Below are 57671 nucleotides of genomic sequence, written 5' to 3'. Positions count from 1 at the left end.
TCTAGTCGTACAAACATTCGCTAAACCGTTTGTTCGATTACTTTCTTTTTCAACAAATATTTTAAAGAAATTAACACCAATAGATTTTACAGAAGAAAAAGAAAAATTAACGCGTGATGAATTTCGTGCTTACCTAGAAAATAGCCAAATAGCTGGAGCAATTGATCCAGATGAATTCACTATGTTAAAAGGAATCTTATCCATGGATACTAAAATGGCTAGAGAAATCATGGTTCCGCGTACAGATACATTTATGATTGATTATAGAGATGGAAGTGAAGTAAACATTCCTCAACTGTTAGATATTCCTTATTCTCGTGTACCTGTTTATATAGAAGACAAGGACAGTATTATTGGGATTATCCATGTGAAGAATTTGTTGAAAGCTTCTCGAACAACTAAAATCGATGATATTGATCTAAAAGATATTTTAAATCCAGCGTTATTTGTTCCAGAAACCATTCACATTGATGATTTACTTTATGAGTTAAGACGGACGCGTAATCAACTTGCGGTATTAAATGATGAATACGGCGGAGTTGTTGGTATCGTGACCTTAGAAGATTTACTTGAAGAAATAGTAGGGGATATCGATGATGAATACGATGAAACGTATAATATGATTGAACAAGTATCCGAAAGTATCTATTTAGTAGATGGTTCTACTCAGTTATCCAAATTTAATGAGTTCTTTGGAACAGAAATAGAATCAAATGATGTGGATTCTATTGCCGGCTATTTCATTACCCAATACGGAAATATTCCTCAACCAGATGATAATGCCAATGTGGAGTATGAAAATTACTTGTTAAAAGCCAATAAAGTAGAAGGTTCACGATTAGTGAGTCTTTATGTAGAACGATTAAACACCGTTGATGATGAAGAAGATGAATTACAAGAAGATTAAACTTAACCTCCAGAAGAGATAAACTTCCGGAGGTTTTTTTGTTCCAGAAAGGTTATCTAATTTGTATCTACTAGATGAAATAGCTAAGAATAACGAGTAGAGGTGTTCTAGTTAATATTAGGTGTTAGAAATGGTCTACAAGTGTCAAGTAGAGCAGTCTAGGTAACATTTTTCTCCAAGATTAGCACAAATAAACTTAATTTAAATTACACAAAAAGTACATTATCTAAATGACAATGTACTCGTTATGTTGTAAATTTTTTTTCTATTCTTCGCTAATGGAAGAGTCAATTGAAGGGATTTCCTCTGCTGGTGTGTTTGACTCAATTATTTCTGGAACAGAAGAAGGGTCTTCCGGTATTTCTGAATCAAGTTCTGGTGTTTCTACAGGTTCTGCATCTGATTCCTGAATAGAATCTGGTTCATTTGTCTCAGGTTCTGGATTTTTAACAGGTTGTTTAGGAGTAGTTGGTTTAGAATAACTATCTTTTGATGAAGAGCTTGAGCTTTTAGGTTTAGAGTAAGTATCATTAGAATATGTAGGGGTGTAGCTACTTGATTCAGTTGGTTCAATACTTTCATACTCAACACTGGAATCTTCGTCTTCTTCAACTTCTTCTGGTTCACTTTCAGCAGTCTCGTCCAGTCCTTCAATGGCCGGCTGATGATCGCTTAAGTAAAATAGTTTTGATTCTTTTCGAGAAACATTATTTTTATCTTCAGATACAATAGAGCTGACTTCAGATTCTACAATAGCAGACTCAACTTCTTCTGCAGTAGATGATGTCGTTTCAGTATTCGCCAAACTTTTTGACCATGGTTTTTCTTGGTTTGTTCCAATAACGAGTACTACTATTAGAATGACAAATAAAATGCCTAGATACCAATACTGTTTAATAAGTTCTAGTAAACTTTTATTACCCATGCAAAACTCCTTTCTTAAATCGTTTTAGTTTAATAGTATAACAATCTCTTTATAAATTCTAGCTTAATTTATGAGTATTCAATAAAAATGACTATTAAATAACAGATTTTACAAAGACAGGAAGGTAAGATTGTTCGTGTTTTTTATGCTGTATAACAGTTATGATTTAAAAATGATTGACCTTTTACTTGAAAAAGCGTATATTCAAAGTGAATGGATGACTATTTCGAGTCTTTTTCAACGCTTATGAACCCATAAGCAACGAGAAAGCTTTTTTTATTCTGCCCTAAAACTATTTATGAAAAGAAAGGCTGGGTCTCATGAAAGAACTAGAAGAACGTATTTTAAGAGATGGTAATGTTTTAGGAGGAGAAGTTTTAAAAGTAGATAATTTTTTAAACCATCAAATTGATCCTAAACTTATGCAATCTATAGGAAATGAATTTGCTAAACATTATGCGAATAAGGGGATTACAAGAATAGTAACGATTGAATCCTCAGGTATTGCACCCGCTGTGTTCGCAGGGTTAGCTTTAGGAGTTCCGGTAGTGTTTGCACGTAAGCAAAAAAGTTTAACTTTAACAGATGATTTGTACTCTACAGATGTGTATTCGTTTACTAAAAAATCAACGAGCACGATTGTTATTTCTAAAAAATTTCTAGAAAAGACAGATCGAATATTATTAATTGATGATTTTTTAGCTAATGGACAAGCAGCTAAAGGATTAATAAAAATATGTCAAGAAGCACAAGCAACGGTTGTTGGTGTTGGTATCGTCATTGAAAAATCCTTTCAGGTTGGTCGCCAATTGCTCGAAGAAGAAAATTATGAGGTTTATTCGTTAGCCCGTATTCGTGCTTTCGAAGAAGGACAAGTAAAATTTGTAGAGGAATAAATTGTATGCGTGAATAATGAATAAGGAGGAGCTGAACTAAAAGCTAAAAGATAGCTTTTAGTTCAGCTCCTTTGTTTAAGGTCTTGATTTATAGTTATTTTCCTTGCTATTTAAAGAAATTTTGATAACCTTATAGAAGAATAAAATGTTTACCAATCAGTCAGGAGAGAAAAAAATGGAAATAGATTTATCTTTTTTACTATTAATATTTGTCATTAACGTTGTTTACATCTCTTTGAACACGATCCGTTTTATGTTGACCATGAAAAGCTATCGCTTAGCAGCCTCACTCGTTTCAATGGTTGAGGTGACCATTTATGTTGTCGGTTTAGGGTTAGTGTTGGATAGTTTAGATAACTACCTTAATTTGGCTGTTTATGCTTTAGGATACGGAGTTGGTATTGCTCTTGGAATTAAGATTGAGGAATTTTTAGCTCTTGGCTATATTATGGTTACTGCAATTGTTCCAGATTTGGAAACCAAAATGCCTGAAGAATTACGTAATTTAGGATACGGAGTGACAACAAGTCTTGCATTTGGCCGTGAAGGTGATCGAATGGTTTTAGAAATTTTGACTCCTAGAAAAACGGAACGCAAACTGTATAAACAAATTAGCGAAATTGAACCTAAAACGTTTATTATCTCTTATGAACCTAAGTATATCAATGGTGGATTTTGGACTAAAAAAGTAAAAAAACGCCGTAAAGAAATTAGAAACGAAGAGAATAAATAGAAGTAAAAAGCTGTATTAAATTGTTTGTTGAACAGAGAACCAATTTTTAAAAGGTTGTCAATGACAGATGCCAAAATAACTGATAAACTAGAAATGAGAAGATGAAAAGTAATATAAATTGTTTTAGAAGGTAGTGATAGTTTTGTCTAATCTAATTAGTCCAGGGAAAATGATTGGAATCATTGGTGGCGGAGAAATAGCACGCATGCTGGCTTTATCTGCTAAAAAAATGGGCTATCGGATAGGTGTATTGGATCCTGGAAAAGGTTGTCCAGCAGCTCAGGTTGCAGATTGGCAAATAATTGCTCCATTTGATAATCAAGAGGCGTTGATGGATTTTGCAATGAAATGTGATGTTGTCACATATGAGTGTGATAATATTGAGGCACATTCAATAATAAAAATGAAAAAAGCAGTATCTGTTCCACAAGGTGCTGATTTACTATCCATTACTCAAGATCGATTATTAGAAAAAGCATATCTAGAAGCCAGTAATATCAATTTGGCTCCATATGCCACGATTGTTACAGTAGAGGATATTAAAGAAGCTATAGACGGGATTGGATTTCCTTGTGTGTTGAAGACCATCAGTGAACGACATAATGTAAAAGATCGTTTTGTTCTTCAAAGTGAAGAAGATATTTCAAAAGCAGCTTATTTATTGAAAATGGGTACGTGTGTAATGGAGGCTTGGATACCATTTGAGCGGGAATTATCTGTCATGGTTGCACGGAACCAAGCTAATGAAGTAGTTGTTTTTCCAGTATCAGAAAATATCCATTGGAATTCAATTTTACAGGAATGTATAGTTCCAGCTCGAGTTGATCAGTATGTTGAAGAAGAAATAAAACGCATTGCTAGGGCTGTTGCTGAAAAATTTGAGCTGATAGGAGTGTTAGGAATTGAACTGTTTATCACTTCCAGTGGTACACTTTATGTAAATGAAGTGATTCCAAGACCTCATCACTCAGGAAATTACAGTATTGAAGCCTGTTCTATGTCTCAATATGATGCGCATATTCGTGCAATTTGTGGATGGCCTTTACCGGAAGTTGAACTGATTACTCCAACAGTCATGGTGACTATTTTAAGTGAGCATGAAGCAGCAGCAAATGTTCAAATCCAATTAAAACCGGATTGGAACTTTTATTATTATGGCAAAGAAAACCCAGAAAAAGGTCAAAAGATAGGTCATATTACAGTAGCAACAAAAGATATCGAAAAAACACTGTCCACAATTGCGGATACAGGAATCTGGAAATAGGGAGTTAAGATAATTATGATAGAGCGTTACACAAGACCTGAAATGGCGGCCATTTGGTCCGATGAAAATCGTTACAATACTTGGTTAGAAGTCGAAATATTGGCTGCTGAAGCTTGGGTTGAATTAGGAGAGATCCCTAAAGAAGATGTGGAAAAGATTCGTGCAAATGCTTCGTTTGAAGTTGAGCGTATTTTAGAAATCGAAAAAGAAACCAGACATGACGTGGTGGCTTTTACACGCGCAGTATCTGAATCATTAGGAGAAGAACGCAAATGGGTCCATTATGGTTTAACAAGTACCGATGTTGTTGATACTGCTTATGGGTACCAATTGAAACAAGTCAATGATGTATTACGTCAAGATTTACAAAAGTTTTTAGAAATTATTGGTGAAAAAGCTAAAGAACATAAATATACAGTTATGATGGGCCGTACTCATGGTGTGCATGCTGAACCGACTACTTTTGGGTTGAAATTAGCTCTTTGGTATTCAGAAATGAAACGTAACATTGAGCGTTTTGAACATGCAGCAAAAGGCGTTGAAGCCGGAAAAATAAGCGGAGCAGTTGGAACATTTGCTAATGTCCCGACTTTTGTGGAAAAGTATGTCTGTGAAAAGCTAGGTACAAGGGCACAAGAGATCTCAACTCAAGTTCTGCCACGTGATTTACATGCTGAATACGTAGCTACAATGTCTTTAATTGCTACAAGTGTTGAAAAATTTTCAACAGAAATCCGTGGATTGCAAAAATCTGAAACGCGCGAAGTTGAAGAGTTTTTTGCAAAAGGCCAAAAAGGATCATCAGCTATGCCTCATAAGCGCAATCCTATTGGTTCTGAAAATGTAACGGGATTAGCACGTGTCATTAGAGGACATATGGTAACAGCCTATGAAAATGTTACTCTATGGCATGAACGTGATATCTCTCATTCATCTGCTGAACGTATCATTCTTCCAGATTCAACTATCTTATTAAATTACATGTTAAATCGTTTTGGAACAATTGTTGAAAAATTAACGGTTTTTCCAGATAATATGAAACGCAATATGGATGCAACATTTGGATTGATTTACAGCCAACGTGTATTGCTTAAATTGATTGATAATGGCATGAGTCGTGAAGCTGCTTATGATTTGATCCAACCGAAAACAGCTATCGCTTGGGACGAACAAGTATTATTCCGTCCATTACTTGAAGAAGACGAAAAAATCATGTCTGTATTGACGACTGAAGACCTAGATGATGCTTTTGACTACAACTATCATTTAAGAAACGTAGATGAAATTTTCCAAAGAGTTGGTTTAGGTGAATAACTCTGCATGTAAAAATAAGCGTAATATGACTACTAACTAAAGTATAAAAGCATAGGAATTTTTATTTTTCCTATGTTTTTTTATCATCATTTTTTAAGATAAATGGCGACATGAAAACGGATAAAAAAAGACTTAGGAGGGTGGGAAATGGGAATAGAAAAGGCAAAAGTTGTGGTAGCAATGCTGCTATTTGGATCAATTGGGTTGATGGTCAAGAATATTAATCTGACTTCAAGTGAAATTGCTCTTTATCGTGGGGTATTAGGTAGTTTATTCTTGTTGACTTTTATGCTCTTTAAAAGAAAAAAAGTTTCGTATGGGTCGTTAAAAAGGAATGCAGTTGTATTGTTTTTTTCTGGAACAGCTATTGGTTTAAACTGGATTTTATTATTTGAGGCTTATAACTACACAACAATTGCCAATGCTACGTTGAGCTATTATTTTGCTCCGGTAATCGTGATGGTTGTTTCTCCTTTTTTACTGAAAGAAAAATTGATGTTAAATAAAGCAGGGAGCATTTTGGTGGCTATGATCGGCATGTTTTTAGTCGTAGGGACAGGCAATCAATCAAGTATCGGTCACATACATTCGATTGGGATCATTTATGGATTAGGTGCAGCTGTTTTATATGCAAGTGTGATGATGTTAAATAAATTTATAAAAGATTTAACTAGTCTAGAGAGCACAATGATTCAGCTAATGGTTGCTTCTGTGATACTTGCTCCTTATGTCCTATTTACACAGGGTTTCGATGTAGCTGGGATAACGATTACGTCAGTTCCTTATCTTATCGTTTTAGGAATCATACATACTGGATTAGCTTATGTATTGTATTTTTCTGCGATGCAAAAATTAAAGAGCCAAACAATTGCTTTGTTGAGTTATATTGACCCAGTTGCTGCAGTAGTGATGTCAGCACTATTCTTGGGAGAAGCAATGAGTGTTATTCAAATTATCGGTGGCGCGTTGATATTAAGTTCAACATTCATCGGAGGACTAAAATGGCCTAAAAAGATTCCTATAACACTAGAGGAGAAAATAAAATAAAAAGACAAAAGAGAATTTGTCTTTTATGTGGTCTTCAATAATTGAAGGTCCGCTTTAAAAAGCGGACCTCAGGATGGGGGATCTTTACAATTATCAAAAAAAGTAAAGAAAATAGTTTCTGCTTGGTACAAATACATTATATCGTCTTTGTATAAATTCTATGTAAATATTTGGTAGTGGTTAAGTAAATTTTATCTTAAACACTCAGAATAGATTGAATACATAAAGGTATAGAAGAATACTTGAAGTTAGATAAGATAAATCTTATAATTGGTACAGGAGTAAAATTTACAAAAAGACTAATTTTTCTGTGTAGACAAAAAAATGACAATAAAAAAATAGGCAGGTGAGTAAGATGTCTAAACCAAAAAAATTAGTAGAGGCAGCTTACCAATATAGTAAGGAGCAAATATTAACCAAGCAATGGTTACCTCAAACACACATAACAGAAAATGGATTATCTAAAAAATTAGGCATTAGTCGGACTCCGATTCGACAAGCTTTTCTGAAGTTAGAAGAAGAAGGGTACATAGTTATTGAACAAAATAAAGGTATACGAATTCGTGAAAATCAGATTTCGTTGCAAGGATTTCATGAACGATTAGAGTTTATGGAACTCCTATCAATTGATTATCTGCATTTTTTACAAATTAAAGAAATTCAATTTAATACAGATGCTCTTGAAACGATAATGGAACAATTAAAAAGAGTAACGCATGTAAAAGAAATTGAAGTCTTTTCAGATATCGAATTTGACTATTGGACCAGTTTTTATCATTATGCTAAAAATACTTATACAACGTCTCTATTTTTAGATACATTTAGGAGTATCAACGGACAAGCAGATCAAGAGATTCAAGGTTTTCTGCAGATAAGCCAACCAACGAGAATAAAACATTTTAATCAGATCTTGATTTTTTTGAAACAGAATGATTACGCTTTAGCAAGAAAAGAAGTACGGATCTTGATCAATCAGCTGAGTCTAATTGCGATACAGGGGATCTAGGAACTACTGCAATTAAAAAAAAGGTTAAAAGAAAAAAGATTCTTTTTCTAGGAGTCTTTTTTCTTTTTTACTTTCTTCATTTGAAACTGTTCATTTACTACTCGGAGAGGCTTTATTTGTGGTAAAATTATTCTTGAGAAATTATGCAAAACTTTAAAAGTTTTTGCTAGACTGGTGAAGTCCAAATCCTATTTTTTTATTTGAAATAGGATGTTATAAGAAGAGAGGATGTAAATAAATTGGTATTACGAGATGACTTATTAAATGGAATGAATCCCAAGCAAAAAGATGCAGTTGTATGCACAAAAGGACCTCTTTTAATTATGGCTGGAGCAGGAAGCGGAAAAACACGTGTCTTAACACACCGTATTGCCTATTTGATTGAAGAAAAGAATGTTAACCCATGGAATATTTTAGCTATTACATTTACAAATAAAGCAGCTAAGGAAATGAAAGAACGAGTAGCACGCCTCTTAAAAGAAGGCGGAAACGATGTCTGGGTCTCAACTTTTCACTCGATGTGTGTCCGTATTTTACGTCGTGATATTGATCGTATCGGCTATACGCGTGCATTTACAATCAGTGATCCAGGTGAACAACAAACCTTAATGAAACGGATTTTAAAAGAACGGAATATTGATCCTAAAAAATACAACCCTAGAGCAATCTTAGGTGAAATCAGTAATGCTAAGAATGAGTTACAGACACCCGAAGACTACCGTAAAACGGCAGCAAGCTTTTTTGAGAAGATTGTCGCGGATTGTTACGATGATTACCAAAGAGAACTACGCCGCAACCAATCAGTGGATTTTGATGACTTGATCATGTTGACTATCCGCCTATTCAAAGAAAGCTCTGAAACATTAGAGCACTATCAAAATAAATTTCACTACATTCATGTGGATGAGTACCAAGATACAAATGAAGCACAGTATACTTTAGTAAATATGTTGGCAGATCGATTTAAAAACTTATGTGTTGTTGGAGATGCTGACCAAAGTATCTATGGATGGCGTGGAGCAAATATGGAAAATATCTTGAACTTTGAAAAAGATTATCCAGACGCAAATACTGTTTTACTAGAACAAAATTACCGCTCAACTAAATTGATTTTACAAGCGGCCAATGACGTGATCGGAAATAATTCAAAACGTAAAGTTAAAAAACTGTGGACGGATAACCACGATGGCGAAAAAATTACGTATTACCGTGGGCAATCTGAAGGGGACGAATCACGTTACGTTATTTCTAAGATACAAGAAGAAATGAAAGAAAACAATTACAATTATGGTGATTTTGCAGTTCTTTACCGCACCAATGCTCAATCGCGTGTCATTGAGGATAGCTTGTTAAAATCAAATATTCCTTATAAAATGGTCGGAGGACACAAGTTCTACGATCGTAAAGAAATCAAAGACGTTCTGGCTTATCTTCGATTGATTGCCAATCCCGATGATAATATGAGCTTTGAGCGGATCGTTAATGTACCTAAGCGAGGTATTGGTCCAGGGACAATAGAAAAGTTGAGAGTTTCTTCCAATCAATACGACTGGTCTCTTTTGGAAACTGCTTTAAATGTTTCTATTACACCGATAACTGGAAAAGCGGCTAGTGAGCTTGAAGGATTTGGCTTCATGATGAAAGATTTGCGCCAAATGCAAGAATATGTACCTGTTACGGAGTTAGTGGAAGAAGTATTAAAACGCAGTGGCTACCAAAAGGCACTAGAATTAGAACGGACACTAGAATCTGAAACGCGTTTAGAAAATATTCAAGAGTTTTTGACCGTAACTCAACAATTTGAAAAAGAAAATACGGAAGATAAAACATTGTTGACGTTCTTAACGGATTTGGCATTGGTTTCTGATTTAGATAATTTGGAAGAAGAACCTCAAAGCGAAGTAACCTTAATGACGCTTCATGCAGCAAAAGGATTAGAATTTCCGATTGTTTTCTTGATTGGTCTGGAAGAAGGTATTTTCCCCTTATCACGTTCGATGATGGAAGAAGACCAACTAGAAGAAGAACGTCGTCTGGCTTATGTTGGGATAACACGTGCAGAGAAAAAACTATACATTACAAATGCTTATTCAAGGGTTTTATATGGCCGTACACAAAGTAATTCGGCTTCTCGCTTTATCAATGAAATTACGGATGAAGTCTTAGAACTAGGAAATCAACAAAATCTAAATACATCATTTAGCCGTTCGACAACCAGTTCTATGCAACGCAATCAAGCAACTCGAGCTACTAGCCAAGTTTACAAAGCTCCAGTAGCTAGCAAAACATCAAGTGGAGCTGATAAATTAGCATGGAATGTTGGAGATAAAGCTGTTCATAAAAAATGGGGTGTTGGTACAGTAGTAAAAGTTACCGGTGCAGCCAATGATCTTCAACTTGATATAGCTTTTAAAGAACAAGGCATCAAACGCCTATTAGCAGCTTTCGCCCCAATCGAAAAACAGGATGCGTAGAGATCCTGAAAGACACACAGTAAAAACAGGGAATCACAGAGAAGATGTTTCATCTTCGGAGAGATTCATCTTTTTTTACACAGTGTCTGGGGCTCGTAGCTCAACTACAAGGTGCGGAAAACGACGCTTAGGTTCGAAAGAAAAACAAAGAATTTCGTAGAGGATGTCTCATCCTCGCAGAGATTCTGTTTTTTCCGAGAGGCTGTCGTTTGTAGCCCAATTAAAACAGGATGCGGAACTTCCCGGTTAGACATGCAGCGATTTTAAAGAATTGAGAGCAAGAGCATCCCGCGCATTGCGTCAATTTTTAAAATAGCCCTGTGTCTGGGAAGTGCAGCTCAACTACAGGATGCGTAACTTCCAAAATGGACAAATAAGTTGCTTTTAAGAGTTTATTGGTCCAATTCGTATTGTGACTAAATGACTATTACTGTTTTCTTATAAAAAATCTAAAGTACGAAAGGAATTAAGGGTATGTCCACACAAGATTTTGAATCTGCAAAGCAACGGGTATTCGATTTACGGTCGTTATTAGACAAATACAGCTATGAATACTATGTGAAGGATGCGCCATCTATACCTGACACGGATTACGACAAGTTGTACCACGAATTAGTAGCTTTGGAAGAAGAATTTCCGGACTTAATCAGTAATGATTCTCCTACACAACGCATTGGAGGGACAATTCTGCCTGGTTTTGAAAAAGTGGTTCATGAAGTACCTATGTTAAGTCTTGGAAATGCATTTAACGAAAGAAATCTACTTGATTTTGATCGTCGTATCAAAAAAATAACGGATCAACCATTTAGCTACATTTGTGAGCTGAAAATTGATGGTTTAGCCGTATCCTTAACGTATGAAAAAGGGAAGCTGGTTCGTGCAGCTACACGTGGAGATGGAACAGTGGGTGAGAATGTGACTCAAAATATTCGTACCATTAAGTCAGTTCCATTGCGTTTGAAGAATCCTTATTCCATTGAAGTACGCGGAGAATGTTACATGCCCAAAGATTCCTTTATTAAATTGAATCAAGAACGCGAAGAAAATGGTGAAGCGATTTTTGCAAACCCAAGGAATGCAGCAGCTGGTGGATTGCGCAATTTAGATCCAAAAGAGACAGCTAAACGAAATTTAAGTACCTTTTTATATACGATTGGCGATTTTGGTGAATTAACAGCCGTAAGCCAAGAAGACGCACTCCATCAACTAGATGAATTAGGACTTAGAACCAATCATGACCGTAGAGTGTTCCAAACCATTGAAGAAGTATGGGCGTACACTCAGGAATTTCAAGAAAAAAGAACTGCCTTGCCTTATGAAATCGATGGCATCGTGATTAAGGTAAATGAGTTTGCTGTTCAAGAAGAAGTTGGGTTTACCGTTAAAGCTCCTAGATGGGCTATTGCCTACAAGTTTCCGGCAGAAGAAGCTCATACCGTGATTCGCGATATCGAGTGGTCAGTCGGCCGAACAGGAGTCGTGACGCCAACAGCTATTATGGATCCTGTTCAATTAGCGGGTACAACGGTTCAGCGGGCTAGTCTGCACAATGAAGATTTGATCCATGAACGAGATATTCGTCTATTAGATACTGTAGTCGTTCATAAAGCAGGAGATATCATTCCAGAAGTCACTCGTGTCATTTTGGACGAACGACCGGAAGACAGCCAACCTTATGCTATTCCTACGCACTGTCCGGCTTGTAACAGTGATTTGATACATTTAGAAGAAGAAGTTGCTTTACGTTGTATGAATCCCAAATGTCCTGCTCAAATTACGGAAGGCTTATCTCATTTTGTTTCTCGAAACGCAATGAATATTGACGGTTTAGGCATTAGAGTGCTGATACAAATGTTTGAAAAAGACATGGTCCATGATGTAGCAGATCTTTATACATTAACGTTTGACCAACTTGTTACGTTAGATAAAATCAAAGAAAAATCAGCTAATAATCTACTAAATGCTATTGATGCAAGTCGCAGCAATTCATTAGAAAGACTGCTCTTTGGATTAGGCATTCGTCATGTGGGTGCAAAAGCGGCTAAATTAATTGCAGAACGTTTTGAAACAATGGAAGCTGTACAGCAAGCCGAAAAAGACATGATTATCTCAATTGAGGGTATTGGAGAAATTATCGCTGAAAGTGTCGTCGCGTATTTCAGTTTACCAGAAGTGAACGAACTGATTCAGGAATTAAAAAACAGCGAGGTCAACATGAATTATTTAGGTAAGAAAAAAGTAGAAGTCGCTACAGTTGATTCTTATTTTAATGGAAAAACGATTGTCTTAACGGGTAAATTAACACATTTTACTCGTGAAGAGGCCAAAGAACGCATTGAAAATCTTGGAGGAAATGTGACCGGGAGCGTCTCTAAGAAAACTGATTTGGTTGTTGCGGGTGAAGAAGCCGGTAGCAAGTTAACAAAAGCTGAATCATTAAATATTCTTGTCTGGGATGAAGATCAGTTGTTGGAAACATTAGAAGGAGAGGAATAAGTAAATGAACAAAAAAGCAATTGCCTTAATGGCTGCCTGTGTATTTCTTTTAAGTGCCTGCCAAACGAAAAATCCGGAAATAAAAGAAACAAAGTCTGTTGGTGAAGAAACTGAAACAACAAGCCAATTGTCAGGTGATTATTACAGTGCAATCATTACGGATGGAACTTACAAAACCAGTTTAAACAGAGGGGTAACATTAGGATTGAACTCAAATGTGAATTTAAAGGCATTTGAAACTGGGTTAATGGACTTGTCACAAAGCCATTTTTCACCAGATTCCTATTATTTTCAAGAAGGCCAATACATCAATGCTGAAACGACAAGTAAATGGTTAGCCCGTGCGAGTGAAAAGAATCCAGAAGGCTTGAATCCAGCAGACAATGGAGAAATTGAACCCAATGAACGGAATCCAATTTATTTAGACTCATTGTTGGAACAAAATTATATGGTACAAAATGGTGATGGATTTGCAGTAGGTGGGATTTCTATTGGTCTAGCAATGAATACTGTAGATTATTATACCAAAAAAGAATTTGGCGCAGAATTTGAGACGGAAATTTCGCGAGAAGAATTATTAGCAGAAGGTAAAAAAATGGCTGATAAAATCGTGCAACGTTTACGAGAAACGGAAGGTGTTGGAGATATTCCAATCGTTGTCGGGATCTTTGAACAATCCACGAAAGATAATTTAGCTGGTGGCGTGTACATTTCAGAAGCAATAAGCCAAGATGGGGCAACTACAGTACAAAATTGGGAACCTATCAATCAAAAGAAAGTGGTTTTTCCAACTAGTGGAGATGAAAGTACTGAGTTATCCAGCTTTGAAAACTTCAAATCAGAAATTGAAAATTTCTTTCCAAATTTAAGTGGTGTAACAGCTGAAGCACTTTATACAGATGACCAAATTGTGAATATGAAGGTATCGATCAACACACAATTTTATGGAGAAAGTGAAATTATTGCATTTACCCAAAATGTCGCTGAAAAAGCATCTTCTTATTTATTGCCCAATATACCAATAGAAATTACGATAAAATCAATAAACGGTACTGAAGCATTCTTATCTCGAGAAGCAGGCGAAACCGAATTTTATACCCACGTATTTGATTAGTATGTGTAGCACACCGCTTAGACTTGACAGAATTACGTTTTTTCCGAAAGTCTGGTGTGCGAAACTCAACTAAAGGATGCGGAGTATCCCGATTAGATCAGTAGAAAAATAGGGAATTCCCGCAAGAGGCTAAGGCCGCGAGGAGAATTTCATCATTTTACTAAGAGCTGGGACATGTAGGTCAACTAAACAGGATGCGGATTTTGATGCCTATACTTGACAGAAAAACAGTTAATCGTTGTTAGATGTTGCATCTTTACATCGAATTTAAGAGAGTCAGTCGAATCCTCTCCCCATGAATGAAAAAACAATAAAAACCTCCCAGAGTTTTGGGAGGTTTTTATTGTTTTAGAAAAAAGTACTACACTTGTTTTCGTGTTAGTACCTAGTTAAGCTTTTTACAGCAACTCATTCACAAAAAATGTTGTGACTTCTCTCATAGTGCTTGTCTTAACTAGATGAACTTCATCCTCGTCTCTAAAGTAAATATTTGACAATTCTTTTTGTTCTTCTGCAAAATCGGCAGCGTGTTGATAAGGTACAATTTGATCTTGTTTTCCATGCCAAATAAATAAAGGCCGGCCTTGTAGTGTTTCTGGATGTAACGACAGATCGTAATTTGGAATCCAGCTTAATAATTCATCATAGTCTTGTGGCAAGAATCGATTTAATTTACTAGCATGCTTTACAATAAGTTCTTGATAAACCTGTAATTTTGGCGAACCCATCAAACAAGCTGCTGCTTTGATTTCCGGATGATGTGTCAATAAGGCACATGTCGTTATGCCACCCATGGATGTTCCTCCAATCCCAATTACGTTATCAACAAACCCAATCTTACGGAAATAATCAATGATAAAGCCAAATTCAAATAAATTCGAGTGAATACTCTGCCAAAAGGTCAAGGAAGGAATTTTTGAAATCGACTGCTTGCGTTCTCCGTGATTCACGGCATCCGGTAATAACACTCGAAATCCTTGTTGCGCTAAATAACGGGCTTGCGTCAAATTCAATTCTTTTGACGATTGCCAGCCGTGATAATAAATAATCAACGGCAACAAATCATTTCGCTGTTTCCTTGGTACGACTTCTAGCAACGGTATGGTTCCTAGTGTTCTTTTTCGTATAGTTAATTTCACTTTATCCACCTCAAAGCTATCCTATCAAACTATTGTTCCAAAGTGAAGCGAATTTAAATGAGATTTAAGATACAGCATATAAGTGGTTTATGGTATTATAGTAAAGGAGTTTGAACTAAGATAATCTATTCAAAGAAAGCGAGTGAACAAACCGATGGCTATTACTGAAGAGGACGTAAAACACGTCGCAAAATTAGCAAAACTAGAAATTAGTGACAAAGGTATTGCCCATTTCACAGAACAAATGGATGCTATTATGCATATGGTAGAACAATTAGATGAGTTAGATACTGAAAATGTGCCCGTAATGGTTCATGGCTTGCGTACATACAATGTTATGCGTGAAGACAAATCTGTACCGGGAACAAATCGCGAATTGCTGTTTAGAAATGTTAAAGAAGAAAAAGACGGCTTAATTAAAGTTCCTGCAATAATGGACAATGGGGAGGCAGGAGCATAGTATGGATATAATAAATTACACAGTAGAAGAATTACATGAATTGCTTGTAAAAAAAGAAGTGACCGCTCAAGAAATCGTAAAAGCTGTTTTTGCTCGTATTAGCGAAACAGAAGATAAGATTGGTGCTTTTATTACGTTGACTGAAGAAGAAGCTCTTGAACAAGCTCGCAAAGTAGACGAAGAAGGTATTGATCCGAATAATGTTCTTTCAGGTATTCCAATCGGAATCAAAGATAATATCGTAACTAATGGTATACGTACAACAGCAGCTAGTAAAATTTTGGAAGACTTTGTTCCGATTTATGACGCAACTGTTACGAAAAAAGTAAAAGAAGCAAACATGATCTCAGTTGGAAAATTAAACATGGATGAATTCGCTATGGGTGGAAGTACTGAAACGTCTTATTACAAAAAAACACGTAACCCATGGAATCTAGATAAAGTTCCTGGTGGCTCTTCAGGTGGCTCGGCAGCAGCAGTAGCAGCGGGTCAAATTCCGGTTTCATTAGGTACAGATACGGGTGGATCGATTCGTCAGCCAGCAGCATTTAATGGAATCGTTGGGATGAAACCAACTTATGGCCGTGTGTCTCGTTTTGGTTTGATTGCTTTCGGATCTAGTTTGGATCAAATTGGACCATTTACACGTACAGTTAAAGACAATGCTTTAGTTTTAAATGCTATTAGCGGATATGATGCAAGTGATTCAATGAGTTATGAAGGTGAAGTTCCAGATTTTACTGATGGAATCGAATCTGGCGTTAAAGGTATGAAAATTGGTGTTCCAACTGAATACTTAAATGAAAAAGGGTTAGAAGAAGGCGTTAAGGAAGCTGTTCTTAAAGCTATCGATACTTTTAAATCATTAGGCGCTACAGTTGAAGAAGTGAGCTTGCCACATTCAAAATATGGCGTACCTGCTTACTACATTATTGCTTCTTCAGAAGCTTCTTCAAACTTACAACGGTTTGATGGTGTTCGTTATGGTTACCGTTCACCTGAAGCGAAAACACTTGATGAAGTTTATGTGAAATCACGTACTGAAGGTTTTGGGATGGAAGTAAAACGTCGTATCATGCTTGGAACATTCTCGTTGAGTTCAGGTTTTTATGATGCTCACTTTAAAAAAGCTGGACAAGCTAGAACATTGATAAGACAAGATTTTGATAATGTGTTTAAAGAATTTGATTTGATATTAGGGCCTACAACACCAACGACTGCATTTGGAATTGGCGAACAAATCGATGATCCAATTGCAATGTACCTAAGCGATATCTTAACAGTTCCTGTTAACTTAGCAGGTGTACCTGCTATCTCTATTCCATGCGGATTTTCAAATGATCTGCCAGTAGGTCTGCAATTGATTGGAAAGCATTTCGATGAAGAAACAATTTATAAAGCGGCCTATGCTTTTGAACAAGCTACTGACTTTCATAAAGAAAAACCAAATTTGTAGGAGGAGAGAATAGATATGAACTTTGAAACAGTAATTGGACTAGAAGTCCACGTAGAATTAAAAACCGACTCAAAAATGTTCTCACCTGCTCCAGCTCACTTTGGTGCGGAACCGAACACAAATACAAACGTTATTGACTGGGGTTACCCTGGGGTCTTACCCGTTATCAATAAAGGTGCTATTGAATTTGGAATGAAAGCTGCTTTATCTTTAAACTGTGTGATCTCACAAGATACCAAATTTGATCGTAAGAACTATTTTTATCCAGATAATCCAAAAGCATATCAAATCTCACAATTTGATCAACCAATCGGACATGATGGATGGATCGAAATTGAAGTTGAGGGTAAGAAAAAGAAAATCCGTATTGAACGCGTACATTTAGAAGAGGACGCTGGTAAAAATACGCATGGAACAGACGGCTATTCTTATGTTGACTTAAACCGTCAAGGAACACCGCTGATTGAAATCGTATCTGAAGCAGATATGCGTTCACCGGAAGAAGCTTATGCTTATTTAGAAGCAATCAAACAAATCATTCAATATACTGGTGTAAGTGATGTAAAAATGGAAGAAGGATCAATGCGTTGTGATGCCAATATTTCTATTCGTCCAATTGGGCAAGAAGAATTTGGAACCAAAACAGAATTGAAAAACTTGAATTCCTTTAACTTTGTTCGCCGCGGGCTAGCTTTTGAAGAAAAACGCCAAGAAAAAGTTCTTTTGTCTGGTGGAGTGATTCAACAAGAAACGAGACGTTACGATGAAGCAACTGGAGATACTGTTTTAATGCGTGTTAAAGAAGGGTCAAGTGACTACCGTTATTTCCCAGAGCCTGATCTACCAAACATCGTGATTGATGAAAAATGGATTGACCGTGTGAAAGCGACTATTCCAGAAATGCCAAAAGATCGTCGTAGTCGTTATATCAGTGAATTAGGATTACCAGAGTATGATGCAATGGTCTTAACAGCAACAAAAGAAATGTCAGATTTCTTTGAAGGTATGTTAGCAAATGGAGCAGATGCAAAACAAGCTTCAAACTGGTTAATGGGTGAAGTTTCAGCTTATTTAAACAGTGAAAAGCTAGAGTTGCATGAGACAAAATTAACTCCTGAAAACTTATCTGGTATGATCCAATTGATTTCGGATGGAACCATTAGTTCAAAAATGGCGAAAAAAGTATTCCGCGAACTAATCATGAATGGTGGAGACGCTCAAGGAGTCGTTGAAGCAAATGGTTGGGTTCAATTAAGCGATCCAGCAAAATTATTGCCAATTATCAATGACATATTAGACAATAACGCCCAATCAATTGAAGATTTTAAAAATGGAAAAGACCGTGCAGTTGGTTTCTTAGTGGGACAAATTATGAAAGCTACTAAAGGCCAAGCTAATCCAGGAGTCGTTAATAAGCTATTGATGGATGAATTAAGCAAACGCTAGAAATAAGTGTGAAAGTAAAGGAGAAGATTTATGCGTGCAAGAGTGATTTATAATCCGACATCGGGTCGTGAAATTGTAAAAAAAAATCTAGTAGAAATCTTTCAAGTTTACGAAGATGCAGGGTATGAAACAAGTGCTTATGCGACAACTCCAGAACCTAATTCTGCTCGAAACGAAGCTGAAAGAGCAGCGAAAGAGGGCTTTGATTTAATCGTGGCAGCAGGTGGGGATGGAACGATCAATGAAGTCGTAAATGGAATTGCCGGTTTGGAAAAAAGACCTAAACTGGCAATTATTCCTGCTGGAACAACGAATGATTATGCTAGAGCTTTACACATTCCAAGAAATAATCTAGTAGAAGCAGCAAAAGTAATTCATAAAGACCAATCTTTTTTCATGGATATTGGCGAAGCGGTTATGGGAGAAGACTTATCTTATTTCATTAATATTGGCGGCGGTGGTTTATTGACGGAATTAACGTATGACGTTCCATCACAACTAAAATCAATCTTTGGATACTTAGCTTATTTCGTTAAAGGAGCAGAAGTTTTGCCTCGGATGAAACCTATTCCGATGCACATTGAGTATGATGATGGCATATTTGAGGGAGAGGCAACGATGTTTTTAGTTGCTCTGACCAATTCAATTGGCGGTTTTGAACAAATTGCCCCTGATGCTTTATTAGATGATGGAAAATTCACGTTAATTATATTAAAAACTTCCAACTTAGCAGATATCATGTATTTAGTGGCGCAAGTTTTGAATGGTGGAAAACATTTAACCAATTCAAAAATTTTATACAAAAAAACAAGTAAGATTATTGCACGTCCTGGAAACTCATCTAAAATGATGATCAACTTGGATGGCGAATACGGTGGAAACGCGCCCGTTACGTTTTCTAATTTGCATCAACACATTGAAATCATTGTGTCCACGGATGATATTCAAAAGGCTGTTGATAAAAAAGATGAAGAAGCTGAGGGAGTAGAAGACGCTTTTATTAAAGAAGTTGAAGAATTAACAAACCAAGATATCAATGGTGATGGTGAAATCCACTCTTCAAAAAAAAGAAGCTTATGAGAAATAACAAGAAAACTTTGAAATAAGGTGAGTTTTCTTGTATAATTACGAGTCAGTACCCAAACTTATGATTAAGAATTGGAAGAAGCCTTTTTAGCTAATTTAAAAGGTAGATACTATAGTGTAGATTAGAATCATTAGATAAGAACGTATTTTTAATCCCATCCCGTTTAGCCGGTCGAGTCAGGAACACTCCCAGTTAAGTGGATGATAGAAAGTATCAAATATCTGGCGTACTAACTGACAATGGAGTGTGAAGAAAAGCGTATTTGGTTTTGCTTTTTAGAACACGTTCTTGAATAAAGATTTACCGACAAACATATGACACGAAATAGGGTCAACGAAGGGAGCTTTTTTTATGAAAGCAGATAAAATAGTACCAGTTAAAAAAAATGAAAAACACACCGTTAAAATTGAAGATTTAACACATGAGGGTATGGGAGTAGCAAGAATACAAGGCTATTCACTATTTATTGAAAATGCCTTACCCGGCGAACAAGTAGAAGTTAAGATTCATAAAACAGGGAAATCTTTTGGTTATGCAAAAGTATTAAACCGTTTAAACTCAAGTGAAGACCGTGTAGTGATTCAAGATGAGAATTATACACGTGTAGGCATTACGCCATTGCAACACATGAGATATCCAGCACAATTAAACTTTAAAAAACAACAAGTTAAGAACAGTATGCAACGCATCGCAAAATTACCAGAAGTACCCGTATACGACACGATTGGGATGGCTAACCCATCAGGTTACCGTAATAAAGCTCAAATACCGGTACGTAAAATCAATGATAAATTAACTACTGGTTTTTTCCGTAAAAACAGCCATGAAGTGATTCCAATGGAAAATTTTTACATTCAAGATCCTAAAATTGATGAAACGATAATTGCTGTCCGTGATATCATGCGTGAATATGGTGTTAAACCATATAACGAACATGAAAATACAGGTAACTTGCGTCACATTATTGTTCGTCGTGGATACTATACTGGCGAAATTATGATTGTATTAGTAACAAGAACCGCTAAATTGTTCCCTACAAGCAAAATCATTCCAGATATTATTGAAGCAATTCCAGAAGTTGTCAGCATTGTTCAAAATGTTAACCCTAAACACACAAATGTGATTTTAGGCGACGATGCAATTGTATTATATGGAGAAGATAAATTCAGAGATACATTATTAGGCAACACATTTGAAATTTCTCATCGTTCATTCTACCAAGTGAACCCACTTCAAACTGAAAAATTGTATCAAACAGTTTTAGACTTTGCTGAATTAACTGGCGAAGAAACCGTGATTGATGCCTACAGCGGAATTGGGACCATTACGTTAACGTTAGCTAAAAATGCTAAACATGTTTATGGAATCGAAGTAATTGAACCAGCTGTAGAAAATGCAAAAGCAAATGCTGAATTAAATAATATTGATAATGTGACATTTGAAGCAGGTGCTGCTGAAGAAGTTATGGTTAAATGGAGTGAAGAAGGCCGTACAGCTGATTTATTAGTTGTTGACCCTCCTCGTAAAGGTCTTGAAAAAGAATTTACTGATGCTGTTCTTGAAATGAAACCAACAAAAATGATTTACGTAAGTTGTAATCCAGCAACATTGGCACGTGACTTAGCTTTACTTTCAGAAGGTGGATATACAGTTAAAAAAGTTCAACCTGTAGATCTATTCCCTCAAACAACTCACGTGGAAAGTGTTACTTTACTCGTTCGTGACTAATCATTCTATATATGAAAGAGCTGTTTGAAGTTCTTTCAATAAACTCATTCTTACTTTTAAGGATCATTCCTTAAAAGTAAGAATGAGTTTTTTGTTTTGCAAATAGGAGTAAACCACTCTTCCATGAAATGATTGTTAACGTAAGAGTAGAGAGCAAAAAAGTCGTGACACATCCATGAAATAGCTCTTCATAGATGTGTGACAATAGAAAAGGATGTCACTGTTCCATCAAAGGTGGATTCATTGAGGAGTGAAATAATATAATCTCCTATTAAGAAAAGGAAGTTGCAGATAATATCCTAAAATTGGTTAACTAAATAAAATAAGATACTTACAATAAATTGAGAGGAGATTGTATAAATTAGAGGGAACGGATTGAGAATAGATAAAAAGTTGCATGATAATTCTATCTTTTAATATAAAGTAAAACAGTTAGACTTAGATAAAATCCAAGAGTCATTTCTACAAAAGGAGTACCGATTAGATTAGAGCTGTATAAATGGGTAGACTATAACCAAAGTAACAACCAACGAATAAGAAAATTAAAATGGCTATCCAGGCAATTAGGATTTTTTTTGTAAACTTATCCGTTTTATCAAAGTAATGAACTAATCGGTAATTGACTAACGTTATAGCTATACTAAGAAGTAGCCAACTTATACTAATTACCCAAAAAACTGTTAAATTATATGTTTGAGCAGAAATTATTTTTGCATAGTAGATAATACAAGGAACTATCACTAGCACTACAAAAGGAAACAAGGTAACATGTAATGGATTGAAAAATGATCTTTTCTTCATATGTATACTTCCGTTTTGAGAATCTATTTTATAAATAATCTTAACGACTTATTAATGACAAAAGTAATCCTATAATTAGTATTAAAATAAAGGTATATCTAGAAAATAAATAGGGTTTTGGTAACGGTTCTTTACTAGTTCTTAAATCGTAACTATTAATAGCGATTGCTAGCAAAAGAATAAGGGGATTTCCATTAATATCTTTAGGATAAATTATGAAACCAACAACAACAGCTAGATTGAATCCATTATGTAGAATGGATTTTCGTTTATAATTTTTCATTGTTACTTACCTTTCTTATAGTAGTGTATTAAGAAATGACTAAGTGTTTTGTTAAGTCACTTATTAATACCATTATCCTTTATTTTGTTTAAATTTTATAGAACGGATCAGTTTACAATTAGCAACTAATGGTTGCATGTACTCATTAAATAAAGAGGAGTGTGGAAATGTTGAATGAAGTAGAAGAAGTTGGAATTTGTTATAAAGAGGATCTATACACAGAACTTATGTACATAAATAAAGATGAAAAAGATTCATTGTTAGAAATTATAATGGATGAAACGATTGAAGTTTTTAAAATAGCGGACAAAAAAATTAAAAAAAGTGAGTTGGACTGTTTGATGTTTGAAGGAATGACAATTCAATTTTATGAAGAAGATGAACTAAAAAGGTAATCCATCAGAATAAATTTAAGAAAACAATCTTATGAAAAGGTTTTTTTTGATTAATTATATATCGTTGGACTATATAGTTGACATGTATAGTTAGGCGGTATATACTATGATTAATCAGTTGAACTGTATATGAAGGAGTAATGATATGAAAAGACATAAACTATTGCCACTAAGCGAAACAATGCATCTAATTTTATTATCTTTAAGAGAACCATTGCATGGGTATGCTATTATGCAAAAGATTGAAGAAATGAGTTCTGGAACAGTTAGAATAGCCGCAGGAACCTTATATGGGGCATTAGACAATTTATTGAAACAAAACTGGATAGAACCTTATCCTTCAGATGATCCTAGACGAAAAGTTTATATGATTACACCTGCTGGATTGGAAATCTTAGAAATTGAGAAAAAAAGATTAGAAAATATGATTCATTTATACTAGGAGGACTATTATGAAAAAGATGCGTATGTTTTTAGATATAGACAAAGAAACACAATGGCTAAATGAAATGGATTCAAAAGGCTGGGAATGCAGTAAAGTAAATTCTTTTGGAATTTTTTACTTTCATAAGAAGGGATTAGAGAATAACCATTATCAAATTGATTTTCAAGAATTCCATCGAAAAATTAAATTTGAAGAGTACGTAAAATTTCATGAAGATTTTGGCTGGAAATTAATTGGTGGTTCTTGGTCAAGTGGGAAATATTATTGGCAAAGTAATTCCACAAAAAATGAACGTCTTTTTTCTGATCCGTCATCGGAATTGCATTTTTACAACAGAGCTCTCAATCAATATCTATCTTTAGCCGTGCTTTTTATGGTGTTCTTTTTTATTCTTAATGGGAATTTAAATATATCTATTTTCAGATGGCGCGATGCTTTTTATACTCCTGGATTGTGGGAGATGACAGGTAGTGTATTTTGGAGTAAATTTTTATTTGAATTACCTTTTGCTTTTTTACGTTGGGGTGCACATTTGGTTATAGGAGTTTTTGTAGTATATAACTTTTTTATTAGTGTGAAAATCCAACAGAAAATTAATCAAATTAAGAAATTGTTGTAATATCATTTATTAATACTTATATAATAGTCAAATAAATTCGAGAAATAATTTCATTATCAATTCATTTATAAAGAGCTGGAAACGTTGCTATAATAAGGATGCAACTGCTGGTTGCTACCATGTAAACTAATAGGTTCTTTTAAAAGAAAGACCTTTCATAGATAATTTAGACAGTAAAATGAGTTGAGGAATTATCTATGGAGGAGTTTAAGTGAAAAAAATAAAGAAATCTCAATGGTATCACTATTTCTCTATTTTATTTTTTGGAATAGCGATTTTTGAAATATTAAACCAAAGACTTGCCTTAGGATATGCTTTAATAGCCATTGGATATTACATGCTTCGCAAATCGGATTTTGAGAAGTAAGGTTTGGCTAAAGTTACATAATAGTTATCTGAAGTATACATAAAGAAAATTGGTTATTTGATAGGGGTGTGTATTAAATGATTAACGAAGTAAGGAAAAAAGAGTTGTTAGCTATTTTATTGTGGATGGGTGTATTACTTTTTTTACTGATGATTGATGACCATTATTCACTTTTTGCTAACGCACGATCATTTATAGTTCCTTTTTGTTGGATAGGAAGTTGGACTACAAAATATTATTTGAAAAGGAAAATATTAAATAGATGACCAAAATATAAGTGTGAGACTTGGGCATATTTGTTGTAGAAGTAACTCTGAATCAATTAGAATATAAAAAGATTGCAAGAATAATTTTAAATTGAAATTAAATGTTTATACTAATTTGATAACGTTAACATTTGAATATAGGGGTGTAAAATGATTGAAGACTTTGTAGATTCTATACTATTCATTTTAAAAGTTCTTTTGGCATTAACTTTAACAACTTACACGCAGAGCCATATTCCACAATTGGATTTTTTAACAGTAAGCAACAGTTTTTATGCTTGGAGCTACTTTTTAATTCTTTATTGTGGTTACTTTTTTATTGTATCTAAAGCAATTTCATATTTTTACGATACCGATTGAGTTTATATTTAAACAAGAAAAGAGGCTGGGACAAACTCCCAGCCTCTTCTCTATATACAAATGTTTCCTCTAAAACGTGCTCCAAAAAGCAGACCCGACGTCTACTTCACGAATCAGCTCGATCGTCAATGACCATACTGTGCTGATTCGTTCCAGTAATTCAGGTCTAAATGCTTTTTATCCCACTATCATTTTTTAGTAACATTTAGAACAAAAAGTCAACCTTTGGAAAGAGCTACACTCTCACTGGCTATTTGTTGTTGTTTCGCTTCCTCAGCAGCGACTGCTAAAGCTCTTTCTTCTTTATCTTTTTCAATTTTTGTTTTTACTGTTACTAGTCTAATACTGAATGAATCATCTTTAGTAGGAAGTGCTTTAATTAGTTCAACTGCATGATTTTTGTTCATTAAAAAAGTTATGTATTCTTCTGACAGGGTTATAGTGATGACTTTTTCTGTTTCAGAATCTTCAATAATTGCGACTAACGTAATTTTCTTTTCATCTTGATTAACTAATTTAACTTCGTAAGAAAATTCTCCTTCCTTATTGTCCAAAATTTTCCCGTCAACCGTTAATTTGGCATCAGGATTAGTGGTCCCTTCAATTAAAGCAAAAACTTTGCAATTTATTTAAAAAATAAAAAAACTTTAACAGCAGTTGTTCACAAATGTTATTTAATATGCACTAATATTGGGAATGAAAAGAGGTTTATACAATAAATGTAGACCAATTAACTAAGAAGTTTAATAAATATTGGAAATTCCAAAAAAGTCATCAACGAAAGTCATGCTATTTTTAATGAAGTTTGGTATATTATTAAAAATACATATATTATTTTAGAGGAAAACTAAAAGGAGGGAAATTATGATAAAATCCTATTCGTTAAAAAATGGAGATAAAGTAGCCATAGTTAGTCTTTCGAGTGGTATTTTAGGCGAGGAATCTTGTGCGCACCAATTAGCATTAGGGAAAAAACGCTTAGAGGCATTAGGACTGGAGCCTGTATTGATGGCAAATACACTTAAAGGAGTAGAGTACTTAAGAGATCATCCTGAAAAACGAGCACAAGATTTAAAAGACGCTTTTAAAGATCCATCTATTAAGGGCATTATAGCGGCGATTGGAGGCGACGACACTTATCGATTACTGCCCTATTTATTGGAAGACGAAGAATTTATATGGAATGTACAAGAGACGCCTAAATTATTTACGGGATTTTCTGATACTACAATAAACCATTTGATGTTTTACAAATTAGGAATGGTTTCGTTTTATGGACCAAGCTTTATTACAGATATTGCTGAATTAGCGAATCATTTGTTGCCATACACAAAAGAAACTTTACAAGGTTACTTTGAAGGTCATGAACAACAAGAAATCCGTTCCAGTAATTTATGGTATGAAGAGCGCACTGATTTTTCTAAACAAGTTTTGGGACAAGATCGTATGCAGCATGATGAAATGTATGGCTATGAAGTTTTGCAAGGAACAGGAACCTTTTCTGGCCCATTGCTTGGAGGTTGCGTGGAAAGTCTCTATGATGTTTTGGTTGGAGAACGATATCCAGATGAAGCAGAGATCTGTAAAAAATATCAATTATTTCCTTCGTTAAAGGAATGGACAGGTAAGATCTTATTTTTAGAATCAAGTGAAGAAAAACCAACTCCAGATACCTTAAAGAACTATTTAAAAACATTAAAGCAAACGGGAATTTTCTCTGTCATTAGTGGAATGATAATTGGAAAACCGCAAAACGAGGTGTACTACAAAGACTACAAAGAAATCTATCTAAAAGTGATTGATGATAAAACATTGCCTATTTTATATAATGTTAATTTTGGTCATGCTTACCCTAGATGTGCTTTACCGTATGGTGTAAATGCAACAGTTGATCTCAATGAGAAAATCATCAGGTTAGATGAACCTTATTTTCAACCTTCATAAGGACGAGATAAACACCGACTAAAAAGAAAGGAATTTGTTTCATTAAGTTGTTGTAGTTGCTTCCTTAGAAGATGATATTACTTTCTTCACACATTGACAAAGAAGAGTACTGTGCCGTATTCTATAATTAGAAAACAGATAAAGTAGAAGGAGCAATCGAATGCGGTTAGATAAATTATTGTTTGAGACAGGATTCGGGTCACGCCGTACCGTTAAACGATTGATTAAAAGTAAACAAGTCCAAGTGAATGGACAATTTGCACTACTGGATAATCTTAATGTGGACCCAGAATTACAAGAAGTTAAAGTTTCTGGGGAACGTATTCATCATCAACCGCATGTCTACTACATGCTGCACAAACCAGTGGGCGTAGTGAGTGCAGTAACTGATGTGTTGAATCAAACGGTTATTGATTTAATAGAACCTTCCCAACGTGTACCTGGATTATTTCCGGTGGGACGACTAGATAAGGATACCGAGGGATTGCTTTTACTGACAAATAACGGGCAGTTAGGTTATCAGTTGCTGATCCCAAAAAAAGAAGTGATAAAGTGTTATGAAGTTGTTGTTAATGAACGAGTCACCAGTGAAGATCAAGATGCATTTGCTTCCGGAATTGTCTTTGATGGAGGAGTTAAATGCAAACCAGCAAAGTTGACCATTCTTAGCCAAAGTGATGCCGAAAGTAAAGTGTTATTGGAGATTAGCGAAGGGAAATTTCATCAAGTTAAGAAAATGTTCTTATCGGTTGGGAAAAAAGTCATTTATCTTAAACGGCTTTCGATGGGTCCGTTGCAGCTCGACAAAACATTGCCATTAGGTTCTTACCGAGCGTTGCATTCAGAAGAACTAGCGGCATTAAAACCTTATTTCAAATAATTTCTAATCGGTACTAGTCAAATGAGCTCACATATCAGATGCCATTTGACTAGTAAATCCATTTTATTAGTCAAACGCGCCTGGATTTCATTTGTCATTTGACTAGTAGAGCTATTTTATTAATCAAATGAGTCTGAATTTCAGTAGTAGTTTAACTAGTACAAACTTAATATCAGAAAATATGTGCTTAAAGGAGACCCAACATGATTGTTTTAGGTATGAAAGTTTCTTTTTTGATCTACCATTCGTATTCTTTAAAAGATAAACGCAGCGTGATAAAAAGTATTATCAAAAAGACACAAAATAAGTTTAATGTTAGCATTTCTGAAGTCGAAGCTTATGATACAATCAACCAAGGCGTCTTAGGAATTGCTGTGGTAAGTAATAATCGAATCGTCTGTCAGCAAACGTTGGATCAAGTGATTCAAGAGATTGAAGACAATGGAGAAGTTGAAATTCATTCGATCGAACGAGAAGAACTATAAAAAAAGAGACAGCGGAGTTGAAATCTCCACTGTCTCTTTTTTTAATCTTCTTCCATAGTAAATGGTGTTTCAGCTCGTACATTTAAATACTCATCTCGGAAAGGATGATCTGATTCACTTTGCCAAGGCTTAACATGTCCACTATAGTGAATCAACGCTGGTTCATTGCGTGCCTCAGTATATTCTTGGTTCCCAATTTTTGTAGGATGTTTTTGTTCTTTCGTAATAATGTAAGCTTGTGCATTCCAACGTGGATGAAGGACTAACCAGCGATCATGTAAGATAGCATTCAATGCATCTTGATCATGAAATCTTAACTCATCTGAATTGTCAGTAGCAAATTTTAAAACTTGCTCTGATATTTTTTCAGCACGCCATTTTTCGATATCAATAATCATCATGCCAGAATTAAAATACGTATTGGATTCTGCATCAATTTCCATAGCGTCTAAACGTTCATGGAAACCAGCATCTTCAACAGCAGCTAATAAGTTATCACCTAAATCAACATTCCAGATATTTTCAATATCTTCTTTAGCAATAATGTCACAGTCTAGATAAATTGCTCGTTTGATATCTGTATGTTTCAAATAATTCGGTATTGCAATTCTAAAATAAGCCGTTTTAGGAATACGGTCACTCTCTACCATATCTTCGAATGTCAATGTATCAATTTGCAAATAGCTAATTGAGGCATTGTATTCGTTGACCATGCGGTTTAAAGCATCTTTAGAGGTTAGTGAAATATGATCATCAATAACGTAAAAGTTGACTCTGGTTTCATCTTTTTTAGTTTTTAAAATAGATAAAAATAACGTAGCTAAATGTGGAACGAATCCGTCATCTGTAGCTGAAACGATTGTAATATCTGAATCAATCATAATATTTCTTCTCCTTTTGAGCACTGAACGACTTACATGCGTTCCATTTTATGTGCTAGTTGATGTATAACAAGTGACTTAATCATAATCGTTTATTATTAAAGAATCAAACAAAACGCCTATCTTATAGCAAATAGTGTTGAAAAAGAAGACGAGTGTTTGGATAATAATAATGCTTACGAGTATACTGATGGTGAATAGAACCCAGTCAAATAAGAGCGTACACCAAATTACATATAAGGGAGGTGTGGAAAATGACTGTTGGAGTGAAGGCAATTTTTGTTAATCTACCTGTTAAGGATCTAACAAAATCAATGGAATTTTTTAAAGCACTTGGATTTAAATTTAATGAGCAGTTTACAGATAATAATGGAGCAAATATGGTAATCTCTGATTCGATTTTTGTGATGTTGCTAACGGAAGATTTTTTTACAAGTTTTACCCACCAAGAAATCACAAATACGTCAAAAGAAAATGAAGTGATTATTGCTTTACAAGTGGAATCAAAGGATGCAGTTGATAAACTCGTAAATACGGCAATTGAAAATGGAGCGGAAGATAAAACTACTGCTTTGAGTGAAGAAGAAGAGGCTATAATGTTTTACCGTCGCTTTCAAGACTTAGATGGACATCTATGGGAGATCATGTATATGGATATGAATGCAATGGACATTTAAATGATAAGAAGGTGAGACATGAGAAGATAAGTTTTCTCATGTCTTTCTGGCTAATTTACGAATCAGATAAAATGCGGTAGAATGAAAGTAACGGATAGTAAAATATCGGAGTTTAAATAAAATGAGAGAAATACATAATAGAACGCTGATCAAAGGAATACCAGATTATAAATTGGAAAATAGTTTGATGGCTTATAAAACAAGTCAATTGCTTCAAATTAGTTTCAGTGATTGATCCAGCTGTGCTAAAAGAATTGATACAAGACAGCGTGAAATATGTAATAGAAACTTACCCAGAAACAAAATAACGTTAAACGTAAAGATAAGGTGAGATGAAATTGACAAAATTAATTATTGACACCACTATTGACCGTAACTTAGAAATGGAAAAGAAGTATGATTTCGAAGTCATTCCGCTTAGCATAATACTAGATGATCAATCGTATCTGGATGGCGAAGAAATCACAGTGGATGCTGTGTATGAGGCAATGCGGTCTGGAAATGTCCCAAAGACTTCTCAAATTTCTTATGAGTCTCTGACAAAAGTATTGGATAAAGGGATTCAGGAAAGTGAAGATATGATTTATCTTTCCTTTTCATCAAAAATGTCTGGAACGTATCAGTTTGCGCATCAGATTATGGAAGAATATAAAGAAAAACACCCAGAACGAAAAATGGCCTTAATTGATTCAAGAGGAGGTGCAGGAGGTGGAGCACTCATTGCACTTCAAGCGCTGAAAATGATCGAAGCTAGAAAACCATTTGATGAGATTGTTAGTCAAATAGAATGGAATATTGACCATGTTTTATACAAATTTACGTTAAGAGACTTGAATTGGTTGGTTAAAGGTGGCCGCGTAAATAAAACTACAGGATACGTAGGAACAGCGTTAAATATTAAACCGTACTTGATAGTTGACGATGGATTTATCAAAATGCACAAACTAGTTCGTGGGGAGAAAAAAATCTACAAAAAATTAATTGAAGATGTTAAGAATGGTTTAGGGACCTTTACGGATCAGACCATTGGCATCAGCCATGGCGATGATGAAGAAACAGCTAGAGCGATTGAGGCGAAGTTAAAAGAAGAATTGCCTAACTGTCAAACTCAGGTATTTCGAATTGGTGCGGTACTAGGTTCTCATATAGGAATTGGAGGAATCGGCGTCTTTTACTTTGATGAACGCCCAGAATGGTATCAAAACTAAAAAAACGAGTCAAGACTATACGTCTCGACTCGTTTTTTTTGCATACTTTATCAATAATGGCACACTAATTTTTTTCATGGACGAGTGAACAAAATATTGAGTTCAACTTGTCAATAAGCGTTCGTTTTACAGCCTTACTTATTAAAAAATAGCCTTTTTGATAGGTGAAATCAGGCGAGCTTTGATTTTTAGGAAGCAAATAAGACAAAAAGAGGGCGGCACAACTGTCGCCCTCTTTTAATGAGATCCATTAAATTGTTAAAGCGGATGCTGAGTCGTTTTAAACTGACTCTTTAAAAATATAAATGTTACAATAAAAGCTAATGCTTCAGCAATTGGGACAGCGGTATAAATACCGTAAAGACCAAAAATAGAAGATAAAAGAAGAACTAAAGGAATCAAAAAGATAATTTGACGAGCTAAGTTTAAAAAGCTTGCCAGTTGAACTTTTCCGACTGCTTGAAAATAACTTGCCCATACGATTTGGATACCTACAAGTGGAAAGGCTACTGTCCAGATGCGGATTGCTTCTACTCCTAATGAAACAACAGCTGGTTCCTGGTTGAATAATGTAATAACGAAGTCAGGGAAAAATTGGAAAACTAAGAAACCTGTGGTGCTGATAATTCCGCCAATAATACTACCTATTTTCAACGCTTGTTTGACGCGATCGGTTCGATCTGCTCCAGTATTGTAACTGATAATGGGTTGTAGACCTTGAACCAATCCAGAGACCATCATAATAATAATAGTTGTTGCACTAGTTATGATACCAGCAACTGAAATAGCAATGTCGCCTCCATAAGTAACTAAACTAGCGTTGATGACGATATTTAGCACGCTATTTGCAATCTGCAATAAGAAGGCCGGTATACCGGTCGTTAAGATTTCTTTCACATAAATAATTTTCAATTTCATATTTTGGAAAATCAATCGATTATTTGCTTTAGGACCCAAGAAGTAGGCTAATTGCCAGGCCATTGAAAGAAATTGGCCACCAATTGTAGCATAAGCTGCTCCTTTCATACCCCAACCTAGTTGAACGATGAAAATATAATCAAACACGATATTGAATCCAGCACCGATCATCATACTGATCATCGAGTTGCGAGGATTGCCATCGGCTCTCGAAAAGTTGTTTAAAGCCATAGCTACACTCTGGAACACAGCTCCATATAAGATAATGCTCAGATAATCTTTGGCATATGGAAGGACATCTTTACTAGCACCAAGCAAACGTAAGATGGGCTCAATAAAAATATTTCCTAAAATCATAAACAATAATCCGGCAAGAATTGCTAGAGTCACTCCGTTTCCTAAAAAGAACTTAGCCTTTTCGGTTTCTTTTCTTCCTAAGCTAATAGAAAAACGAGTCGATCCTCCGACACCTACCATTAAAGCAAATGCCAGTAATACTAATGTTACAGGATAAGTAATTGAAACAGCAGCCAATCCCAAAGACCCTAATAGTGGATCGTTACCAATGAAAATTCGATCCACAACGTTATAAATAGCATTGACCAACATTCCGATAATTGCCGGTATCGAAAATTCTGCTAATAGTTTTGGTATAGATTCTGTTTCAAGCCGATTTTTTTTGATAATCTTACACCTTCTTTATTTTATTTCTGTAGATACTCTTAAAAATATAACAATGATTGTATTTTTAGTCAATGAGTTAAATAGGTTAAAGACTGATAGAATAAGATTTAAACCATAGGTGTGTAAAATAAGTGAAATAGATAATGCGTATTATTTTCTTTAAAAAATTACATCCGCTATACTAATAAATGTAAAGAAAACATTAAAGAAAAGGAGATGTAAAATATGAACAATGTAACAGAAACAGTCAACTCAGGATTAAATTCATTTTTAGATTTTCTTCCGACGTTGTTAGGCGCAATCTTATTATTAATACTAGCTTGGTTTGTAGCTACACTCGTTAAAAAAGCTGTCCAAAAAGGATTGAAAGCAGCCGGATTTGGTCGACTATTAACAAAATGGGGTGTAACAAACTCACAGGAACAGGCAGACACTACAATCGATTCTCTAGCACAAGTACTTTATTTCTTAATTTGGCTATTGTTCTTACCGGGTATTTTAAGTATGTTAGGATTAGATGCAGTTGCTCAACCAATTTCAAATATGTTTGATAGTGCATTAAACTTCTTGCCAAACTTACTTGCTGCAGCAGTAATTGTAGCAGTTGGAGTATTTGTAGCTCGTTTTGTTAAAAATCTTGTTTACAACTTAGCTCTAACTCTAAATGTGGATAAATGGATTTCGAAATTTACAAATCCTGGTTCAGATGCTGATGCAACTCCTAGTACTAGTCCAAAGAATACAATGGCTAAAGTATTAGGAAACCTTGCATATATTGTAGTTTTAATCCCAATCATCACAATTGCTTTAGAAACATTGAATATTCAATCTATCTCACGTCCAATCGTAGGTGTGTTGGATCAAGTATTAGCTGCTATTCCAAATATCATTGTAGCTGTAATTCTTTTAGCTGTAGGTATTGCAATTGCTAAATTTGTAGGTAATTTGTTATCAGATTTACTTTCAAGTTCTGGTGTCAACAATTTAGCTAAATACGTTAAATTTTCAGGAAATATGAATTTTGATTTAGCTAAAATTATTGGACAAACAGTTACTGTTGTTATTAGCGTATTCTTCGTAGTTGAAGCTTTAAATGTTTTAAACTTAGAAGTTCTAAATGCTATTGGTGCAGCAGTGATCGCTTACTTACCGCTTGTCCTTAGCGCTTTAATTATTTTAGGAATCGGTGTTGTAGGTGGAACTGCATTAGGTGGATTCATTTCAAAATCTACTGGCAATAAGTTTGCTGGTGAAATTTTGAAATACATCCTAATCATTTTATCCGTATTTATGGCTTTAAACCAATTACAATTTGCTACAAGCATTGTTAACTTGGCCTTCATCTTTATCTTAGGAGCTTTGTCAGTTGCTTTTGCAGTTGCATTTGGTATTGGTGGACGCGATTTTGCTAAAAGTCAATTAGCAAAATTAGATAAAAAGATGGAAAAAGAAAATAACTCAACAGATGATCAAGGTCCAACTTTATAAAATAGTGGAATAAAAAAGCGAACTTCTACTAGTAGAGGTTCGCTTTTTTACTGTGTAAACGAATCATTTATTCAATAAGTTATATAGGTAGAAACCGTTAATCAATTTTAATTACAGTAAATCTTGTGGTACAATTAAAGATAGGTAGTGAAGTAGGTACTTGCATGGGTGGTTGATGAAAGCAAAAAATAAGTTCAGCTTAGATAAATAGGTATTTGAACATTCAAAAAGAAGGGTTTAATTCAATGTATTCGTCTTTTTGTTTTCTTCAGCAACCCTCATTAGGTAAAGACATCATGACCAAAGTTAGAAAGGATGTGCCATTTAGTTGAATATACTTACAGAAAAGTTCAAAGAAGTTTTACTTTCAGTATTACCGATCGTTGTGATTGTTTTAATACTGAATTTTACCATAGCACCACTTGAGACTAGCTTATTGTTGCGCTTTTTATTGGGTGCTTTGTTTGTGGTTATTGGGTTAGCTATTTTCTTATTAGGAACAGATATAGGAATCACACCTATTGGAACAAATTTAGGAAAAGGAGTTGCCAAGAGCAATAAAGTTTGGGTCGTCGTTATCGCTGGACTTGTGCTGGGTTTCTTTATTTCAATCGCTGAACCTGATTTGCATATTTTAGCTAATCAAATTGCAGATGTTACTGGAGGCGTTATCGACAATATGAGTATATTGATATATGTTTCTATTGGGATCGCAGTCATGATGACCATTGGTTTATTGCGAATTGTATTTAATATTCCGTTGTATAAGTTATTGACTGGAATTTATTTTGTTATTTTTTTACTGGCACTATTTACATCAAATGAATTCCTAGCAATGGCGTTTGATGCTTCGGGAGCTACAACAGGCGCATTAACAGTGCCCTTCATGCTGGCGTTAGCATTAGGTGTATCTAACTTGAAAAAAAATGGGAAAGCTTCTGAAAAGGATAGTTTTGGTTTAGTAGCCATTTCTTCTTCAGGAGCCATTATAGCAGTTATGCTAATGAATATTATTGGCGGACAAGATGAAATTTCAGGCAGTTTAGCTGTAGATTTATCAGGATCTAAATCAGTGATTGAGCCATTTATTCATCATTTTCCTACTATTACAAAAGAAATATTAATTGCTTTAGTACCTATTGTTAGTATTTTTTTAATTTACCAAGTCTTTTTCTTGAAATTATCAAAGAAAAAATTAATGAGAATACTAAAAGGAATTATTTACGTTTTTGTTGGTTTAGTTATCTTCTTAGTTGGAGTAAATGCTGGTTTCATGGAAGTTGGAAGTGTGGTAGGATATACTGTAGCTGCATTAGACAACAGCATTTTTGTGTTAATTGTAGCCTTTGTATTAGGAATTGTAACCATATTGGCTGAACCGGCTGTATATGTTTTAACGCATCAAATTGAAGATGTCACAAATGGTTATGTTAGAAGGAAAGTAGTTTTAACAGCACTATCCATTGGTGTCGGATTAGCGGTTCTTTTATCAATGATTCGTATTTTAATTCCAGAATTACAATTATGGCATTTCATTTTACCAGGATATATTTTGGCTATTGGATTAATGTATGTTACGCCCAAAATGTTTGTTGGGATGGCATTCGATGCTGGTGGAGTAGCTTCAGGACCTATGACAGCAACCTTTATTTTAGCATTTGTACAAGGAGCAGCTGAATCAATTGAAGGAGCGAATGTCTTATTAGATGGATTTGGGATGATTGCAATGGTAGCTATGATGCCAATCATTACGTTAGAAATACTTGGTATATTGTTTAAAATCAAATCTCGTAAGGGAGGAATCCAATCGAATGAGTAACACGATTATTGAAGGTATGGATTATGATTTGTTGTTTTTAGTAGTGAATAGCGGGACGGGTAGTAAGGCTCTGCAAATTGCTAAGAAGAATGGCGTATCAGGAGGAACAGTTTTTCGAGCTTTAGGTACAGCATCTAACTCAGCATTGAAATTTTTTGGCCTAGCAGATGTCAAAAAAGAAGTTTTAATTATGGCTGCACGCAAAGAAACGGCAGAAGCAGCATTAGATGCTTTAACAGAAAAATTGCAACTGAAAAAAAGAAATAGAGGAATTGCGTTTACAATTCCTATTGCGAATTTATTAGGAAACCGAAATTGCGTCTATAAAACAGATGCTCACGGCAGAAAGGTTGAGGATATTATGCATCAAGCTATTTTTACAATTGTAGATCGTGGTCAAGCAGAAGAAGTAATCGATGCTGCTGTTGCAGCTGGATCTCAAGGAGGAACAGTTATCAATGCTCGTGGTTCCGGAAGCCACGAAACTAGCCGACTTTTCTCAATGGATATTGAGCCAGAAAAAGAAGTTGTGATGATCCTAACAGAACAACATACCACAGATGCCGTGGTCGCATCCATCAGCAATGCATTAAAAATCGAACAACCAGGAAACGGCGTACTCTTCACTATGGACGTAACCAACACAAGAGGCCTATTCTAAGGATGCAAAGAGTCACATTTAGTTCTTTAGAAAAATATTGGAAACACAAAGAAGATGCTTTATCTTCTTTGTGTTTTTTTATTGATAGTAGATTATTCAATACATATACAAATTTAACTATCAGGCTATTTATCTTATGATGTGTTTTAAAATTAGTTCATCAAAAGGAAAATAGCCATTAGATAGCCAAAGGATAAATAAATTTTTGTGAGTGTATCGTTTTATCGAAGTAAGTTGCGATAGTCTGCACTTCTTCCAAATCGGACCGGATTTGACAGTGAGAAGAGAAGCTACTATTATATCGAACTTGGAATCTCATTTGAGTATGCATAATAATCTTTAATTCGATTAACTCAAAAATGATTGCCATCTGAGTTGAAGTAACGAGCCTTAGTTCGATTAACTCAGAAGCGATTTTCATTTGAGTTGAAGTAACGAGCCTTAGTTCGATTAACTCAGAAACGATTTTCATTTGAGTTGAAGTAACGAGCCTTAGTTCGATTAACTCAGAAATGATTGCCATCTGAGTTGAAGTAACGAGCCTTAGTTCGATTAACTCAGAAACGATTTTCATTTGAGTTGAAGAAACAAACCGTAATTCGATCAACTCAGAAGCGATTTCTATCTAAGTAGACACAGTAAACATTAATTTAGCTAACCTAAATTAGAAAGCTATTTTAAATATTATTTTTCAATATAAAAGGTAAGTAAATTGAAATTAAGGATTATCTAGGTTAAGATAGTGAATAGATACTGAATATTATTACGGAAAAATGGTTTAATTTGTAATAAATAGTGTTTATTAATCAAAAGAATAAAACATACAATTTCACTTTGTATGTATTCAAAGGAAAAGAGGAGAAGCTGATTACAATGAAAATAAAAGATATGCTAATAATGGGTCATTTAGAATACAGCGACACCTTGGATCAATCACTAGAAGTAAAAGGGATTACTGATAATTCAAATGAAATCAAACCTGGCTATGTTTTTATTGCAATAAAGGGATATAAGAAAGATGGGCACATCTATATTCAACAAGCAATTACTAATGGAGCTATTTTAATTATCGGAGAAAACGAACTTATGGATTTAGATGTTCCTTATCTAAAAGTAAAAAGTGCTCGAAAGGCGCTAGGGCAAGCTTCAAAATTATTTTATAGAGATCCTTCAAAAGATAAAATTATGATAGGGATTACTGGAACAAATGGTAAAACCACAATTAGTTTTTTTATTAAACATCTATTAGAAAAACAAGGTTACAGCGTTTCCTCGATTGGTACCATCTATAATGAAATCAACGGTAAAAAAATCCATACTATTAATACAACCCCTAATGCGAAAACAATCAATCAATTATTAGTTGCATCAACAGATCAAGTTGTTGTTATGGAAGTCTCATCTCAAGGACTAGAACAAGACCGTTTAGAAGGAATTCAATTTGATTATGCTATATTTAATAACTTGCAACATGATCATCTGGATTATCATAATACTATGGAAGAATATTTTGAATGCAAAGCATTATTGTTTCAAAAAATTAAACCAAATGGAATAGCAATTATTAATAGTGATGACAGCTGGGGGATAAAACTCATCGATCGTTTGACTGCAGAAGGTAAGAAAGTTCTAACAGTAGGAGAAAAATCGTCTAGCGATATTCAAATTTTAAGTAAGGAACTAAACGATGTATTAGTAATGCATAAAAATAAGGAGTATAATCTTCGTACACCATTACCAGGAATGCATAACTTGCATAATTTATCTATGTCTAGCTGTGTAGCTCATGAGTTAGGAGTTCCATATGAAAAAGTTGAATCGTATATGTCAGATTTCACAGGTATTTCAGGACGATTTGAACTCTTTCATTTAGAAAACAATGTAACAGTCGTTGTAGATTATGCGCACACACCGGATGCTCTAGAAATAGCAATCAATACGGCAATAAATAATGGAGCAAATCATGTTATCACAGTATTTGGATTCGCCGGTAACCGTGATACATCGAAACGAAAAGCAATGCTTGAAAATGTAACTCGTTTAAGCAATTCTTCTATTTTAACAGTAACGGAACTTTTTGGTTCAACAATTGATAAATTATACACAGATTATGTATTAATTCAAAAAGAATGCCAAGTAGAAGATTCGACAAGTATCATCATGGATCGAACACTAGCTATTCAAAAAGCTATTGAAAATGCCCAATCAGGCGACTGGGTGTTATTGTTAGGTAAGGGTCACGAGCAGTACAAAGAAAACTATGCATTAAACACAACATCCGATCAAGAAACAGTTCTATATTTGCAAAAAAATAAACTATCAACTTCAGGTCATTAATAAGTAATAACCGATGCAGCAACCAAAAAATGTAACTCAGGAAGGAAAAACTTACGATGAGTCTTAATGAAAAGGAAAAGTTGATTTTAGAAACGATACGTGAGAATCCATTTATAGCTCAACTAGAATTGGCAAATGTGATTGGGTTGTCCCGTTCTGCTACAGCAAATCTCATTTCGGGCCTTGTAAGAAAAGATTATTTGTTAGGAAAGGCATATGTGTTAAATGATGAAGAACCTATTATTTGTATTGGTGGAGCAAACATTGATCGCCGATACTTAGTTAAAGATACCTTAATTCAAGGAACATCAAATAATGTACTATCACGGACAAATGTTGGGGGAGTAGCACGTAATATTGCTGAAAATTTAGGTCGTTTAGAAGAAAAAGTGATGTTGTTTTCCGTCGTTGGAAATGATACAGAATGGAAAATGATTGAAAAACATTCGGAACATTATATGAATATTAAAGCTGTCGACACAATTGAAGGATGTCCTACTGGAACATTTATGGAAGTAATCGATAAAAACGGGGAAATGGTTTTAGGCTTAGCTGAAATGGACATTTATGATAAAATGACTCCCGATTGGATCAATAAGCATTTATCCGTCTTAAGGCGATCTAGATATATCATCATCGACTTAAACTGTCCTAAGGAAACAACTGAATTTTTAACTAGTTTTGCCATTAAGTATAATATCCCTATTGTTTTACTAACTGTATCTGTTCAAAAGTTATCGAATCTTCCAAGTTATTTAGATGGAATAAAAATGCTGATTACGAAAACCAATGAAACTGAAGCTCACTTTAACATGAGTATTAAAACTGATGAAGATTTAATACATGCAGTGAAAAAGTGGTTGGATAATGGAAAAGGACCTGAAAACGTTTTTGTCTCTAAAGGAAGTACCAAAATTGCGTATGGATCTCAGAAAGATGGTATCCATATTTTTAATTACTCAAGCGAACAAAATGACCATTATAACTGGGGAATGAATGAGGCTTTTTGTGCTGGACTGGTATTTAACCGTCTACAGGGTGAATCCCTATCTGAAAGTATTAAAGTAGGATTAACGAATGCTTATCATACTTCTCAGTCTTTGTATGTTGTACGTCCTAATTTATCCAAAAAGCAGATACAAAATGAATACAATGGGTGCTTGATTGATAAAGTATTTTACAAATAAAAAAAATGACTTTTGTTTGTTTATAAACGATATAATATAGATTTAATACTAGCGATATGCTATCTTTAAATCAGCTTAAAGATAGTGAGGAAATTAATCATGAAAATTGTAAAAACTATTGGAACAACTATAGCAGTAGTTGTTGTTCTTATTTTCGTAATAATCGCCGGAATCAGCTTTTTTTCTGCTCCTGATAGCAGCGGATTATTTGGATACAAAGGATATACTGTCGTAAGCGGAAGTATGGAACCCAAAATAGCAGTAGGTGATTTTATTATTGTTGAAATGGATCCTTATGATAACGTGAGAAATACTGATGTTATTACATTTCAATACAACCAAGAACTTGTTACACATAGAGTAGTGGACAGAACGACTGAAGGATTAGTGACAAAAGGGGATGCCAACAATATTCAAGATCAAGGTTTTGTAATAGAAGAGGCCTACATAGGAACTCAAAAAATGCTAATTCCATACTTTGGATATGTCATTACTTTCTTACAAAAACCGATTGCTTTTGCAATAATTGTTGCTTTAATGGGTATCTATCTTATCTACCTTTATCTTAATCCGACAACAAAAGAAGAAGAAGTACAGTAATTAATTAATAAACAACTGTTTGTTAATTGTTTGTTTATTAAATTGTCACATTTTAGACATAAAAATATTTATGCAATAGTAAGCGTGTTTATTAAATAGAAAGTGGATAAATTTATCCACTTTCTATTTTTTTTGATTTTTTTTAAAAGTTAATCTAGTAATTAGGTGCAAAAAAAAATGAATAAAAAAATGAGAATTAGTAAGTATTTATTTTAATTTTATAATTCATACTAAAAAACGGTCTATTTTTCATAAAGTAGCAGCTAATATGGATAAAAGGTACACAATGGAATTTTTTATTCATTAAATATCCGTTTTATACTTTTTTAGTTTAAACAAATGTTGTTAATTTGTTTAAAATTACACACGTTTTTATACTGAAATATAACATTTGCTTCACGAAAGGCCATCTTAATGCAATTTGTTTGAACATCAAAGTTTTATTTACAAAGATATTAAAAAACAAAATTCATATCTTGGATGATGTATATTTATTATTTTGAATAAATACTTTATTATTTGACATCTTTTTTGTTCAATACTATAGTTACGAGTGTTGGAAACAAGCAAACAATTAAAGACAATGGAGGAGATCATACAAATGAAAAAAGCACAGGCAAGTAGACTAAAAAAATTACCATTACTACTAGGAACTTTATTAATTATCAGTGTGGCAGCATATGGCACACGGGCATATTTTTCAGATAGCGCAAAACAACAAGGGAATATTGAATTGTCTTTAGGGACGGTAGATATATCTACAGATAATACAACAATGTGGGAGTATAAACCATTAACAACAGGAGATAATTTAGATGTGACAAAAGCTAAAAATGATAAACTAGTTGAAGTAAAACAAGAAGATAATGTGAAATATACTAACGTACGTCCAGGAGATTCTTTCGTAAGAACATATTCAATTAAAAATACTGGATCTCTTGATGTTAAAGTGAATTTAAGTTCAGCGAATATACCAGTACAACTTTCAACTGTTGAAAAAAACGGTGAATTTACTGATGGACCATTTAAGATTACTATTAAAGGTCTTGAAGAAAACTTTTTACTAGCTCCAGATGTAGAAAAAACTTATACAGTAGCTATAACTGTTGATCCATTAATAGGAAATGAATTTAATGCTACTGCTTTAGATCAAGCCAAATTTACAAAGGATTATTTGAAAGAAGCTATTACAGTAAAAGCAGTCCAAACAAATTCAAAAGACTTTGCTAGAGCAAATTAGCATTTAAAATAAAGGTTACAAAAAAAGTAAAAAAAAACGGTTAGGATGATTATCTAATCGTTTTTTATTCAGAATTTTTTTGTGCTTAAAATAATAATTAGGAGGGATAACATGAGAAAGCTAACAAAGGATTTAAATGGGCTAGTAAAAATAAGTTTGCTTTGCTTTGCTTTTTTCTTGTTATCTCCTTCAATACATGTAAAAGCAATGTTTAGTGATACAGCTAATCAAAATTTAGGAATTCAGTTGGAATTAGGAACCATTAGTTTAGATGCGTTGGAGACAAAAATCGTTGAGTCAGTTAAATTTACTGAAGGAAATCCAGTAAAAATGGCTTCAAGTACTCTTGTAAATAAAGGAAGTTTGTCTGCAAAGTTAGCTTACCAAATAGATGTGACAAAAGAAGACGGATCAATATTGCCTATTGAAGAACTAAAAAATACGGTTATCTCAATCGATTTGGGAAATGTAGCAAATAAAGTTGATGCAACTGCATCAACTTTAAACTCTCATAGCTTTACTTTTGTAAAGAATTCTAGTGGTAGTGATGTCGTTATTGAACCTAATTCAGTAGGTAAAGTACCAGTTAATATATCTTATAAAAGTAGTGTTCCTGCTAAAGAGGAAAAACTGAAAATTATAGTTACATTTAGATTGATCCAATCGAATGCTTCAAATGCGGATATTAATATGTTTTCGGATGAAATAACTCTAGAGAATAACGTTTTGTTAGTTCCGAAAGTTATTGAAGAAGAAAGTTATTGGCCAAATAAAAGTACATTTGTTAAAGCAGGACATGAAAGGTATAGTTATAGCTTAGAAAAGATGAAAATGCTTTTTAGTGAAACAACTAATATAACTAACTCAAATAAAAAGTATATTAAAAACTTAAACAAAGCTATGCTATATATTCAGCTACCAGAAAATGAACCTTTAACAAAAGAAATTACTAAAAAAGATGGTACAAAAGAAATCAAGCAGATATTTAATATTTCTCAGCTGTCTACAGGCAATGATGCTATTAAGGTAGAGTCGATAGAACTAAATAAAGAACATCATGGTATAATCATTACTTTTAAATTAGAGGAAGATTACTCCTATAATTCAGCTAATCCAGATGCTTCACTCACATATGCGAATAAAGATAGGTATGAATTGAGTTTAAATATTGAAGTTCAAAAATATGGTATGTATGAAGCGGAAAAATATGGCTATTATGATAATTCACACACTTATGATCAATTTTTTGCCACTAGATTAGTTTTAAATACTGATATACCAGATGCGCCTAAAAACTATGCTCAAATGTCAATTAAACTAACAGAAAATGAACAAATTTTATCTTTTAAACGTCTTAACTACAACTCAGCTCCATATGTAAGACCAGAAGATTTCAAAGAAGTTCAATTAAAAAATGAAAAAGTTAACGTTGAGATAACTGGAAATAATGGAAAAATTGTATCAAGCAAGGTGAATAGTAATAAAACTTTTTCTTTGTGGTTAAATTCCAATAAAAAATTGGATGAGACTACCTTAAACGTAAAAATCACAGGTGATACAGGTAATACATTGGTAATTTCTAGAAAATTAGAAATGCAAAATAATGCTAAGATAATGGGAATAAGTTCTCTTATTGAAGAACCACTAAAAGAAGAGACAAAAGTGCAAAATAGTACTGAAGAGAGTCAAGAAATGTTAACCACAAAAGTAGAAAGTTCAGCAACGATTGTAGAAGAGCCTGTAAAAGAAGTGATTGAAGAACCGGTTAATGAATCCCAAGAAGCGGATGAAGTAGTTGATCCGTCATCAATTGAAACGACTATTGAACTAAATGAGAATATACCTGAAGTAACAAAAGACGATAAAGAAACAATTGCTGAAAAAGAATGAATAATTAAGTGAATATATTTTAAAGACCCCTACAATTGTTAGGGTCTTTTTTGTATTCTATTTTAAAATAATACTTAACAATTAGATGTTTATGCCGATTATATAAATGAGATTTAAAAGTTGTTGAAAGATTAATTTGATTCTTATTTTTATAAATGTAAGGGTTTTTATTAATTAAATAGAATCTTTATACAATATTTACATAAATAAAACGTGACATTTATAACATAAAGAGTAAAATGAGTGTATAACAATAGATTAAAATTGAATAATAGGAAGTGGTGTTTTTTATGAGAAATCCAACAGTTCATACTCATATACATAAAAAGAACGCAATCTACCTTCGTTTAAGTTTAGTTGTACTTCTAGGATGGAGCTTATTCTTTTTAGGCTATCTGTTTCAACCGGTTTACGCCAATGCAATAGATGGACTAGCCAGCAACTACCGCACTACTTTTCAATCGGAAAAATTGGAAAAGTTTGATTCTATAGTATCTATTTCTTCTTCAAGTAGTACAGAAAAAGAAATAATTGAAGAAGCAAAAGAATTAAAGAAAGAAAAACACCAAGAAGTGACTATTTTAACTTATCGCGACTCTGCAAAAGAAATGAATTCAAAAAAAGAATTAAATTATAAAGCTGAAACAACGAATGATGGAGTAAAAATGACACATTTTTACCATAATGCAACTTCAGTACCAGATACTAATCTTTCTAAACAATGGGATGTTAGTAAGAATAATTTTGACTTAATGAGTGGTGTCCTTACGATTCAACTAACAATTGAAGCAGGTTTAAGTGTGGATACTATATTAACTCAATCAAAAGGACTAATAGATCTACTAATGACATATAATGCTGAAAAGGAAATCCAAGCTATTGAGCTTGAGATAAAAAGTGGCAAGGAACAGTACTCATTTCAATCAGTAAAATCTGATACATTAATAAATACAAAAATGGTTTACACTAATTAATAAAGCCAATTCCGATTCTTTTAGATAAAAGAATCGGAATTTTTTTGATGAGAACCATTCAATAGTAACCGTTTTATAAAGAAATCTATGATACAATAAGGCAAGACTAGTACATTAAATAAATCAATTAATTAGAGCAGTAAGAAAAAGTAATTAGTTTTGGTTTGGTCAAGGGGGAATAAGTATGTCAGGATGGACAATAGTTGGTATATTTTTAGCACTTATAGGTAGTATTGTTCTTTATTTATATTTTCAAAATACACAGCTACAACGAACGCAAGTTGAAATTAAATTACCTTTCACGGGGAAAAAATTAAGTGGAGCAAAAATTGTACATTTAAGTGATTTACATTTTCCACGTCAAGGCGTTTCTATAAAACAGTTAATTGAGAAAGTTACAAAAGAAAAACCAGATATGATTGCATTGACTGGTGATTTGATAGATATACGTGGTGATTTTCCAGAAAAAGAATTGAAATCTTTTTGTAAGGCTTTAGTTGAGATCGCCCCAACTTATGCTGTGACCGGAAACCATGACTTGATGTCAGGTCATTTGCAAAAATGGGAAACAGTTCTAACCGCTGCTGGAGTAAGAGTATTGATTGATGAAGCAGATTGGTTACCAATTGGAGACGATGGAATCGTAGTTATGGGTTTGTCTGAGAAAGAAGATTTTGAGAACACGCCAAAACCTATTTTGAGAGAGGTGACCATTGAAGAATCGCTACGTACAAAACCGCGTATTTTATTGGCACACCATCCCGAATTGTTTGAAGAGTATTTAATGGACTTAACGCGTGTTCCAGCGCTTACCCTTAGTGGACATGCTCATGGTGGGCAAGTTCGATTGCCTTTCTTAGGCGGCTTGTTTGCACCAGGTCAAGGGAAGTTACCTGCGTACACCAGTGGAATTTATTATGATCCAAATATGCCAGCTTATCGTATGATGGTCAGTCGGGGAATTGGAAATTCTACCTTTCCATTTCGTTTTAACAATCGTCCAGAAATGGTAGTTGTTATTTTACATTAAGAAACTAAATTTTTTCTAGCTGAAAAGACAGAAACTAAGCACACAATTGTGCGTTTCACATTCTGTCTTTTTTCGATTTGTAAGTGTTTTCTTTTGAAGTTTAAGCGAGCGTTGTTTAAACTAAAGATAACACAAAGTTTAGGAGGCGGATAACTATGGTAGTAAGCTTATTAGACAGAATGGCGTTAAACAACGGATACACGATTCCTGGAATTGGATTAGGGACTAGTGGAATGACCGGACAAGAAGCTGAAGATGCTGTTTTTTCAGCAATCATGAAAGGGTACCGATTAATTGATACAGCTTCACAGTATGATAATGAGGAAGATGTTGGTCGTGGAGTCAATCGTGCAGTTAGTTCAGGTGTCTCTCGTGATGAAATCTTTCTTGTTACTAAGATCTGGAAAACAGATGCTGGGTTTGATAATGCTATCCAATCTTTTGAAGCAAGTTTAAGTCGGTTAAACCAACCGTATGTTGATTTGTTACTGATTCACTGGCCGGATAAGGACGATGCAGTAAACTTAGATACGTGGAGAGCACTCGAAGACATCTATGAATCAGGTAGAGCACGTTCAATCGGAGTCTCTAATTTTAGTAGAGGCGATTTATCTGAATTATTAAAAGAAGCAAAAGTAAATCCAGCTATCAATCAGTATGAAGTTTATCCAGGGCATCCTAATGAGGATCTAAATGACTTTTGTGATTCTGAAAATATTGTGACAATGGCTTATAGTCCTTTAAAAAGAGGGAATGTCAGTAAAGAACGCCACTTGACAACCATCGGTGAAAAATACGGTAAAACAGCTTCTCAAGTTGCTTTACGTTGGGATATTCAGCGCGATGTCATTCCAATTCCAAAATCTAGTAATAAAGATCGAATGCAAGAAAATATTGAAGTGTTTGATTTTATGCTATCAGACGAGGATATGAACACTATTAATAATTTGGATAAACAAAATAGAGATCGAAACCCTAATGAGACTTATCGTGCAGGAAATTTAAGAGTTCGAACAAGTCGTGAAAAAAAACAAGGACGCAGATAAGCTTCTTTTTACTTTTAAATGAAAAAATTATAACTAAACTAATCCTATTTTTGAATAAATATCAGTTTATGACATGAATTTTAATGAAAACCAATGGATAGAATGTTTTTTTAACATTTTTTATTCATTGGTTTTTTTAGTTTAAGGACAAATGTTTAGGTGGGTAAAAATAAACTAATCATAAATTGCCTAATGTAGTGCATAAATTGAAATGAAAATTTGATTAGAATTTGCTATACTGATGGTACTTAATTGACAGAGGAGTGATGCGCTGAAAAAAATAAACAATTGTTTGTCTTTTTCCCGTCTCTTGTCCCATTGTCCAAACCCTCTTACAAGCGTTTACTCTAATACTAAAGGACCAAATCATACCCTGCTTTAAGACCTCAAAATTACCTAGTAATACTCATACCCTATAAGTTGTTTTCTCTCCTTAAGACGATTCCGTATATCCACGATTTGTTTGGCAAACTTATCAATACGGATGGTTTTAAACTAAACTAGTTAGACGATCTAGTTTTATATTTGCATCCTCATCTACTCACAATACCCCATGCCAAATTGTGATAGATTACCCCTTCATCTAAACAAAATCATTATATGAGTTCTCCGCAAGAATCGTCTGCGATATGAGGCGATTCTTTGTCTGGAAAAAAGTAGTTATACATAGTTTGTTTCTAACGTTTAAAATAAGAATGTGGGAGTGTAGATTGCCATGAGATTATTGATGGATTCAAGTTCATTGAGGCGTTTAGAATTAATAGAATTGCTGAATAGTAAAGACGAATGGTGGACAATAGAAGAAATTGCTCTGCACTTAAATTGCTCTGCACTTAAATTGCTCTGTTCGAAGTGTTAAAGCAGATATATACTATTACAATACTTTTTCTCAACATTCAATTAAACTTGTTACATCTAATCACCATGGAGTTAAATTGAATTTGCCAGCAACTTTTCAAATGGAAAGTGTTTATCAATAAATTCTAGCTGAGAATTTATGTTGTCAAATCTTAGAATATTTGTATCAAGAAAAACAGTATACTGTAGAAGAGTATGCTGAAAAATTATTTACTAGTACATCTTCTATATTACGCTGTGTTAAGCAAATAAATTTATTTCTCAAGGATTACAACTTAACTATTCAAAAAAAGCCAATGAAAATAGTTGGTTCAGAGAAACAAATTCGATATTTTTATAGTCTTTTTTTCTGGGAAAAATCTGGAACTAAAGTTGGAATAGCGAAGTACCTTGATGTTAGCAAGGCTGTAGAGATTGTACAAGAACTTGCAGTAAGAACAAATGTCGATTTATCTCCTATTATGGAAAATGAATTATCTATTTATTTACTGATAGTTCCCGAACGGATCAGTAAAGGTCGTACATTAGATCATTATAATGCTCCCATAGAAGTAACTAAGGAAGTAGTAAACATTATTGAAGAACTTCTAAAAGATAAATCAATTATCGTAGCTAAACAAGAAATTGAATTTATGGGATTTTACTACATGAATAGATATTTAAAACCAAATCTTACAAACCATTATGCAACCATAGAAATAGTAGAAACGTTCAAACAAATTGATCAATTTTTAACGAGTTTTTCTGAAAAACATTCCTTCATTCTAACAAATAAAGCTGTTTTGCAGCGACGTATTTTTCATTATATAATGTATAAAAAAGAATTCCAAGGGCGTAACTTCTTTTTTATTGACCGTGCAAAAAAAACATTGCATCAAATAGATAAAATTTATCATTCATTTATAAATTTGGCACGTTCTGAATTAGAAGATTGGTCTTTTGGCGATTGGATTCCAAAAACAAATGAAGAGACTCTTGGATTTTTGTATATCTTAATTATCAACTGGGAAGGTCTGACATCTCAGGTTATACAACTACAAACTAAAATAAATGTTTTGATTATTTCTCATTTTGGTAAAAATCATGAATTGTTTTTAGCCGATATATTGAAAAATTATTTTCCTAACGAACTAAAGTGTTATAGTTTGGCAGAAAATAAATTTCAAAATTCAGAAATAGATGTTGTGGTGACAGACTCTCAAATAAAAGAGATTAGAAAAAATATTATAGAAACAATACCAATAATAGGGATTGATTATGCTCCAAATGAACGGAATTGGAAAACTATCCGAACTATTTTAACTGAAATCAAACAAACGAATGAAAAGTGCAACTACCAGATAAACGCGTATTCACCTTTCCCATAAAGAGAAGAATATGGTATGATAAAATAAAAAAACGCTTGCACTTAACGTGTGAACGATTAATTAGGTGGGGTTGATAGGATGTTAAATTTAGGTATTATTGGAACGAATTGGATCACGAATCAATTTGTAGATGCAGCAATTGCAACGCAAGAATATCAATTAGTCGGTGTGTATTCAAGATCGCTTGAAAAAGCAAAAGCTTTTGGCGAACCTTACCATGCAACTGTTTTTGAAACGAGTTTAGAAGCCTTTGCTACAAATTCAGATATTGATGTTGTATACGTTGCATCACCAAATAGCATGCACTATGAACAAGCCGTTACTTTAATGAATGCAGGTAAGCATGTTATCGTAGAAAAACCTATTTTTTCTAATCCGCGTGAATGGATCGCTGCAGCTCAAGTAGCTGAAGAAAACAAGGTGTTTTTATTCGAAGCAGCACGTCATGTTCATGAAGAAAACTTTAAAATTGTAAAAGAAGAAGTGAAAGCGATTGAAAGTCTTCAAGGTGCGACCTTTGCATATATGAAGTATTCTTCTCGCTATGATGCTGTTTTGAATGGAGAAGAACCAAATATTTTCTCTTTAAACTATTCTGGTGGAGCTTTGGCCGATTTAGGTGTTTATCCTTTATATGCTGCGATTTCATGGTTTGGTATGCCGGAAAGCAGTCATTACTTCTGCACGAAAATTGCTACAGGAGTCGATGGAAAGGGAACCATCATCTTACGCTACAAAGGATTTGATGTAACAATTTTGGCCGGTAAAATGGTTAATTCTTATTTGCCATCTGAAATTTATGGTTTAAATAAAACACTATCGATGGACAGTATTGAATCAATCACCACTATTGAAGTAATTGATCGTAAAACAAAATTGAAAGAAAGCATTGCTCAAAAAGCTTCTGAGAACCCAATGATGGATGAAGCTAAAGACTTTGCAGATGTGATCAATTTCACTGATGACGTTGCTAAACAAAAGGAATACAAGGAATGGTTGACGCTAAGCCAAGAAGTGAATCAAGTAATGACAGATTTACGTAAAGATGCTGGTATCGTTTTTGCGGCAGACGAAAAATAAAATAAAGATATTAAAAAGGAAGCCCGAAACATTTATTCGAGTTTCCTTTTTAATTTGATGAAATAAAAAATAACAGTAGAAAAGTTAGCTGAAACAGTATAATTTTGATATGATAGAGCTTGATAACAACAGGTACGTAAAGAAACGAGGACTAAATGATGATAGAAAACAGTTTACCCGCATTTAAACAGCATTGGGAAGCATTAGCATATAAAGAACCTTCTGCTATTCAAGAAAAAGTTTATGAACCCCTAAAAACAGGAAAAGACGTGGTGGGTATTTCACCTACTGGAACTGGTAAAACAGTAGCCTATACACTTCCAACTTTAGAACAAGTTAAACCAAAAGCAGGTGTCCAAGTAGTTATTTTGACACCTTCACAAGAATTATCGATTCAAGTAGGAGAAGTAGTCCAAGAATGGGCTAGTCAACTAGGCTTAAACAGTCAGACTATTATTGGTGGAGCCAATTTAAATCGCCAGTTGGATAAATTGAAAGAAAAACCAGAAATTATTGTTGGTACTCCCGGTCGGATTTTTGAAATTTCTGAAACAAAAAAATTGAAATTGCATACAGTACAAACGGTTATTTTGGATGAAGCAGATCAATTATTGCAGCAAGAGCAATTGGCAACGGTAAGAAAGCTAGTCAATAAAATGCCTGGGCAACGTCAAATGGGCTTTTTTTCTGCTACCAGTAATGAACTGATGCAAGATTTGGCAAAATGGTTTAATGTAGAACCTGAATGGATCGATGCAACAAAAGAGGATCAATCTAAAGGTGAAGTCCTTCATGCGTATATTGAAACGCCCACACGTAAACGAGTAGAGACGCTTAGACGATTGACACATATGAAAGACTTTAGAGGGTTAGTTTTTGTAAATAATGTTGCCAATTTAACATTGGCTTTTGAAAAATTGAATTATGAAGGCATCTCTGTAGCTGTTTTACATGGTGAAAAATACAAAACAGAGCGCAAACAAGCTTTGCAACAATTTCGTGATGGCAAAATCAAATTATTGTTAACAACAGATGTAGGTTCTAGAGGGTTAGACATTCAGGACTTACCCTACGTAATCCAGTATGATGTTCCACAAACGAAAGAAAGTTACATTCATCGTTCAGGTCGTACGGCACGAATGGGGAAAACCGGAACTGTTTTGACCTTGGTCAATGAACGTGAATTAAGAGAATTCAAGAAATTGATTTCTTCATTGGAAATCAAATTGAGCCAAGTCTACTTGTATGGTGGAGAAATTGTGAAAGAGCGTCCGTTAGCTGAAGAACAGCCGGAAACATCTGAAGCAGTAAAAGCACCTGTTAAAGTGAAAAGGATTATTAAACCAACCGTTGAGGCAACTAAAAAAGAAATCAGTGAACCCGTTAAGAAAAAGAAGAAACACCGCAAAAAAGTGGATAAAAATAAGGGTGCTCGCAGAAAAACAAAAAATAAAGAGATCGAATAATGCAAAAAAAGACTAGAAAAAATACAAAATGTATTTATCTAGTCTTTTTTTTATGAATTTTTAAAAGCAAGTTGAAACCTAACACCTAACCTCTTTTATAAACTGTCACTAGGTATTTTCCAACCGGCATCTAGAAATTCTTGGGAGGTAACAGGGTAAAAAATGACTGATCCGTTAGCTGATTTTAAAACAAACAAGCCGTCTTTTTCGACAAGTTCTAGTGTTAATAAATACGTTTCATCTTTGCCCTCAAGATTCGAATCAGGCGTATAAAGTTCTAACGTTAGCATAGATTCATCAATCGTATAACTAAGAATATCACTGCCACCTAAAGTGGTTCCCCATTCACCCGGAATAAAGGAGTCATCCGTTATTGCAACAGTATATTTCCCGATATCAGATTGAAAAGGAACAGATTCTTTTGAATCAAAAGTAGCCCAATACCCTTTGAAATCATCAAAGGTAATCACACCGTCATCTTCTTTTATAGTGGTTGATTCAAGTGGCGTGGCTATTGCATTACTAGATTTAGAAGCAGAAAGGGACTCTTTTTGCTGAGCAGAAGCACTATCCGTACTGTTACTATCTATTTTTCCACAGCCAGTAATAAGCGACCCAGCAAAAAAAAGAGTAAGGATAAGAATTGAATATGTCCACATGGGATAGTGGCCTACCTTTAACTGTTTCATCAAACTACCTCATTTCATTTTAGTCAAACTCATTAACGTTAGTGTAACAAGATTTAGTAAAGAAACAAAGGAATATGCTAATGGACATGCTGGCTTGGCGAGGGCATATAATGAAAGTAGGAAAGCTTTTTCGTATGATAGCACATCCTAAAATAAAGTGGAAGCGTTATTTATGCAATAACCTTCAAAATAAGGGCAAAAATTTGACACACGTTTTCATTTTGGTGAAAATAGGTATGTGAAGAAGAAATTCAATTATTGACTGAGAGATGAAATACAAAATAGTGAGGATGAGAAATCATGCTGAAAAATGGATTGTTTATGATGACAATCGGATTTGTTGCCGTTATATTAGGACTCACAGGCCTAGAGGAGCACCGCATACTCATTTTAGGAATCGGCATAATACTGATTATTTTAGGTTTTGTCTTATACAATAAAGGGGAAAAGAAAGAAGACTAACTGTTCAGAAGAAAAACGTAAAACATACTGGAGGTAACAAAATGTTGGCAGAAATACAACAAGTGAATGATGAGACAGTTGCAGAGTTTCACCGTGATTTTCCTTATCCTATACAGGAAGTATGGACAATGTTGACAGATAACGACCACTTGGTAGAATGGTTTAGTGAACTTAGGATTCATGAATTAGCTGAAGGTGGAAAATTGTTATTTGATATAGGAGATGGTTCCTATGAAGAAATGACAATAACTGAAGTAAAGATTCCAAAAGTATGGGAATTTACCTGGGATAAAAATTTGATTCGGTTTAACTTAAGTGAGAATCCAAGAGGAACTCACTTAGTGTTGAAAGAATACATGAAAGAAGTAACTGAACATACAGCACGAGACATAGCAGGTTGGCATGTTTGTTTGGATGTGATTGGTCTATTATTAGCCAATAAACCAATTGAAGATCGTCAAGAAGAATGGAACAAGGTCTATCCTCAATACAATGAACAACTAACTAAATAAGATTATGAAACCAGAGAAATTGATTATCATTTCTCTGGTTTCTTTTTGTGTGAAAGAAAACAGTATACTACTTAATATTTTATATGAATTACTATGAGCAAATATCATCTAGAGGGCTTCTACTCAACAATCTGAATAAATGTTCACTATGAATGATTAGTTGTAGAGGCTCTAGCTAATAAACCAAATAAATTATTGCTAAAAAATAGGATTTAGGCCGTTTCTATATAATAATACATTTAGTATAGAAAACTTTTCGTTTCCGAAAATTCTCCAATCCAAAAATAATTTAAGAATAGTAATCAATGTCGTGTGTTATCTAAAAAGCTCCAGATATATAGCTTTCTAGAGTTTAGTAGACCAAGTTTATTTGACATAATGCCATTTCTTTATACATAAAAATGTCCAAGGATAATAAATAAAAAGTAATTGACAAGAAAAGTGTATTAAAGATATAATACAGTTGAAGGTGTATTAACCGATTAACACACTTTTTTTATCTGACGTGTATGCATCCATTAATACAGTTGCGAAGAATGAAATCAAGAGGGAGGCTGCTATGAACGTTAATTTTAATAAACGAGATCCGCTTTATGAACAAGTCGTTCGTCGGTTTAAAGAAGAAATTGCAGCAGGAAAATTAGTGCCGGGTCAAGAAATGCCATCTAGACGTGAACTAGCAAGTCAATTAAAAATCAATCCGAACACAGCCCAGCGAGCGTATAAGGAAATGGAGGAACAAGGTTTGATTTATACAGAAAGCAATTCACCAAGCAAAATTACTGAAAATAAAAGTGTTTTGGGAGACGTTCAAGATGAATTGTTGGGAGAAGCCGTTTCTTCTTTTGTGACTGCGATTCGTCCGATTCAAATACCACTAGATAAAGTCATAAGGTTAATCAAAGAAAAATATATGGATGAATCAGGAGGAGTAAAATGATTGAAGTAAAAGGAATCACGAAAAAATTTGGCCGGAAAAAAGTCTTGAAGGGGATTTCGTTTACAGCTAATAAAGGCGAAATTACATGTATAATCGGCATTAATGGTGTAGGTAAAACGACTATTTTAAATGGAATCATGAACTTAACTCCAATGAACAGCGGTGAGATACTCATTGATGGAGAGAAGATAAATAAAAATAGTTATGAAAAGATTACGTTTATACCGGATACGATGACAATGCTTCCTGGATTTAGAATTGAACAAGCCATGCAATTCATGCAAGATTTTTATCAATCATGGAATCAAGGACGAGCTGAAGAGTTACTAGGCTTTTTCAAATTAACAAAAAAGGATAAGATATCTACCCTTTCTAAAGGAAATACGGCTAAAGTGAACTTGATGTTAGGTTTGGCGTTAGATGTTGATTATTTATTAATGGATGAACCTTTTTCTGGAATCGATATTTTTAGTCGCGAACAAATCGCCAATGTGTTTACAAGCCACTTGATTGAAGATCGCGGAGTTATTATAACAACCCATGAAATTAATGATATTGAGCATTTGATTGATAAAGTAGTGCTAATTGATGAAGGTATTGTATTGAGAGAATTTAATGCAGAACAAGTTCGCGAAGAAGAAGGAAAGTCTGTTGTTGACGTTATGAGAGAGGTGTTTCAGCCATGAAAAACTATTTGAAACTGGTAAATTTTGAATTTAACCGTTGTGTAAAACTGTATTTTTCTTTAATTGGGTTGACTATTGTGTCACAGCTTATTGCAGTTTTTATAGAATCTAGAAATTACATAAATCAATTAAATGAAGCAGTCTATCAAAATAAGATGCCAAAAGCTCAATTTTTAAGTGAAACAGGTGAAATGAGCATGTTTTGGGTAATCAACAATATTTGGTTTTCGATGCCTATTCTCATCTGTGTAACGGCTGTGTTATTCTATAGTTTTTATATCTGGTATGTTGAGTGGGTGGGCAAGAATACGTTTATTTATCGGTTATTGATGCTGCCAACGTCTCGTATGACTGTCTTTTGGTCTAAACTAACAACTATAGCTTTAATGATTTTTGGATTGGTATCAATTCAACTTATTTTATTGCTTGTTGAGAGCCAATTATTAAAAATGTTAGTTGCAAGTGACATACGTTTGGATCTATCTGTGCAACAATTAAGTGAAATATCTTATTATCTTTCTCTATTTATACCACAATCTTTTCTTTCATTTATCGTTTATTATGGCACTGGATTTGTGTTGCTTTTCTTAGGATTCACAACTGTATTGTTTGAAAGAAGTTTCCGCTTTAAAGGAATCATAATGGGAATAGGTTTTAGTATTGGTTTATTTCTTGTGTTTTTATCACCAGTTATTGTCAATGAGCTACTTGGTTTTAATTGGCTTTACCCTGTTGAACTATTTATCATAGAAGTTATTATGGGATTGTTTGTTATTGTAATAAGCAGCTGGATGAGTCACTACTTATTGAATAAAAAAGTAACAGTCTAAAGAGGAGGCGGAAAATATGAAGCGTTATGGAAAATTAGGTATCATTGCAGGATTAGTTATTCTTTCAATCGGCATTTATTATATTCAACCTATTTTTTCGGCAGAGACCAGACCAGAATTCACAGTCTCAGCAAAAAGTGGTGACGAAACATTAATAGAGAACATGTCCATAGAAGGGTATTACCATAAAAATAACAATTATGGAGCGGGAACAGAAGTAGAGATTGCTAAAGAGGGTACAACTTACTATTCAACTCAGCCTTATCTAAATCAACTACAAGATAGCGTGAGTGCTAATGAAAAATTGACTCAATTGCAAAAAGATTATCGAAGTTTTATGCGTGGAAAAGAACCAGACTTAGTCAACTATTTTGAAGATGATTCTATATTAGCTTATGCAGATATAACGTTGGATTCCATGTCTGCTGTCACTGAAGATTCAGAATTTCTCATAGAAGTATTGGACAAAAAGACAAATGACGTGCTTTCCTTTTCAGTAGATTTTCCAAAAGCAACGGACTATATTTCTATGTATGTAGAAGACGTTCAAGTTGCCAATAATAAACTAATGGTGATAACAAATGGTTACTCAATAAATAGCGAAAATGGCCAAGATGAGCAGCATTTATATTCAATTGATTTACCCAATGAAAAAATTGAAGAAGACGAAAAAATTCAATTGGATCTAGTCGATGAGAAAGACAAACAAATTCAATATGTTGAGTTAATGAACGCAGGAAATGATATCCATACTTCAAAAATTTTGGTTTATCGTGTAACGCTTGATGTTTCACAGACAGAAATGGGAATATATGACGAAAATGAAATAGTAAATCAACCTATTTTTGGATTAATAGGTGTAAATATTGAAACAGGAGAACAATTTTTAATAGATGTTTCGGATGAATTAGATAATGCAACTTTAGGCAATACGATAGCTATAGAAAATTCTGTAATGTATTTTTACAAAATAAATGACACAACTCTGTCTATTTACTCTTATTCCTTAGAGCAAAAAGAGTTAGTAGAACTTGAATCGGTTGAATTAACTGCAGAGCAATTAAAAGTGTTAAGAACAGGTGTCGTTGTGCAAGTGAATAATGGAATTGTTTTCTTTGTAGAAAGTTCTAAAGTAACAGATAAAGATATGCAAATTATGGCAATTGACAGTAATTCTGGGGAGGTTGTTTTTGAAGGAGCAGTCGAGGAAAAAGTTAATCAACCAGCTAAAAGAGATGAGTTACACCTAAGCGAAGTTTTATTTCAGCAGTAAAAAGAAGACAAAAAAAGAATGCCATCCTTTCCATGCTTAGAAATGGAGGGAATGTCATTCTTCTTTTTAATTACCACTATTTTTTGCACACATTTAAACTGTACCAATGTAAGATGATCCTAGAGAGATTTGAACTCCCGACCTAACGTTTAGGAAACGTTTGCTCTATCCACCTGAGCTATAGGACCTTACGAACACAGGGTCTATTTTCTCACAGTTTTAAATAAATGTCTAGGTTTAAAATAAAAGCACAAATAATATCAAGTTAGTCGTTTTCAATTACAAGATCGGATAGCGGCAATTTAAAAACACTACGATCTAAAACAATGATGTCTGTCAGTTGCTGTGCCATCTCAGTAGTAGGAGAAGCGTAGTTCGCTTCGTCCCATTCAACTAAGTAACCATAAATTCCATTAGCGATATAGGCGCCAAGAAGTTTTTGTGATTCTAGAGAATAATGAGCGGTTGGGAAAAAATTGTCAATTAAAAATTGTTTTAAAACAGCGGAAAAATGCAATTGGAAGTTTATGA

Annotated in this window: 53 protein-coding genes and 1 tRNA gene (2 of these 54 cut by a window edge); 45 read left to right on the top strand and 9 right to left on the bottom strand. The window is 34.0% G+C overall.

The window, feature by feature from the left end:
• Positions 1-907: the 3' portion of a hemolysin family protein gene (locus ACKI3H_RS03840; RefSeq protein WP_407370961.1), read on the top strand. Its footprint begins 437 nt before the window's first position; the window shows 907 of its 1344 coding nt (coding positions 438-1344); its start codon lies beyond the left edge, outside the window; the stop codon is at positions 905-907.
• 265 nt (positions 908-1172) lie between these two features.
• On the opposite strand, the gene ACKI3H_RS03835 is transcribed toward ACKI3H_RS03840, so the two are convergent.
• On the bottom strand, positions 1173-1832 hold the full coding sequence (locus ACKI3H_RS03835) for a hypothetical protein (RefSeq protein ID WP_407370960.1): 660 nt from the start codon (positions 1830-1832) through the stop codon (positions 1173-1175).
• 320 nt (positions 1833-2152) lie between these two features.
• Here ACKI3H_RS03835 and ACKI3H_RS03830 point away from each other — a divergent pair, with 320 nt between their 5' ends.
• The 9 genes from ACKI3H_RS03830 to ACKI3H_RS03790 all read left to right on the top strand — a co-directional run bounded on the left by ACKI3H_RS03830 (position 2153) and on the right by ACKI3H_RS03790 (position 14176).
• Positions 2153-2728, top strand: coding sequence for a xanthine phosphoribosyltransferase (locus tag ACKI3H_RS03830; protein ID WP_089975816.1), 576 nt, complete (start codon positions 2153-2155; stop codon positions 2726-2728).
• A 175-nt stretch (positions 2729-2903) separates the two neighbouring features.
• The gene (locus tag ACKI3H_RS03825; protein WP_407370959.1) at positions 2904-3461 is read left to right on the top strand and encodes a DUF2179 domain-containing protein; all 558 of its coding nucleotides are present in this window, start codon (positions 2904-2906) and stop codon (positions 3459-3461) included.
• A gap of 133 nt (positions 3462-3594) precedes the next feature.
• Positions 3595-4725, top strand: a complete 1131-nt coding sequence (gene purK / locus ACKI3H_RS03820; RefSeq protein ID WP_407370958.1) for a 5-(carboxyamino)imidazole ribonucleotide synthase — start codon at positions 3595-3597, stop codon at positions 4723-4725.
• A gap of 15 nt (positions 4726-4740) precedes the next feature.
• The gene (gene purB, locus ACKI3H_RS03815; protein WP_407370957.1) at positions 4741-6039 is read left to right on the top strand and encodes an adenylosuccinate lyase; all 1299 of its coding nucleotides are present in this window, start codon (positions 4741-4743) and stop codon (positions 6037-6039) included.
• A gap of 147 nt (positions 6040-6186) precedes the next feature.
• Positions 6187-7086, top strand: a complete 900-nt coding sequence (locus ACKI3H_RS03810; protein ID WP_407370956.1) for a DMT family transporter — start codon at positions 6187-6189, stop codon at positions 7084-7086.
• A gap of 355 nt (positions 7087-7441) precedes the next feature.
• On the top strand, positions 7442-8092 hold the full coding sequence (locus tag ACKI3H_RS03805; RefSeq protein ID WP_407370955.1) for a GntR family transcriptional regulator: 651 nt from the start codon (positions 7442-7444) through the stop codon (positions 8090-8092).
• A 239-nt stretch (positions 8093-8331) separates the two neighbouring features.
• Positions 8332-10566, top strand: a complete 2235-nt coding sequence (pcrA, locus tag ACKI3H_RS03800) for a DNA helicase PcrA (protein WP_407370954.1) — start codon at positions 8332-8334, stop codon at positions 10564-10566.
• A gap of 474 nt (positions 10567-11040) precedes the next feature.
• The gene (gene ligA / locus ACKI3H_RS03795) at positions 11041-13062 is read left to right on the top strand and encodes an NAD-dependent DNA ligase LigA (RefSeq protein WP_407370953.1); all 2022 of its coding nucleotides are present in this window, start codon (positions 11041-11043) and stop codon (positions 13060-13062) included.
• 4 nt (positions 13063-13066) lie between these two features.
• The gene (locus tag ACKI3H_RS03790; protein ID WP_407370952.1) at positions 13067-14176 is read left to right on the top strand and encodes a CamS family sex pheromone protein; all 1110 of its coding nucleotides are present in this window, start codon (positions 13067-13069) and stop codon (positions 14174-14176) included.
• 398 nt (positions 14177-14574) lie between these two features.
• On the opposite strand, the gene ACKI3H_RS03785 is transcribed toward ACKI3H_RS03790, so the two are convergent.
• Entirely contained in the window at positions 14575-15315 is a 741-nt protein-coding gene (locus ACKI3H_RS03785) for an alpha/beta fold hydrolase (protein WP_407370951.1), read from the bottom strand.
• A gap of 154 nt (positions 15316-15469) precedes the next feature.
• Here ACKI3H_RS03785 and gatC point away from each other — a divergent pair, with 154 nt between their 5' ends.
• The 9 genes from gatC to ACKI3H_RS03740 all read left to right on the top strand — a co-directional run bounded on the left by gatC (position 15470) and on the right by ACKI3H_RS03740 (position 24402).
• Positions 15470-15775: an Asp-tRNA(Asn)/Glu-tRNA(Gln) amidotransferase subunit GatC gene (gene gatC / locus ACKI3H_RS03780; RefSeq protein ID WP_407370950.1), complete on the top strand. Its 306-nt coding sequence runs from the start codon at positions 15470-15472 to the stop codon at positions 15773-15775.
• A 1-nt stretch (position 15776) separates the two neighbouring features.
• Positions 15777-17231: an Asp-tRNA(Asn)/Glu-tRNA(Gln) amidotransferase subunit GatA gene (gene gatA, locus ACKI3H_RS03775; protein WP_407370949.1), complete on the top strand. Its 1455-nt coding sequence runs from the start codon at positions 15777-15779 to the stop codon at positions 17229-17231.
• A gap of 15 nt (positions 17232-17246) precedes the next feature.
• On the top strand, positions 17247-18677 hold the full coding sequence (gene gatB, locus ACKI3H_RS03770) for an Asp-tRNA(Asn)/Glu-tRNA(Gln) amidotransferase subunit GatB (RefSeq protein ID WP_407370948.1): 1431 nt from the start codon (positions 17247-17249) through the stop codon (positions 18675-18677).
• Positions 18678-18707: 30 nt separating this feature from the next.
• Complete coding sequence (locus ACKI3H_RS03765) at positions 18708-19757, top strand: diacylglycerol kinase (protein WP_407370947.1); 1050 nt, start codon at positions 18708-18710, stop codon at positions 19755-19757.
• A 358-nt stretch (positions 19758-20115) separates the two neighbouring features.
• Complete coding sequence (gene rlmD / locus ACKI3H_RS03760; RefSeq protein WP_407370946.1) at positions 20116-21492, top strand: 23S rRNA (uracil(1939)-C(5))-methyltransferase RlmD; 1377 nt, start codon at positions 20116-20118, stop codon at positions 21490-21492.
• A gap of 1251 nt (positions 21493-22743) precedes the next feature.
• On the top strand, positions 22744-22971 hold the full coding sequence (locus ACKI3H_RS03755; protein WP_407370945.1) for a hypothetical protein: 228 nt from the start codon (positions 22744-22746) through the stop codon (positions 22969-22971).
• A 145-nt stretch (positions 22972-23116) separates the two neighbouring features.
• Positions 23117-23413 carry a PadR family transcriptional regulator gene (locus ACKI3H_RS03750; RefSeq protein WP_407370944.1) on the top strand — a complete coding sequence of 99 codons (297 nt, stop codon included), beginning with the start codon at positions 23117-23119 and terminating at the stop codon, positions 23411-23413.
• A 10-nt stretch (positions 23414-23423) separates the two neighbouring features.
• Positions 23424-24035 (top strand): DUF2812 domain-containing protein, encoded by a 612-nt coding sequence (locus ACKI3H_RS03745; RefSeq protein WP_407370943.1) that lies wholly within the window; start codon positions 23424-23426, stop codon positions 24033-24035.
• A gap of 211 nt (positions 24036-24246) precedes the next feature.
• Positions 24247-24402: a hypothetical protein gene (locus tag ACKI3H_RS03740; protein WP_407370942.1), complete on the top strand. Its 156-nt coding sequence runs from the start codon at positions 24247-24249 to the stop codon at positions 24400-24402.
• 844 nt (positions 24403-25246) lie between these two features.
• On the opposite strand, the gene ACKI3H_RS03735 is transcribed toward ACKI3H_RS03740, so the two are convergent.
• On the bottom strand, positions 25247-25582 hold the full coding sequence (locus ACKI3H_RS03735) for a hypothetical protein (protein WP_407370941.1): 336 nt from the start codon (positions 25580-25582) through the stop codon (positions 25247-25249).
• A gap of 310 nt (positions 25583-25892) precedes the next feature.
• Here ACKI3H_RS03735 and ACKI3H_RS03730 point away from each other — a divergent pair, with 310 nt between their 5' ends.
• From ACKI3H_RS03730 to ACKI3H_RS03720, 3 genes are all read left to right on the top strand, one after another.
• On the top strand, positions 25893-26972 hold the full coding sequence (locus tag ACKI3H_RS03730; RefSeq protein ID WP_407370940.1) for a S66 peptidase family protein: 1080 nt from the start codon (positions 25893-25895) through the stop codon (positions 26970-26972).
• Positions 26973-27132: 160 nt separating this feature from the next.
• The gene (locus ACKI3H_RS03725; protein ID WP_407370939.1) at positions 27133-27852 is read left to right on the top strand and encodes a pseudouridine synthase; all 720 of its coding nucleotides are present in this window, start codon (positions 27133-27135) and stop codon (positions 27850-27852) included.
• A 203-nt stretch (positions 27853-28055) separates the two neighbouring features.
• The gene (locus tag ACKI3H_RS03720) at positions 28056-28337 is read left to right on the top strand and encodes a DUF503 domain-containing protein (RefSeq protein WP_013711211.1); all 282 of its coding nucleotides are present in this window, start codon (positions 28056-28058) and stop codon (positions 28335-28337) included.
• Between the two features lie 41 nt (positions 28338-28378).
• Here ACKI3H_RS03720 and ACKI3H_RS03715 read toward each other — a convergent pair whose 3' ends face one another.
• On the bottom strand, positions 28379-29218 hold the full coding sequence (locus tag ACKI3H_RS03715) for a glycosyltransferase family 8 protein (RefSeq protein ID WP_407370938.1): 840 nt from the start codon (positions 29216-29218) through the stop codon (positions 28379-28381).
• Positions 29219-29472: 254 nt separating this feature from the next.
• Between ACKI3H_RS03715 and ACKI3H_RS03710 the strand changes: the two genes are divergently transcribed.
• Together ACKI3H_RS03710 and ACKI3H_RS03705 are read left to right on the top strand one after the other, a co-directional pair.
• Positions 29473-29895: a VOC family protein gene (locus tag ACKI3H_RS03710; protein WP_407370937.1), complete on the top strand. Its 423-nt coding sequence runs from the start codon at positions 29473-29475 to the stop codon at positions 29893-29895.
• Positions 29896-30227: 332 nt separating this feature from the next.
• The gene (locus ACKI3H_RS03705; RefSeq protein WP_407370936.1) at positions 30228-31103 is read left to right on the top strand and encodes a DegV family protein; all 876 of its coding nucleotides are present in this window, start codon (positions 30228-30230) and stop codon (positions 31101-31103) included.
• Positions 31104-31361: 258 nt separating this feature from the next.
• Here ACKI3H_RS03705 and ACKI3H_RS03700 read toward each other — a convergent pair whose 3' ends face one another.
• Entirely contained in the window at positions 31362-32675 is a 1314-nt protein-coding gene (locus ACKI3H_RS03700) for an MATE family efflux transporter (RefSeq protein WP_407371373.1), read from the bottom strand.
• A gap of 255 nt (positions 32676-32930) precedes the next feature.
• On the opposite strand from ACKI3H_RS03700, the gene ACKI3H_RS03695 reads away from it, so the two are divergent.
• The 3 genes from ACKI3H_RS03695 (at position 32931) to ACKI3H_RS03685 (ending at position 36673) form a co-directional block, all read left to right on the top strand.
• On the top strand, positions 32931-34193 hold the full coding sequence (locus ACKI3H_RS03695; RefSeq protein ID WP_407370935.1) for a mechanosensitive ion channel: 1263 nt from the start codon (positions 32931-32933) through the stop codon (positions 34191-34193).
• A 328-nt stretch (positions 34194-34521) separates the two neighbouring features.
• A complete protein-coding gene (locus tag ACKI3H_RS03690) occupies positions 34522-36012 on the top strand; it encodes a DUF1538 domain-containing protein (protein WP_407370934.1) in 1491 nt (496 codons plus the stop codon).
• Positions 36005-36673: a P-II family nitrogen regulator gene (locus ACKI3H_RS03685; protein ID WP_301426653.1), complete on the top strand. Its 669-nt coding sequence runs from the start codon at positions 36005-36007 to the stop codon at positions 36671-36673. Before ACKI3H_RS03690 ends, ACKI3H_RS03685 begins: the two co-directional genes overlap by 8 nt.
• 178 nt (positions 36674-36851) lie before the next feature.
• Here ACKI3H_RS03685 and ACKI3H_RS03680 read toward each other — a convergent pair whose 3' ends face one another.
• A complete protein-coding gene (locus ACKI3H_RS03680; RefSeq protein WP_407370933.1) occupies positions 36852-37280 on the bottom strand; it encodes a hypothetical protein in 429 nt (142 codons plus the stop codon).
• Positions 37281-37546: 266 nt separating this feature from the next.
• Here ACKI3H_RS03680 and ACKI3H_RS03675 point away from each other — a divergent pair, with 266 nt between their 5' ends.
• From ACKI3H_RS03675 to ACKI3H_RS03620, 12 genes are all read left to right on the top strand, one after another.
• On the top strand, positions 37547-39010 hold the full coding sequence (locus tag ACKI3H_RS03675; protein WP_407370932.1) for a UDP-N-acetylmuramoyl-L-alanyl-D-glutamate--2,6-diaminopimelate ligase: 1464 nt from the start codon (positions 37547-37549) through the stop codon (positions 39008-39010).
• A 56-nt stretch (positions 39011-39066) separates the two neighbouring features.
• Positions 39067-40197, top strand: coding sequence for a carbohydrate kinase (locus ACKI3H_RS03670; protein ID WP_407370931.1), 1131 nt, complete (start codon positions 39067-39069; stop codon positions 40195-40197).
• A gap of 99 nt (positions 40198-40296) precedes the next feature.
• Complete coding sequence (locus tag ACKI3H_RS03665; RefSeq protein WP_407370930.1) at positions 40297-40797, top strand: signal peptidase I; 501 nt, start codon at positions 40297-40299, stop codon at positions 40795-40797.
• 601 nt (positions 40798-41398) lie between these two features.
• Positions 41399-42037 carry a TasA family protein gene (locus tag ACKI3H_RS03660; RefSeq protein WP_407370929.1) on the top strand — a complete coding sequence of 213 codons (639 nt, stop codon included), beginning with the start codon at positions 41399-41401 and terminating at the stop codon, positions 42035-42037.
• Between the two features lie 111 nt (positions 42038-42148).
• Positions 42149-43927: a hypothetical protein gene (locus tag ACKI3H_RS03655; protein WP_407370928.1), complete on the top strand. Its 1779-nt coding sequence runs from the start codon at positions 42149-42151 to the stop codon at positions 43925-43927.
• Between the two features lie 290 nt (positions 43928-44217).
• Positions 44218-44901: a hypothetical protein gene (locus tag ACKI3H_RS03650; protein ID WP_407370927.1), complete on the top strand. Its 684-nt coding sequence runs from the start codon at positions 44218-44220 to the stop codon at positions 44899-44901.
• Positions 44902-45085: 184 nt separating this feature from the next.
• A complete protein-coding gene (locus ACKI3H_RS03645; protein ID WP_407370926.1) occupies positions 45086-45931 on the top strand; it encodes a metallophosphoesterase in 846 nt (281 codons plus the stop codon).
• A 155-nt stretch (positions 45932-46086) separates the two neighbouring features.
• The gene (locus ACKI3H_RS03640) at positions 46087-46977 is read left to right on the top strand and encodes an aldo/keto reductase (protein ID WP_407370925.1); all 891 of its coding nucleotides are present in this window, start codon (positions 46087-46089) and stop codon (positions 46975-46977) included.
• A gap of 715 nt (positions 46978-47692) precedes the next feature.
• Positions 47693-47836: a hypothetical protein gene (locus ACKI3H_RS03635; RefSeq protein WP_407370924.1), complete on the top strand. Its 144-nt coding sequence runs from the start codon at positions 47693-47695 to the stop codon at positions 47834-47836.
• 160 nt (positions 47837-47996) lie between these two features.
• Positions 47997-49202, top strand: a complete 1206-nt coding sequence (locus tag ACKI3H_RS03630; protein WP_407370923.1) for a helix-turn-helix domain-containing protein — start codon at positions 47997-47999, stop codon at positions 49200-49202.
• A gap of 78 nt (positions 49203-49280) precedes the next feature.
• Entirely contained in the window at positions 49281-50282 is a 1002-nt protein-coding gene (locus ACKI3H_RS03625; RefSeq protein WP_407370922.1) for a Gfo/Idh/MocA family protein, read from the top strand.
• A 158-nt stretch (positions 50283-50440) separates the two neighbouring features.
• Positions 50441-51748 (top strand): DEAD/DEAH box helicase, encoded by a 1308-nt coding sequence (locus tag ACKI3H_RS03620; protein ID WP_407370921.1) that lies wholly within the window; start codon positions 50441-50443, stop codon positions 51746-51748.
• Between the two features lie 95 nt (positions 51749-51843).
• On the opposite strand, the gene ACKI3H_RS03615 is transcribed toward ACKI3H_RS03620, so the two are convergent.
• On the bottom strand, positions 51844-52437 hold the full coding sequence (locus ACKI3H_RS03615; RefSeq protein ID WP_407370920.1) for a hypothetical protein: 594 nt from the start codon (positions 52435-52437) through the stop codon (positions 51844-51846).
• A gap of 300 nt (positions 52438-52737) precedes the next feature.
• Between ACKI3H_RS03615 and ACKI3H_RS03610 the strand changes: the two genes are divergently transcribed.
• The 6 genes from ACKI3H_RS03610 to ACKI3H_RS03585 all read left to right on the top strand — a co-directional run bounded on the left by ACKI3H_RS03610 (position 52738) and on the right by ACKI3H_RS03585 (position 57140).
• A complete protein-coding gene (locus ACKI3H_RS03610) occupies positions 52738-52899 on the top strand; it encodes a hypothetical protein (protein ID WP_407370919.1) in 162 nt (53 codons plus the stop codon).
• Positions 52900-52940: 41 nt separating this feature from the next.
• Entirely contained in the window at positions 52941-53411 is a 471-nt protein-coding gene (locus ACKI3H_RS03605) for an SRPBCC domain-containing protein (RefSeq protein WP_407370918.1), read from the top strand.
• A gap of 559 nt (positions 53412-53970) precedes the next feature.
• Positions 53971-54351 (top strand): GntR family transcriptional regulator, encoded by a 381-nt coding sequence (locus ACKI3H_RS03600; RefSeq protein WP_407370917.1) that lies wholly within the window; start codon positions 53971-53973, stop codon positions 54349-54351.
• Positions 54348-55037, top strand: a complete 690-nt coding sequence (locus ACKI3H_RS03595) for an ABC transporter ATP-binding protein (RefSeq protein ID WP_407370916.1) — start codon at positions 54348-54350, stop codon at positions 55035-55037. The genes ACKI3H_RS03600 and ACKI3H_RS03595 overlap by 4 nt, the downstream gene beginning before the upstream one ends.
• Positions 55034-55867, top strand: a complete 834-nt coding sequence (locus tag ACKI3H_RS03590) for a hypothetical protein (protein ID WP_407370915.1) — start codon at positions 55034-55036, stop codon at positions 55865-55867. The genes ACKI3H_RS03595 and ACKI3H_RS03590 overlap by 4 nt, the downstream gene beginning before the upstream one ends.
• Before the next feature lie 16 nt (positions 55868-55883).
• The gene (locus tag ACKI3H_RS03585) at positions 55884-57140 is read left to right on the top strand and encodes a hypothetical protein (RefSeq protein WP_407370914.1); all 1257 of its coding nucleotides are present in this window, start codon (positions 55884-55886) and stop codon (positions 57138-57140) included.
• A gap of 114 nt (positions 57141-57254) precedes the next feature.
• Here the strand turns inward: ACKI3H_RS03585 and ACKI3H_RS03580 are convergent.
• A tRNA-Arg gene (locus ACKI3H_RS03580) sits at positions 57255-57328 on the bottom strand.
• A 77-nt stretch (positions 57329-57405) separates the two neighbouring features.
• Positions 57406-57671: the 3' portion of a TetR/AcrR family transcriptional regulator gene (locus ACKI3H_RS03575; protein WP_407370913.1), read on the bottom strand. The gene runs 349 nt beyond the window's last position; 266 of the gene's 615 nt are visible here — the last part of the coding sequence; its start codon lies beyond the right edge, outside the window — the gene reads right to left on this strand; its stop codon occupies positions 57406-57408.

The organism is Carnobacterium sp., assembly GCF_045617425.1.
GTDB lineage: Bacteria > Bacillota > Bacilli > Lactobacillales > Carnobacteriaceae > Carnobacterium_B.
This window is presented reverse-complemented; position numbering and strand designations above follow the sequence as displayed.

Coding starts and splice junctions, on each gene's coding strand:
- ACKI3H_RS03835 (WP_407370960.1), bottom strand. CDS start 1,832: ATGGGTAATAAAAGTTTACTAGAACTTATTAAACAGTATTGGTATCTA.
- ACKI3H_RS03830 (WP_089975816.1), top strand. CDS start 2,153: ATGAAAGAACTAGAAGAACGTATTTTAAGAGATGGTAATGTTTTAGGA.
- ACKI3H_RS03825 (WP_407370959.1), top strand. CDS start 2,904: ATGGAAATAGATTTATCTTTTTTACTATTAATATTTGTCATTAACGTT.
- purB (WP_407370957.1), top strand. CDS start 4,741: ATGATAGAGCGTTACACAAGACCTGAAATGGCGGCCATTTGGTCCGAT.
- ACKI3H_RS03810 (WP_407370956.1), top strand. CDS start 6,187: ATGGGAATAGAAAAGGCAAAAGTTGTGGTAGCAATGCTGCTATTTGGA.
- ACKI3H_RS03805 (WP_407370955.1), top strand. CDS start 7,442: ATGTCTAAACCAAAAAAATTAGTAGAGGCAGCTTACCAATATAGTAAG.
- ligA (WP_407370953.1), top strand. CDS start 11,041: ATGTCCACACAAGATTTTGAATCTGCAAAGCAACGGGTATTCGATTTA.
- ACKI3H_RS03790 (WP_407370952.1), top strand. CDS start 13,067: ATGAACAAAAAAGCAATTGCCTTAATGGCTGCCTGTGTATTTCTTTTA.
- gatC (WP_407370950.1), top strand. CDS start 15,470: ATGGCTATTACTGAAGAGGACGTAAAACACGTCGCAAAATTAGCAAAA.
- gatA (WP_407370949.1), top strand. CDS start 15,777: ATGGATATAATAAATTACACAGTAGAAGAATTACATGAATTGCTTGTA.
- gatB (WP_407370948.1), top strand. CDS start 17,247: ATGAACTTTGAAACAGTAATTGGACTAGAAGTCCACGTAGAATTAAAA.
- ACKI3H_RS03765 (WP_407370947.1), top strand. CDS start 18,708: ATGCGTGCAAGAGTGATTTATAATCCGACATCGGGTCGTGAAATTGTA.
- rlmD (WP_407370946.1), top strand. CDS start 20,116: ATGAAAGCAGATAAAATAGTACCAGTTAAAAAAAATGAAAAACACACC.
- ACKI3H_RS03755 (WP_407370945.1), top strand. CDS start 22,744: ATGTTGAATGAAGTAGAAGAAGTTGGAATTTGTTATAAAGAGGATCTA.
- ACKI3H_RS03750 (WP_407370944.1), top strand. CDS start 23,117: ATGAAAAGACATAAACTATTGCCACTAAGCGAAACAATGCATCTAATT.
- ACKI3H_RS03745 (WP_407370943.1), top strand. CDS start 23,424: ATGAAAAAGATGCGTATGTTTTTAGATATAGACAAAGAAACACAATGG.
- ACKI3H_RS03730 (WP_407370940.1), top strand. CDS start 25,893: ATGATAAAATCCTATTCGTTAAAAAATGGAGATAAAGTAGCCATAGTT.
- ACKI3H_RS03725 (WP_407370939.1), top strand. CDS start 27,133: ATGCGGTTAGATAAATTATTGTTTGAGACAGGATTCGGGTCACGCCGT.
- ACKI3H_RS03720 (WP_013711211.1), top strand. CDS start 28,056: ATGATTGTTTTAGGTATGAAAGTTTCTTTTTTGATCTACCATTCGTAT.
- ACKI3H_RS03715 (WP_407370938.1), bottom strand. CDS start 29,218: ATGATTGATTCAGATATTACAATCGTTTCAGCTACAGATGACGGATTC.
- ACKI3H_RS03710 (WP_407370937.1), top strand. CDS start 29,473: ATGACTGTTGGAGTGAAGGCAATTTTTGTTAATCTACCTGTTAAGGAT.
- ACKI3H_RS03705 (WP_407370936.1), top strand. CDS start 30,228: ATGAAATTGACAAAATTAATTATTGACACCACTATTGACCGTAACTTA.
- ACKI3H_RS03695 (WP_407370935.1), top strand. CDS start 32,931: ATGAACAATGTAACAGAAACAGTCAACTCAGGATTAAATTCATTTTTA.
- ACKI3H_RS03685 (WP_301426653.1), top strand. CDS start 36,005: ATGAGTAACACGATTATTGAAGGTATGGATTATGATTTGTTGTTTTTA.
- ACKI3H_RS03675 (WP_407370932.1), top strand. CDS start 37,547: ATGAAAATAAAAGATATGCTAATAATGGGTCATTTAGAATACAGCGAC.
- ACKI3H_RS03670 (WP_407370931.1), top strand. CDS start 39,067: ATGAGTCTTAATGAAAAGGAAAAGTTGATTTTAGAAACGATACGTGAG.
- ACKI3H_RS03665 (WP_407370930.1), top strand. CDS start 40,297: ATGAAAATTGTAAAAACTATTGGAACAACTATAGCAGTAGTTGTTGTT.
- ACKI3H_RS03660 (WP_407370929.1), top strand. CDS start 41,399: ATGAAAAAAGCACAGGCAAGTAGACTAAAAAAATTACCATTACTACTA.
- ACKI3H_RS03655 (WP_407370928.1), top strand. CDS start 42,149: ATGAGAAAGCTAACAAAGGATTTAAATGGGCTAGTAAAAATAAGTTTG.
- ACKI3H_RS03650 (WP_407370927.1), top strand. CDS start 44,218: ATGAGAAATCCAACAGTTCATACTCATATACATAAAAAGAACGCAATC.
- ACKI3H_RS03645 (WP_407370926.1), top strand. CDS start 45,086: ATGTCAGGATGGACAATAGTTGGTATATTTTTAGCACTTATAGGTAGT.
- ACKI3H_RS03640 (WP_407370925.1), top strand. CDS start 46,087: ATGGTAGTAAGCTTATTAGACAGAATGGCGTTAAACAACGGATACACG.
- ACKI3H_RS03635 (WP_407370924.1), top strand. CDS start 47,693: ATGAGATTATTGATGGATTCAAGTTCATTGAGGCGTTTAGAATTAATA.
- ACKI3H_RS03625 (WP_407370922.1), top strand. CDS start 49,281: ATGTTAAATTTAGGTATTATTGGAACGAATTGGATCACGAATCAATTT.
- ACKI3H_RS03620 (WP_407370921.1), top strand. CDS start 50,441: ATGATAGAAAACAGTTTACCCGCATTTAAACAGCATTGGGAAGCATTA.
- ACKI3H_RS03615 (WP_407370920.1), bottom strand. CDS start 52,437: ATGAAACAGTTAAAGGTAGGCCACTATCCCATGTGGACATATTCAATT.
- ACKI3H_RS03610 (WP_407370919.1), top strand. CDS start 52,738: ATGCTGAAAAATGGATTGTTTATGATGACAATCGGATTTGTTGCCGTT.
- ACKI3H_RS03605 (WP_407370918.1), top strand. CDS start 52,941: ATGTTGGCAGAAATACAACAAGTGAATGATGAGACAGTTGCAGAGTTT.
- ACKI3H_RS03600 (WP_407370917.1), top strand. CDS start 53,971: ATGAACGTTAATTTTAATAAACGAGATCCGCTTTATGAACAAGTCGTT.
- ACKI3H_RS03595 (WP_407370916.1), top strand. CDS start 54,348: ATGATTGAAGTAAAAGGAATCACGAAAAAATTTGGCCGGAAAAAAGTC.
- ACKI3H_RS03590 (WP_407370915.1), top strand. CDS start 55,034: ATGAAAAACTATTTGAAACTGGTAAATTTTGAATTTAACCGTTGTGTA.
- ACKI3H_RS03585 (WP_407370914.1), top strand. CDS start 55,884: ATGAAGCGTTATGGAAAATTAGGTATCATTGCAGGATTAGTTATTCTT.